The organism is Mesorhizobium sp. M1078 (assembly GCF_040318615.1).
Taxonomy (GTDB): Bacteria; Pseudomonadota; Alphaproteobacteria; order Rhizobiales; family Rhizobiaceae; genus Mesorhizobium.
Map to the genome: position 1 here is coordinate 1 of NZ_JAMYMP010000041.1, position 44942 is coordinate 44942.

36 protein-coding genes and 1 pseudogene are annotated in these 44942 nt (G+C 59.0%); 22 read left to right on the forward strand and 15 right to left on the reverse strand.

The features are described 5' to 3' along the window. Positions 1-328 (forward strand): annotated as a pseudogene (locus NKH38_RS29405) (hypothetical protein); the annotation flags it as partial. 173 nt (positions 329-501) lie between these two features. Here the strand turns inward: NKH38_RS29405 and NKH38_RS29410 are convergent. Then, positions 502-705 (reverse strand): hypothetical protein, encoded by a 204-nt coding sequence (locus tag NKH38_RS29410; RefSeq protein ID WP_155921622.1) that lies wholly within the window; start codon positions 703-705, stop codon positions 502-504. Between the two features lie 370 nt (positions 706-1075). Further along, complete coding sequence (locus tag NKH38_RS29415) at positions 1076-1447, reverse strand: response regulator (RefSeq protein ID WP_023670881.1); 372 nt, start codon at positions 1445-1447, stop codon at positions 1076-1078. 486 nt (positions 1448-1933) lie between these two features. On the opposite strand from NKH38_RS29415, the gene NKH38_RS29420 reads away from it, so the two are divergent. Beyond that, entirely contained in the window at positions 1934-2626 is a 693-nt protein-coding gene (locus tag NKH38_RS29420) for a N5-glutamine methyltransferase family protein (protein ID WP_023697126.1), read from the forward strand. A 53-nt stretch (positions 2627-2679) separates the two neighbouring features. Here NKH38_RS29420 and NKH38_RS29425 read toward each other — a convergent pair whose 3' ends face one another. Genes NKH38_RS29425 through NKH38_RS29445 form a run of 5 tightly spaced genes read right to left on the reverse strand, consistent with a single transcriptional unit; the run spans position 2680 to position 10309 of the window. Next, on the reverse strand, positions 2680-2946 hold the full coding sequence (locus NKH38_RS29425; protein ID WP_023670883.1) for an acyl carrier protein: 267 nt from the start codon (positions 2944-2946) through the stop codon (positions 2680-2682). A 55-nt stretch (positions 2947-3001) separates the two neighbouring features. Continuing rightward, positions 3002-4558 carry a class I adenylate-forming enzyme family protein gene (locus NKH38_RS29430; protein WP_023830100.1) on the reverse strand — a complete coding sequence of 519 codons (1557 nt, stop codon included), beginning with the start codon at positions 4556-4558 and terminating at the stop codon, positions 3002-3004. Continuing rightward, entirely contained in the window at positions 4548-6575 is a 2028-nt protein-coding gene (gene asnB, locus NKH38_RS29435) for an asparagine synthase (glutamine-hydrolyzing) (protein ID WP_352764960.1), read from the reverse strand. The genes NKH38_RS29430 and asnB (NKH38_RS29435) overlap by 11 nt, the downstream gene beginning before the upstream one ends. Positions 6576-6581: 6 nt before the next feature. Then, positions 6582-7568, reverse strand: coding sequence for an NAD(+) synthase (gene nadE, locus NKH38_RS29440; protein WP_502896669.1), 987 nt, complete (start codon positions 7566-7568; stop codon positions 6582-6584). Beyond that, entirely contained in the window at positions 7559-10309 is a 2751-nt protein-coding gene (locus NKH38_RS29445; protein WP_502896668.1) for an AMP-binding protein, read from the reverse strand. The genes nadE and NKH38_RS29445 overlap by 10 nt, the downstream gene beginning before the upstream one ends. A gap of 298 nt (positions 10310-10607) precedes the next feature. Between NKH38_RS29445 and NKH38_RS29450 the strand changes: the two genes are divergently transcribed. Next, positions 10608-11345, forward strand: coding sequence for an AAA family ATPase (locus NKH38_RS29450; protein WP_031238133.1), 738 nt, complete (start codon positions 10608-10610; stop codon positions 11343-11345). A gap of 58 nt (positions 11346-11403) precedes the next feature. Here the strand turns inward: NKH38_RS29450 and NKH38_RS29455 are convergent, their stop codons facing one another. The 4 genes from NKH38_RS29455 to NKH38_RS29470 form a co-directional block, all read right to left on the reverse strand. Next, on the reverse strand, positions 11404-11616 hold the full coding sequence (locus NKH38_RS29455) for a DUF768 domain-containing protein (protein ID WP_023729581.1): 213 nt from the start codon (positions 11614-11616) through the stop codon (positions 11404-11406). 92 nt (positions 11617-11708) lie between these two features. Beyond that, positions 11709-13193, reverse strand: a complete 1485-nt coding sequence (locus tag NKH38_RS29460; RefSeq protein WP_023729580.1) for a M10 family metallopeptidase C-terminal domain-containing protein — start codon at positions 13191-13193, stop codon at positions 11709-11711. Between the two features lie 221 nt (positions 13194-13414). Beyond that, positions 13415-14518, reverse strand: coding sequence for an acyltransferase family protein (locus NKH38_RS29465; RefSeq protein ID WP_023729579.1), 1104 nt, complete (start codon positions 14516-14518; stop codon positions 13415-13417). A 55-nt stretch (positions 14519-14573) separates the two neighbouring features. Next, positions 14574-15326, reverse strand: a complete 753-nt coding sequence (locus NKH38_RS29470; RefSeq protein ID WP_023729578.1) for a class I SAM-dependent methyltransferase — start codon at positions 15324-15326, stop codon at positions 14574-14576. Positions 15327-15605: 279 nt separating this feature from the next. Between NKH38_RS29470 and NKH38_RS29475 the strand changes: the two genes are divergently transcribed. The 7 genes from NKH38_RS29475 (at position 15606) to NKH38_RS29505 (ending at position 25510) form a co-directional block, all read left to right on the forward strand. Then, a complete protein-coding gene (locus NKH38_RS29475; RefSeq protein WP_198020012.1) occupies positions 15606-17135 on the forward strand; it encodes an oligosaccharide flippase family protein in 1530 nt (509 codons plus the stop codon). Positions 17136-17204: 69 nt separating this feature from the next. Beyond that, positions 17205-17960, forward strand: a complete 756-nt coding sequence (locus NKH38_RS29480; protein ID WP_023729576.1) for a nucleoside/nucleotide kinase family protein — start codon at positions 17205-17207, stop codon at positions 17958-17960. A 90-nt stretch (positions 17961-18050) separates the two neighbouring features. Beyond that, the gene (locus NKH38_RS29485) at positions 18051-19352 is read left to right on the forward strand and encodes an O-antigen ligase family protein (RefSeq protein ID WP_023729575.1); all 1302 of its coding nucleotides are present in this window, start codon (positions 18051-18053) and stop codon (positions 19350-19352) included. 26 nt (positions 19353-19378) lie between these two features. Further along, on the forward strand, positions 19379-19579 hold the full coding sequence (locus NKH38_RS29490; protein WP_352764954.1) for a Trm112 family protein: 201 nt from the start codon (positions 19379-19381) through the stop codon (positions 19577-19579). A 272-nt stretch (positions 19580-19851) separates the two neighbouring features. Beyond that, positions 19852-21141, forward strand: coding sequence for a glycosyltransferase family 4 protein (locus tag NKH38_RS29495; protein WP_502896667.1), 1290 nt, complete (start codon positions 19852-19854; stop codon positions 21139-21141). A 168-nt stretch (positions 21142-21309) separates the two neighbouring features. After that, positions 21310-23307: an asparagine synthase (glutamine-hydrolyzing) gene (asnB, locus tag NKH38_RS29500; RefSeq protein ID WP_352764952.1), complete on the forward strand. Its 1998-nt coding sequence runs from the start codon at positions 21310-21312 to the stop codon at positions 23305-23307. Position 23308: 1 nt separating this feature from the next. Next, positions 23309-25510, forward strand: a complete 2202-nt coding sequence (locus tag NKH38_RS29505) for a GumC family protein (protein WP_352764950.1) — start codon at positions 23309-23311, stop codon at positions 25508-25510. A gap of 703 nt (positions 25511-26213) precedes the next feature. Here NKH38_RS29505 and NKH38_RS29510 read toward each other — a convergent pair. Further along, positions 26214-27350 (reverse strand): NAD-dependent epimerase/dehydratase family protein, encoded by a 1137-nt coding sequence (locus NKH38_RS29510; protein WP_084569891.1) that lies wholly within the window; start codon positions 27348-27350, stop codon positions 26214-26216. 159 nt (positions 27351-27509) lie between these two features. Then, a complete protein-coding gene (locus NKH38_RS29515; RefSeq protein ID WP_023689781.1) occupies positions 27510-28187 on the reverse strand; it encodes a helix-turn-helix transcriptional regulator in 678 nt (225 codons plus the stop codon). A 254-nt stretch (positions 28188-28441) separates the two neighbouring features. Here NKH38_RS29515 and NKH38_RS29520 point away from each other — a divergent pair, with 254 nt between their 5' ends. After that, positions 28442-30148 carry a sensor histidine kinase gene (locus tag NKH38_RS29520; protein WP_352764947.1) on the forward strand — a complete coding sequence of 569 codons (1707 nt, stop codon included), beginning with the start codon at positions 28442-28444 and terminating at the stop codon, positions 30146-30148. A gap of 96 nt (positions 30149-30244) precedes the next feature. Here the strand turns inward: NKH38_RS29520 and NKH38_RS29525 are convergent, their stop codons facing one another. Next, the gene (locus NKH38_RS29525; RefSeq protein WP_023670902.1) at positions 30245-30922 is read right to left on the reverse strand and encodes a LuxR C-terminal-related transcriptional regulator; all 678 of its coding nucleotides are present in this window, start codon (positions 30920-30922) and stop codon (positions 30245-30247) included. A gap of 634 nt (positions 30923-31556) precedes the next feature. Between NKH38_RS29525 and NKH38_RS29530 the strand changes: the two genes are divergently transcribed. The 9 genes from NKH38_RS29530 to NKH38_RS29570 all read left to right on the forward strand — a co-directional run bounded on the left by NKH38_RS29530 (position 31557) and on the right by NKH38_RS29570 (position 42127). After that, entirely contained in the window at positions 31557-32285 is a 729-nt protein-coding gene (locus tag NKH38_RS29530) for a nucleotidyltransferase family protein (protein ID WP_023681041.1), read from the forward strand. Between the two features lie 49 nt (positions 32286-32334). Next, on the forward strand, positions 32335-33486 hold the full coding sequence (locus NKH38_RS29535) for a DegT/DnrJ/EryC1/StrS family aminotransferase (protein ID WP_023729566.1): 1152 nt from the start codon (positions 32335-32337) through the stop codon (positions 33484-33486). After that, on the forward strand, positions 33483-34157 hold the full coding sequence (locus tag NKH38_RS29540) for a sugar transferase (protein ID WP_023681043.1): 675 nt from the start codon (positions 33483-33485) through the stop codon (positions 34155-34157). Before NKH38_RS29535 ends, NKH38_RS29540 begins: the two co-directional genes overlap by 4 nt. Before the next feature lie 44 nt (positions 34158-34201). After that, complete coding sequence (locus NKH38_RS29545) at positions 34202-35206, forward strand: SDR family NAD(P)-dependent oxidoreductase (protein WP_023681044.1); 1005 nt, start codon at positions 34202-34204, stop codon at positions 35204-35206. Continuing rightward, positions 35203-36480: a hypothetical protein gene (locus tag NKH38_RS29550; RefSeq protein ID WP_023729565.1), complete on the forward strand. Its 1278-nt coding sequence runs from the start codon at positions 35203-35205 to the stop codon at positions 36478-36480. The genes NKH38_RS29545 and NKH38_RS29550 overlap by 4 nt, the downstream gene beginning before the upstream one ends. Beyond that, complete coding sequence (locus tag NKH38_RS29555; RefSeq protein ID WP_023729564.1) at positions 36467-37726, forward strand: polysaccharide biosynthesis/export family protein; 1260 nt, start codon at positions 36467-36469, stop codon at positions 37724-37726. The genes NKH38_RS29550 and NKH38_RS29555 overlap by 14 nt, the downstream gene beginning before the upstream one ends. A 128-nt stretch (positions 37727-37854) precedes the next feature. Next, positions 37855-38712 carry a class I SAM-dependent methyltransferase gene (locus tag NKH38_RS29560; protein WP_245264483.1) on the forward strand — a complete coding sequence of 286 codons (858 nt, stop codon included), beginning with the start codon at positions 37855-37857 and terminating at the stop codon, positions 38710-38712. Between the two features lie 335 nt (positions 38713-39047). Continuing rightward, entirely contained in the window at positions 39048-40760 is a 1713-nt protein-coding gene (locus tag NKH38_RS29565; RefSeq protein WP_352764941.1) for a type I secretion system permease/ATPase, read from the forward strand. A gap of 71 nt (positions 40761-40831) precedes the next feature. Continuing rightward, entirely contained in the window at positions 40832-42127 is a 1296-nt protein-coding gene (locus NKH38_RS29570) for an HlyD family type I secretion periplasmic adaptor subunit (protein ID WP_352764964.1), read from the forward strand. Between the two features lie 266 nt (positions 42128-42393). Here NKH38_RS29570 and NKH38_RS29575 read toward each other — a convergent pair whose 3' ends face one another. After that, positions 42394-43824: a coiled-coil domain-containing protein gene (locus NKH38_RS29575; RefSeq protein WP_352764939.1), complete on the reverse strand. Its 1431-nt coding sequence runs from the start codon at positions 43822-43824 to the stop codon at positions 42394-42396. A 772-nt stretch (positions 43825-44596) separates the two neighbouring features. Here NKH38_RS29575 and NKH38_RS29580 point away from each other — a divergent pair. Both NKH38_RS29580 and NKH38_RS29585 read left to right on the forward strand, forming a co-directional pair. Beyond that, positions 44597-44749 (forward strand): aminotransferase class I/II-fold pyridoxal phosphate-dependent enzyme, encoded by a 153-nt coding sequence (locus NKH38_RS29580; protein ID WP_352764937.1) that lies wholly within the window; start codon positions 44597-44599, stop codon positions 44747-44749. Between the two features lie 65 nt (positions 44750-44814). Next, a partial coding sequence (locus tag NKH38_RS29585; RefSeq protein ID WP_502902418.1) for a transposase occupies positions 44815-44942 on the forward strand: 128 nt, incomplete at its 3' end.

A 44942-nucleotide genomic window follows, 5' to 3' on the forward strand; every position in this document is an offset into this window, starting at 1 on the left:
TCGCCTCTGTCGTCGTGGCGCTCCCATGAAGAACCTGGCCCATAGCGCATCCTTTGATTCGGACGAAAAGTATGCGCCATCAAAGCCTGGGATCAAACACCTAGGGAGGATTGCAGGACGGAAAACATTAAGGATTTCTGCCATGACAATGTTGTTCGAACCACTCGACTCTGAAGGTTACAAGCGCAGCGTGGTCTACCATGCCGCACGCTTGTCCATGCTCCACAATCGAATGCTGAAGCGTTTCGAGAAGGTCGATAAAGCGGCTGAAAAGGTTGAAGCCGAGGTGGAGCTGTTTGATGAAGCTGTTCGCACTCTCTACGAATGAGCGGCATGTTGACCGCCGACGTTCCTGCTAGCGCGTATACGGGCGCGGGGTTCACCGTTGCTCCACCAGGCGATGTCGCGCCGCGGATTTGGGCTTGATAAGCATGATCTAATGTATACGATTCACCCAGCCGGCCTGGCTCCCCCGCCATCGGGCCGGTCAGGCCCGACGGTTCAACGCACCACCCCAAACGACTGTCGGGCCGCCAGGACGCTCACTGCGCAGCCGGGTTCATGCTTTGCCTTTTTTTCTCGAAAAGCGCGAGCTTGGTCATATAACCAATTCTGATTTTTGCATGGCATTGGGTGCAGTTGAAGTTGGATATCACCTTCAACCACGATCCCTTTTTTATGATGACATGAGAACAGTTTGGACATTCCAGTTCCAGGTACTCGTCCCCCATATCGTTTGAAATCGGCACTACGACACTCCCCAACAGTTGCCCGTGAAACTTGCGCTTCGAGATCGGCCGGCACCTCCGTGCTCAAACCCCGAACGTGGGTCCTTGGCAGATGTTCCGCAATCCGACCTCTGGCGACCGGGATCGGACCTAAGTCCAAATCGCCGCAACAGGCCGAGAAGTGGAACCCCGGCGGATGCTTTTTGAACGCTGAATTTCCGTCCTCGCCGGTCGTAGTCCGCCGTCCTCATGGCCAAAGCGCCAATGTTGCCCTTTGTGAGACTGACCTCGTCCGGCCTACCAGGTCGCCAGGGCGCAACTCCGGTAATAATGCGGCGGAGCGAATGTCAGCGCGAAGCTGTGCGCAGGGACGCCAACTCGCTGACAGCAGCAAGGATGACAGCATCGGTTGCCGGCTTCGGCAGGAATCTGCAGTCGCGGAAAGCCGCGGGAACGTCGGCGGGGCCAAATCCCGACAAGAAGGCAAAGGGGATGCCTCGCGCCTGCAATATCCTCGCCACCGGCAGACCCGTTTCACCGTTCAGCTGGATGTCTAGCAACGCCACGTCAATCTTGTCCGATTCGACAAGACGCAGAGCGGCGGATACCGACGGCACAGGTCCGACCACCTGATAACCGGCGCGACGCAGCCGCGCGGCAGTGTCCTGCGCGACTAGCCATTGATCCTCAACAATCAGAACACTCACGCTTTCGCTCACGGCCCCTCTCTGCGATTGACCGGAAATGAGATGTCGATCCGAGACCTTCGGACAGTTGTTTCGACATGTCCGCAAACCTATAGGTAACCTCTCCATGCAGCAAGGTGAGGCTGATGCTGGAGCGGAGGCGCTTCCACCGACCACTTGCTGAATTACCGGAGCCGAAGATTAGCGCGTCAATGGAGCTGCGGTCCGCGCCTCCGCTCCATCAGAGTTGGATAGGCGTTTACCCCTCTCCACGATCCACAAAATCTAAAAGCCGCCGTACCACGCCATTGGCTCTTCAAAGCATGAGCAGCACCTCTCTCTCCATCTTGGGCGACCTGAGATTGCAATCGGTCAATGAGCGTCAGAAGTGCGATGCACCGAGTTTGTGCCTGCAGTTTTTCGAAGGAAAGGCTTGAGAATTCATGATTTCGGAGCAGGTTTGGCTGGCGCATGAGCGCCGCAGATCTATACTGGGGAGATCAAGCGATGGGGTCGGCCATGAGCAAAGAGTTCAGTGTAGCTGATGCCTATGGCGCCGGCCGCGCCATGTTCATGGGACTTGAACTGCTGGTTTCGCCCGGTGCGCTCGTCCCCAGACCCGAGACCGAGTTGCTCGGCAAGACCGCGCTTGGTGTGTTGCATCAGATGAACCTGCCGGCTCCGCGCATAGTTGATATGTGCTGCGGCACTGGGAATCTGGCGTGCGCGATCGCCTACCATGTGCCCAGCGCCCTTGTCTGGGCAAGCGATCTCACCGATGAATGCGTCGAAACGGCACGCCGCAACACCTCACATCACGGCATGGCTGAGCGTCTTTCGGTGCTTCAGGGCGACTTGTTCGACTCTCTCATCGGCCTTGGGCTAGACGGAACTATCGACGTAATCGTCTGCAATCCGCCTTACATTTCTGAAAAGCGGCTCGAGGGCGACCGCGCCCATCTGATCGAGCTTGAGCCGCGCGAGGCGTTCGCAGCCGGCCCTTACGGCCTGAGCATTCATATGCGCGTACTGAAAGACGCACCGCGATACCTGCGGCGTGGCGGCATCCTGCTCTTCGAGGTCGGGCTTGGCCAAGACCGACAGGTAGCGGGTCTGCTGGAACGCAGCAAGGCATTCGAGAACATCCGTTCGGTCTCGAACGAAGCGGGCGAGGGCCGGGTGGTTCTGGGGCAAGTCAAGTCGCAGGCATGAATCCTGCGACAGTCAGACCAAATACGGGCTGCTCTGGGCGTAACGCTTACCCATCAGTTCATTTTGCGGATGATGTATTGCTCGATCCCCTGGATGGAATCGAGGTTTTCAGGCAGAAGTTCGCTATCCTCGACGGTAATGCCAAAGGTCTCCTCGATGAAGCCGATAATCTCAAGCACACCCGTCGAGTCGACAATGCCTTGATCGAGCAAGGATGCGTCATCCAGCAATGCCTTGACGTCGCTGACGTAGAAATTTGAAACCAAGAAACTACGAATCTGCTCGCTGTAGATTCCGGTGCGTTCCTTGATGGTCAACATGAATTCGTCCTCCGTGGCGTCACCATTAAATCAGCGACTTGGTTCTGGCCCCGCATCATGACAGCGCCGTTTTCTTGAGTTTTCCCGTGTCCGTCATCGGCAGGTTCGCCACAACGACGATGGATTTCGGGACCATGAAGTTTTCCAGACGCTTCTGGCACTCCTTCTGCAGTTCCCTTTCGCCAATGGCTCTTCCATGCTCCATCACCACAAAGGCTTTCACCGCTTGCCCGAGGAGCTCGTCGGGAACACCGATGACAGCCGCTTCCCGGACTCCTGGAATGTCCATGAGTACGTTTTCCACTTCCCTTGGCGCCACCTTCTCGCCTCGCGACTTTATGATCTCATCCCCACGGCCAACGAAGTAGAGGTAACCCTCCGTATCCATCCGGCAGTAGTCGCCGGTGTATAGGACCTGCTCGCCGGGCAGCGGGCCGGGTTTGAGTTTCCTGGCCGTTGCCTCGGGCTTGCCCCAATACCCGTTCATCACCGTTGCGCCGCGAATGACGAGTTGGCCGACAACGCCTGGGCCTATCCGCCTGTCATGCTCGTCAACGATCCACATCTCCGTATTCGGGATTGCGATCCCTACGCTCAATGGCTTTCGCTCGAGGTCCTCTGGCGGCAAATAGGTGCAACGTTTGCATTCGGTGAGACCGTACATCGAATAGATGCGTGCACCCGAAAACAGCTCGCGAAGCATGAAAATATGCTTGAGGGGTAGGGCTGCCGCAGTGTTTGTGACGTAGCGGATGCTCGAGAAATCCTGGTCTTTGAGGGACCTGAGTTCGGAGAGTGCGGCAAAGATTGTGGGCACGCCGGGAAAGCCCGTAACTCCCTCCTGCCTGATCAACCCGAGGATCTGTGCCGGGAAAGCGAACGAGCGTTCGAGCACCAGCCGGGCGCCGGTACGAAAAGCCATGATCATCTGGTACAGTCCATAATCGAAGGCGAGGGGTAGGACATTGAGGATCACCTCGTCCTCGGCAATCGCCAGGTAGGAAGCGACAGACGCGCACGCGGCCATCATGTTTCTGTGCGTCAGCATCACGCCCTTGGGTTCGCCCGTCGACCCGGACGTGTAGATGATGGCTGCCAGATCAACATCGATGCACTGCCGTGCCGGCGGCGTATCCGCGCCATTGGCGAGGGCGGCGTCCCAGCGCACGGCAAACGGCAGCTGGGCGAGTTCGACGTCGTCGATCGGTCCCGATACGATCACCCGCAGAAGTGACGGGCAGCCGCGCGCCGGCTCGCGGAAGATCGCTTGCAGATGGCCGTCCGTGATGAGCGCCGTCGGCCGGCAGTCGTTGAGCAGATAATCGAGCTTGTCGCTCTTGGTGAGCGGGTTGACGATGCACACCACCGCATTCGCCTTTAGCACCGCCCAGAAGCTAACCACCGTCTCGACGGTGTTGTCGGCGAAGATCATCACGCGATCACCGCGAACGACTCCGGATGCGGACAGGTCCCAGGCGATCGCGTTGGCTCGCGTTTCGAGTTCGAGGTAGGTGACACGCTGCCTGTTGCACACCAGCGCCACCTTACTTCCGTGTCGGACGGCGGAATGGGCGAGGTAGTCATGCAGCAATGGTACGGCATCATGCAACATACAGGCGCTCTTCCCGATGTTCGCAGTCGACGTCGACGCTGAGCGTGCATTCGAGCGTTGCACTGGGACAACCCGCGACGAACTGCTGATGAAGAAGTTGGGTCGACAACACGCCGACCAGCGCCATGTTGTCGGCATTGGACAGGTCGCCATCGCCAGTTCTGGCCTGGCATTTGGCAAGCAGGTGCGTGACCGCCTTTGGATCGAAGACATTCGCCTCGCGCAGGGCCGTCTGCGAAACCGCCTCGCGAGCGTAATCCGGAGCGTCTGCGCCGACGAAGCAAAGCGCGTTGGGCGCACGGAAGGGCTGCTTCTTGCGGGCTATGATCTCGGAGGGCAGGATGGGTGCCGCCATGCGCTTCAGCACGTGCTTCTCATCGAGGCCGCGGAGTTTGAAGGAGGGCGGCAGCGAATTCGCGAGCCTCACAAGTTCATCGTCCAGGAACGGGAAGCGGCCCTCGACGGAGTGAGCCATCAGCATCCTGTCGCCTTGCGAGGAGAGCAGATAGCCCGACATCAGTGTTTGGACCTCGAGATACTGGTCCTGCGCAAGAGGGCCCCAACGGGCAAACTGCGCGGGCAGACGGGCGAGCAACTCGGACACGGCGTCGCGGCCCTGCGTTTGAGCGCGCATGTCGGTCGTAAACAAGCGCTTGATGGCCCTGGTGGTTTGCCAGCGCGTTTCATGAGCAAAGCCCGGCGCGTCGTAAGCCTGAATATTTCGCCCGAAGAACTGACGCGCCATCGCCTGCTGTTGCACCGGCGAGCGGGTGAGATAGGGGTAAAGGCGTTCCAGGAGCCGAGAGCGGCGTGTCGATGTCGGGTGGCGCCCCCAGAAGCGGCGGACCTTGCCTTCGCGGAACAGGTCGTAGCCGGCGAACATTTCGTCAGCGCCTTCGCCGGTCAGCACGACCTTGATGCCACGCTCGCGCACCAGGCGCGAGAGCAGGAAGAGCGGCGCCGGGGCAGTCCTCAGTATCGGGCGTTCGGTGTGTTGGATTACCTCCGGAAAGATTCCGGCGATATCTCTGCGCGAAACGACCACTTCATGGTGCTCACTGCCGATCGTCTCGGCAACCATTCGCTGGAAGCGGGTCTCGTCATATTCGGCGTCGGCAAAACGCAAGGAGAAGGTTTGGGAGCGATCGCCCGCGAAGCGCCTCGCGAGCGCGGCCACAAGCGAACTGTCCAGCCCTCCGGAGAGGTAGCACCCGACAGGCACGTCTGCGCGCGCCATTCTGAGCGCCGTCGCGGCCTCAAGAGCGCTAGATACGCGGTCCACCGCGTCATCGCTGGACCCGGTGAACTCGCCCTGCCGCGATCCGAACTTGTCGGGATAGGAAGGCTGCCAAAAAATCCGCTCACGAACGGTGCCATCCTGATAGATGCGGACATGACCCGGCTCGAGTTCGTTGATCCCGTGGAAAACTCCTTGCGGCGGAACGACCGTCCAGAGCGTGAACGTCTGATCGATGCCGGCCGGATCAAAGGCGCGAGGTATGGTTCGATCGGCCGCGAAAATGGCTTTCACTTCGCTGGCGAAATAAAGCCGGTGCGCATGCTCGCTGAAATACAGCGGGCAAATGCCGAAGCGGTCGCGCGACAATATGAGACGATTGGCCACTGAATCCCAGATCGCAATTGCCCATTGGCCGTTCATCCGCTCGAAGGCCGTTTCTCCCCACTCACGATAGGCGTGTAGCGCGACCTCCGTGTCGCTGCGGGTTCGGAAGCGGTGGCCGAGCGCCGTGAGTTTTTCACGCAATTCGACGTAGTTGAATATCTCGCCGTTGAACACGATCCACGTCGTATCGCCTGTGTCCGCCATCGGTTGCTGGCCACTGGAAAGATCGACGATGGACAGGCGCACATGCGCCAGCCCCGCGCGTCTGTCCCGGTAGAGACCGCGCCCGTCGGGGCCGCGATGCGCCAGCGCGCCCATCATCTGCATCAGCGCCTGCCGCGAAGGAAAAGCCGCTGTGGCATTCAGCGCCACGATTCCAGCGATGCCGCACATGCTCGGTCAATCTCCGCCTTCGGCGGACAGCAAAGGCCGCGCGTGAAGATAGTGGGCCGCCCTTCGTTTCGCTTCGATGTCCTTAAACACTTTCTGAAGCTGGGGCTCGGTGAGGCCAGCAACCGCCGCGAGCTCATTGCTGGCGATCCCGTGGTTCAGGCCGTAGAGGCATAGATCCATCAGGTGATAGGGCAGCGCGAAATAAAATTCTTCCTGGCTTTGGGTCATGGAAAAGGTGTCGGTGGTCGGTTGCCGCTGCCGGATTTCATCATCCACCTCGAGATATTCCGCGAGTTGATAAACCTGGGTTTTGTAAAGGTGAACGATCGGCATCACGTCGGCGGCTCCGTCGCCCTGCTTGACGAAAAAGCCCTGGTCGTACTCGAGGCGATTTGGAGTGCCGACAACCGCGTATTTGAGGCGGTCGGCGTGATAGTATTCCGTCATCTTGCGCAGGCGCTGCTTGTAGTTTGTCGCAGCAACGATCTGCAGATAGGCAGCTGGCGGCAGACGCACGGTATATACTTTACCCTGCGGATCCTGGACCGTGAGGCGGGTTATGTTGAGCCCGCTGCTCTCCAGAACCGACGCGATCACCAGCTTGCATTTCCACCCTTCCCCATAATCGGGAACGATGGTCTGGATCGCCTCGATCTGTCGGCGGTAGGCCCCAATAGCCTCCAGGGCCGGTGCTATGTCCTCAAGGACGCTTTCAATGCCAAGCTGTGCCGCGACGCGGCGGCCAAGTCTCAGCGAGTCGCCGGAAGAATCCCGCTCCGGCATGAACAGTCCCAGGACCTTGTCTTTCCCGAACGCGCGCATGCACAAGGTCGCGACGACGGAGCTGTCGATACCGCCGGAAAGACCAACAACCACGCCGCGACGATGCAGGGTGCCGAGAACCTGAGTGCGCAAGGTGTCAACGATGCGATCGACCTCCGCGCGGGCATCGAGCGTCAGCATGTCCTTGCTGAATTCCGGAATTATGTCGATGACAAGTCCTCCCTTTTGCGAGATTCGGCGGGGGAATAGGTCTGCACGATGGCCGTCTCGATAAGCGGACGGTTGGTGGCAAGGTTTGGTTCGACGACAAGGTCGATGTGGCTGCCCTTGATCGAAATGACGTCCAGGTGTGCCAAGACGCTGTCCCAGCCCAAGGCCCGCGGCATCCCCTCCCTGCGACATCGGAACAAGGTACCGGAGAGGGGCAGAGCCGGTTTCGATGCCTCAAGCCACTGGAAGAATGACTTCGCCCTTAAAACCTCCTGCATTTCCAGTTTGGTCCTGAAGATCGTCGGGTTGAACTCTCCATTGGCAAATCTGTCCAGAATCCTGGCCAGACGCGCTTCGCCGCCCACGGCCACGGTGATCTTCGCAAGGGCTCTGCAAGCCATCCGGTGCGCGGATATGCGGTTGGTGCGAATACGATAGAACGTACGGGTAAGTGTCTCCCAGTGGTTGCTCGGCTCGTCCAGAAGGCTCGTGTCGAGGATGCCCAGGAACCGCACCGTTCGCCCGGCGTTCATGAGCCGTGCGGCAACCTCGAATGCAACCGCGCCACCCAGAGAATGGCCGAGAAGTCGCACGGGGCCCGCAGGTTGGATGCGGCTTATCTGCTCGAGTGCGGCGCCAGCCATGGCGCTGAGGGTGTTGTGTCCGTCCAGTATCGCCGCAAGGCTCGGATATCGGATCGGGTTTACACGGGCGACTTTCCCCATGGCGGCTGCGAACGCAGCCAGGCTCGGACCATAGCCAACGGACCCTGGAAACAGGAAAAGAACCGGGGGGTGGTGCTTCTTTTCGCGCCCTTCGCCCGACCGTGCAGAGACGACCGCCTCAACCATCTCGTCCAAGCTCATGCCGACGGTGAATGCCTCGAGGCCCAGCTCTTGCCCGATGGCGTTTTCGATCGCCATGACGCAGTGCAGCAGCTGCAGCGAATCTCCTCCAGCATCATCCCAGTTTCCCGCGGCAGTGCCTGTGTTGAGAACCTGCGTCCACGCGTGCTGCACTATTTGACGCGTGTCCTTTGCTCCTCCGGCGGGCGGAGCATCGAGAGTGGACGACGGGGCGGCTTGCGCCCTCCTTCCGTGCGAACGATCTATCTCGGCCAGTGTTGCCAAATCGACCTTACCTCCCGACAGGCGTGGGATTGCGTCAACGGTGTGCAATCGCAAGGGACGCAATGGTGCCGGCAAGGTCATTCTGAGGAGCTGGCGAAGGTCGTCTGCAAAAGCGCCGCCTGCGAAGCGCTGGGGAACCGCGAAGGCGATGAGTTCCTGCGCGGCCGTTACCATCACCACGGCATCCGCCACTGAAGGCGCGCAACGCAAGACCCGTTCGAGTTCGGCGGGCTCGATGCGTCGACCATTGATCTTGATCTGGCGCCCTTTGCGGCCGACGATCCTCAAGATGCCATCATCGTCCAGCCGAACGAGGTCCCCGGTCGAAAAAAGCCGAGCCTCGGGATCGTCGGGGTCCGGCTGCGCGGGAACGACCACTCCGTTCTCCCAATGACCAAGCAGGACATAGCGGCTTTTGATCAGAAGCTCTCCACTCTCGCCTGGCCCTACATTGCACTCCGCTTCGTCGACGATAGCGAATGTCATACCAGGGAGCAGCCTGCCGACGGGAACCGACGCGTCTTGCTCGGGCCAGTCAGGCGGCAAGAACCATTGCGAACCGATGGTTTCAGTCGATGAGTAGCCGATCTGGATCAGGCACTGGTCCGAAACGGCTTTGCGCAGCAAAGCGATGTCTGCCCATGACACTTTCTCCCCACCGATCCGGGCCACTCTGAGCGGCCAGGAAGCGTCGGCGGGCGCCTCGGCCAGGAGGGCTCGAAGCAGTGCCGGCACAAGATAGGTGATCGTCACACCTTCGGACTGCAATCGAGCGCGCGCAGCGCGCAGGCCGACAGCCTCCACCTCGAGAAGATGCAATGTGGCGCCCGTCAGCAGCGCCGCAAAGATCTCCCGGCAACCGGCGATCGTGGCTGGCCCGGTCAGCGGCAGGAAAACGTCATCCGCGCTGATATGGCACGCATCGACATATTGCCGGACCCGCCAGAGCAGGCTGCGTTGGCTGTTGACGATTCCCTTGGGGCGCCCGGTGCTACCTGAAGTGTAAAGCACCAATGCAGGCGCATCGACCGAAACGATAGGGGGCTTGGGCTGCTGTTCTGGGTGTTGATCGTTGGGCGCCACGGCGGCGGCAATATCGATCCAGACGATCTCTTGGGCTAGTTCGACCGGGCGAACATTTTCGGCGCCTATAATCGCGCCGAGCCGCGCGGCACTGACTATACCGAAAATGCGAGAGGCGGGATCTCTTGTGTTGAGCGGAACCGAAGGCCGTCCCGCCGTCATGCTCGCCAACATCGCCACAGGATACCAAGCGGAGTTTGCTTGCAGGATGCCGATGGCCTGCCCTTCGGGGACGACGGCACTGATATGAGTTGCCAGCGTCTCGACCTCCCGGAAAAGCTCAGAAAAAGTCAGGCGGTTGGCGCCGTCGCTGATTGCGAGCTTGTCAGGATACCGCCTGGCGACGTCTCCAAGGTGGTCGAAGATTGGAATGTCCGCAAATTGGGCACCCATCTGTCGGTAACGGCGCCAGACTGGCCCCCCTTGGTCAAGGTCATATTCGGGAACGACTGACCACCTTCGGGTGGGTCGCAGATCCACCTGCAGGTTTTGATTTGCCACTTCCGAATGCAAACACACTGAGGACATTCAGGGCCCCGCCAAGCTGACGGTCGAACATCGCTCGCCGCGGAGATCTTTTCATCAATCATTCGGATGATGCCTCGATCTTGCCTAGCCAGCGCTTCCCGAGCGTCCTTCAGAAGTTTTGCAACGGCTCACCTAGCGCAATCGCGATGAATCGGCAGGCGCCGCGAGGATCCGGGGGTGCCCAGATATTCACGACTGGAACGGTCATTCAAATGAACGTTGGTGTGATCTGAAATCTGGATAAGCTTTGATCCGCAGGTGAATGACTGCTTTTTCGAAGGCGCTTAGGCATTCCGCTATGATCATCGAGCTGTTTGGACCGCCTGGTGCCGGCAAGACCACGCTTCTTCGCGGCCTCTGCCAGGGCCTGGCGAAACACGGTATCAACGTGAAGACAGTGAACGGGTACCGTCTGATTGAACATGGATCGGCTCAGGATGATGGTCCCGAGATCCGCCACGGCATAGGGCGAATTGGCAAAAAAATTGCCACATCCGCTCCTGTCTTGCTGTCGACCTTGCCAAAGGACAGTGTCGCGGCCCGGCTTCTGACATCAATCCCTCTTCGAAGCCGCGTGTGGTCATGGCGTATGAAGGTCGACATCGCCCAACTGTGCCAGTCCTGGCGCCAAGCGCGGGAGTCGTCCGGTTGCTTCATCTTCGAAGAGGGCATGATTCAGGCTTTGTGTGCGCTGGGCGTGCTGGCTAGAACTCCAAGGCTCGACGCGGTTCGCAAGTGCCTGGCGTTCCTGCCGCGGCCGGACCTCGTCGTGCAGCTCGACGCGCCTCAGGAAACTTTGCGCCGCCGTCTCGAGGAGCGGTATGCGCAGCAACCGCTCCTCGAGGTTATCCTGTTCGAACTAGGCGTGGACAGGGGATTGCGGCAGGCCGAGATCTCAAGAGAGGTCGGCGAGTGCTTGCGCCAGGACCGATGGCCCTTGATACAAGTCAATGATGCTGAAGCTCACGACGTGGACAGGGTCATCGCGCGCGTCCTGGGAGAGCATGTTCGGAATGCAGCCCTGGCTGACCCATGACGCATTGTGCATTACGTTTGGCGCCAAGCTGGGGCAGCATCTGCCGCAAAACGCGCAATCATGTCGTATCGCGCTGATCGAGCACTTCGAGCATGGTCGTCAACATGCTTCCGACTTCCTCGGAGATTTCCTCGGGGCGGATTCCCGCCCTGAGGGCATCCGCCGTTGCCTGGTCCGCAAGTTTCGCTGCCAGAGCCGGATCGGCCTTGGTATAGGGTGGGATCTTATCTTCCACCCATTTCTGCAGGAATTCGATGCCGCGTGCGCTCATGCTGAATAAAGCCCAGCGGGGCCTATTTGGTTCCATCGAGCTATATTCAAGAGAACGTCAGGCCGTCTGGATCAGGCCTGAAGTTCCCGAGGTCACGTTACGATGAACGAGGACGCCGTCAGAGCCAGATGCGGAGATAGAGTGGCAAATTGGATCTGATGATGTGCGCCGCCCAACCCATCGCTGTCGAAAGAAAGCGCACCAGTCGTGCTGTTGTAGACGATGTGATCGCTGCTGTCATGCGCAGCCCTGCCGGCATGGAATGCCGAAGAAGGAAGGGCGCCGGTATGCAGGCCGGCAAACACAGTGTGGTCGAGCTGGATCTTGTCGTGGCCCACGTTGAAATCGGTGACCTTGTCGACATTGCCGACCTTGAGAGCGGAATTGAAGACAAAGACGTCGTTGCCGCCATGTCCCGTCAGGACGTCTCTCCCGCCACCGCCGTTGATAGTGTTGCTCCCGGCATTGCCATCAATGGTTTGGGCGAACTCGTTTCCCGTGAGGTTGATGGCGGTAGTGCCCGACTTGCTCGTGGTCGCAAGATGCTCGATCTGCGAACCGGCCGACAGCGCGTAACTCACCGATGCCAGCACGCTATCGTTGCCGCTGTGCCGCAGTTCCACCACCTTGTCGCCGGCGTTGTTGACATAATAGGTGTCGTTATAGCCCCGGCCGTTCATCGTGTCCGCGCCAGTGGTGCCGTGAAGTACATCCGCGCTACCCGTGCCGTAGAAAATGTGATGGGTCATCGAAGGCACGGTGCTGGGCGGGGGTCCGCTGCTGGTCGGCGGCACGCTGCTGGGCGGCGTGACATCGCCGGTCGGCGGCACGCTTGCAGCGCTTTGATTATGCTGCAGGAAAAAAGCCTTCAGCGCCGGCGAGTTTCCAAGCGCGGTATCGCCCTGCTGGGAGCCCCAAGCATAGGCGTAGTCGAAGGCCGGTGATGGAATCAGCTTGGCAAAATGGTCCATCATGGTCTGTTCCTGAGCCGCCGTTGGTACGACATATTGGCCACCCGTGTCAGTCTTGTAGTTGCCGCCGCCAAACGCTTGGTAGCCAGGGATCATCTGGCTCACCGGAATGCCCGCAGCCTTCGCGGCAGCGACGTACCGGTCGATCATGTTGTAGTCGGCGACGCCACCAGTGCGCACCGGATAGGCATCCACCCCGTAATAGTCGATATGCGTGTTGCCGGGATTGTACGTATTGGTAAAATCAGGATTCGCGGACGTCCCCAAGCTCATCATGGTGATATAGGTCTTGGCGCCCGGCACATGAGAATGGATCCAGTCGGATTCCGCCTTCAGATTGGCGGCGCTGGCGTAGGTACCCCATTTCCCGGTCGGGTCCGGCTCGTCAACGAGGAAGAAACCAAAAACTTTCGAATTCCCGATGAAAGGCGTGACTTTCTGGATAAAGGACGAGGATGCCCCGTTGACCTCGTCTAGCCAGACCAAGCCTTTCATGCCGGCCGGCAGTGCATTGAGCTGGTCAACGGATGAAACATCAGCCAGATTGAAGCCGGCCGTCGCGATGTCCGCGCCTGATCCACCCGACGTGTAGTGAAGAGTTGTCATGCGCGTTCCTTCAAATGATTCGACGCCTCCCCCGCGTTTACGTACTTGAGGGACACATTAGCGACAAATCACATACATGCATCCCCTGAGAGATTTTTTGATCGTCGCTGTACGCACAGCGCGCCGTTCGACGCAGCCGCGACAAAGAGTCTTCACTGAGCGCCGGGCTCTGCTTGCGTCATTGCATCAGAGCCCGAGCAGAGCCATGGAGCGCGGTCGAACTAATGTGCGGGCGAGGTCGGCCGCATGTGCTGCGAGGCCGGCGCGAGGCGATATATTGCGGACGTCAAGCCGCGGATGAGCGGCTTGCGTATCGGAGCTTCGATGAAACGCCAAATGAGAAAGGAGGCAAAGAGAACCCCAGCCAACACGAAGAAGAATGCGGGGTCTTTGCCGACATGCGGCGCCAACGCGTTTAGCGAAACGTAACCAATGTACTGATGCAAAAGGTAAAGCGGATAGGTCAATCCACCGAGCATCAAGACAGTCTTGGAAGGTGCGACAACGTAGCGAAGCAGTATGGAGCCGGCGAAGATTCCGTAGACCACCAAATTAGCCGTGAAAAGAGCAGGATACGAAATGGCTGTTCCATAGTGCTCCTGCATCCACGCATGGGGGAGCATGATCGTACGGCAAGACACCCCGAACGCGACGGCAAGAAGAAGGAACGCAAGTGGCGAGCGGCCTCTTGCCACGATGTCTTCGGAGAGGATGCCGGCAGCAAAAAAGGGTGCGTAGTCTGTAATCAAGACAAGGCGTATCACCGTGCTCCCGAAGAAGAATTCGTTGATTACCGAAACTGCGAGCCATGCGGCAGCGATGGGTAGTTTCCAGCGCTGAAAGGCACCCGCCAGCATCAGCACCGCAACCCAGCAGTAGAACAGGATCTCGAGCATGATCGACCAGTAGACGCCATCCATGGACTTCCTACCGAAGATACGGGCGAACATGGAGAGATTGGCGACGTAGGTCGTTGCATCGGTTGGAAGACGCTGGTCTTTGGCAATGACGAGAACAACAAACGTTGCTGTCATGCAGACTAAAAACCCGGGATAAAGCCGGGCGAAACGCGCGACCGCGAATTCTTGCCAGGTACGGCCTTCGGCCGACCAGGCGATGACGAAACCGCTAATCAGAAAAAACAGATTGACACCGAGGTTACCATAGATGGCGTAAGGCGCGGCGGCAGGGTAACTCACGTCGAGATTTCCGGCTATCGCGCCGCGGAAAAGGTAATGATAGAGCACGACTGCCAGAGCTGCAATCAAGCGCAGCAGGTCAAGTGATGCCATGCGTGACGAACTGCCCTTGCTGATAAGTTCCATTGTCGCCTCTAGGGCCACTCCTTGGCGCGCCAATCAGTAATGCTAAAATGCCACGCTAGGCCGTTGTCTTCTCGAGTATGAACAAGTGCTCGCAAGACAGGAGGGGGAGTACACTGAAAGAACCTACCAGGCTGAGCCCTGCCTCCGCGAAATCCTGTCGTGCGACATTGAAATTGACCGGATGAGGCGCTGACATCTTCCCGGTGATCATCTTTCGCAGCCTTAATCGTATTCTCTGGAATCGGGAAGCAAGGCCGTAGGAAACGATTACGCGGCGGCTGGCAACGCGCGCCAGTTCATTGATGATGTCACGCCTAAGATGTGGCGGGATGAGGTGCATTAGGCGTAGGCAGATCACCGTGTCAAAGCTTTCGTCGCCGAACGGCAACTGGGTCACGTCGCACCGGATGAAACCCCGAAATCCAGACTGGCTCTCATACGCTGTCTTGGCCAAGGCCATCATTTCAATCGAGATGTCCGCGGCAAGAACCTGACAGTCGTGCCGACCCAACACTTCCGCCAGCTTCCCGGTTCCGCATGGGATATCGAGCACCCGAGCCGGAAGCGGGGAGCACCTCTCCAGCGCCTTGGCGATGCAATTCTGCTCCCGTCGCGCGATGACATAGGATGCTAACGTCGACAGCTTGAGGCGACCCGCATATCCATCAAGGTATCGGCTCGCAAAGCTCGGATTTTGATACCTGTATTTTGTCGCGCTCTCATAGGCCGCGACGTCGGTGTCGTGATCGATCGGTTTAATGGTCGGTGCCCTCGATACGGCCTGAGCAATCTTCAAATCCGCGGTCATCGGCTCACTTTCGCTTTTGTCTTCACTTGCCCGGAACTCGTAACTGCTTAGCCAAAATCCAAATGACCGTTGGCGGCTCGGAAGTTCATCCGACCGAATCGGAAGTTCATCCGACCGAATGCGTCCATCGCGAAAGCGAGGCTTCCAGACGTCGCCACGTTTTGCATCCCTCGAATGGATGAAGACTTACCCGAAGGTGACGTTACCGTGCTCCCCTCACAGATGCACCGCGGCGAGCTCCCGATCGGCCTTGTCGGAAGTGGGAGGAACGGAAAGCGGATGGGGGACGAATCCAGAAAGCCGGTGACGGAAACGATGCGATCGGAACGCCAGCGCGCGACGTCAGCAATACCCATTTTCCACGATTTGGCGCCTGACGACTTCGAGCTGAACGGCTTCAAAGGGATTTTCGAGCCACCTGGCCAGCAACCGTCCGCCAAGGGAAGCACCGGCAGCCGTGGTTTGACCCGACGGCTCTCTCACGCAAGCGTTTGGGCCTTGTTTATTTACGCGGCGGGTGCCGGGTTGACCTTCGTAACCCAGATCGTCATCGCGCGCCTGGTGGGCGTGGAGAGCTTTGGAACTTTCACGTACGTGTTCGCCTGGATCACACTCTTGTCTTATGGCTCCACTCTCGGTTTTCACGTGGCAGTTTTGCGATTCGTGCCTGCGTACGAGGCAACAAACCAATTTCCGATGGCGCTTGGATTCATCCATTTTGGATCCAGGGCCTGCATCACAGTGGCATTTCTGATCGCGGCTGTTGGCGCGCTGATCGTGATCCGGTGGCCTCACCATCTGGATCCGGAACTTGCCATCAGTGTGTTGATAGGCTTGGCGACGCTTCCGCTGATCACAATCTATCTCACTGGTGCAGGTGTCGTGCGAGCCTTTGGAGGAGTAATTTCCGCGCTCCTTCCCGAACGCATTGTACGCGACGGATTTATGCTCACCCTGCTCGGCCTCGCGGTTTTGTTCACGCCGTGGCGGCTGGACGCGACGACTGTGATGTGGATGCTGCTGATCAGTTCAGCCGTCGCAGCCATGATAACGGGTTTCAGTGTCTGGCGCCTGTGGCCCTCCGGCTTGAGTGCCGCGCCGCCGACCTATGCCTTCCGGGATTGGTGGCCTTCGCTTCTTCCCATCATGATCATGACATTTGTGGACGTCCTGATGAACCGCACGGCGGTTATGCTGCTCGGAAAGATCGGGTTCATAAAGGGGGCCGGAATATTCGCGGTCGGGTCGAACATCGCGTTGCTTCTCACTTTGCCGCGGGTGGCCGTGAGCACCGCATTCGCCCCCGCTATCTCGCGCCTGTTCGCGCGCAAGGACATGACAGGGCTCCAAGCATTGTTCGCAAGAGCCACCATATTGTCCTTTGCGGGTGGCGTGGCGCTGGCGCTCCCACTCCTTGTGTTTACCGAACCGGTGTTGCGTGCGTTTGGCGGTGAATTCACCTCGGGGGCGCTCATAGCTCGGATTTTGGTAGTTGGGCAGCTATCCGCGGCCGCTGTCGGGCCGCAGCAGCAACTTTTGACAATGACAGGCCACGAGCGCGCCTCCGCTATAATGATGTCCGTCGCGGCGATCATTAATGTCCCGGGTTGCATCCTGGGTATTTCGTTGGACGACACGGTTGGAGCAGCCATTGCCACCAGCGCCACGGTGGTTTTCTTGAGCATTTGTCAGGCGGCCTATATCCGCTCCCGGTTAGGGATTCACCCCGGATTGATCTGGGCGATTAGAAATGTACGCGAAGGCGTGATGGCCGATCAACGCGACAGAAAGAGGAATTATCCGAAATAAGACTATCTAGGAACGAGATCTGTACGATGTTGTTCGTGTTGAAGGCTATCTTCTGGTTTGGATTGAACAATGATCCTTGAGTTATTTGGGCCTTCTGCTGCCGGCAAGACGACCTTCGCTGCCGAATTGGTGCACGTTCTTCAAAGCCAGGGATACACCGTCGTGTTACAGCTTGGCGACCGCCGGCATCCGATTAAAAGAGCGGCCCTCAAGCTATTTTCGAGCTTGTATTTGAGATGGATTGAACAGCGCTCCCTGATTGCAGCCATGCTTGCTATTTTTCCGCCTAGGAACAAACTGTGGGCCATTCGTCTGAAGTGGCATCTTGAGATTCTTATCCAAGCTTGGAGCATAGCTCAGGCGTCCGATGACGTAATTTCAATTTTCGACCAGGGAACGGTTCAATCCGTCTCCTCACTCGTCTTGCTAAGCGGCATAACCGATCGCGCGAGTTTGGCGCGCGCTCTTGACATGATGCCTAAACCGGACCTGCTCATCCGCTTGCAAGCGCCGAGAGAAGTTCTGGAGGCGCGCCTTCGGGAACGCCGCCGTTCCCTTGGCATCATCCAACAGCTTCTCGAGGTTGATCTACAGAGCAGCCTTGATCACATTGATCAGGTCAATCTCGTAGTCGAGCAGCTTGAATCTTGCCGACTTCCCATGATTTGCGTCGAAAGCTTGGACCGAAGTGGCCTCACAACCGCTGCCGAAGCTGTTGCACAGCAGGTGCGTGAAAGACGGCACGTGTCACAGGCAAGGTTCCTCGTCACTGGTCTTGAGAGAGACTCGGCTTTGAATCAAACGGCGCCCCACCATCATGTCTGAGATTGGAGATATGGAACTATTCACTCGCAGAAGGCGGAACGCCCCGATAGTGGTAAATGACCTTGCCTCGCCTTCGCCTGGACGGCTCAGATGGTAATCCGAAATGTGCTCCTGGCCTGCGGCGTCGTGATGTCATACGCGACACAACTCACCCTACCGCTATTGCACGCCGGTTACGGCGAAACATTCCTCGTGCTTTGGATACTGCTCTCGATTGGACGTATCCTGGGCGGCGGCCGCATGGAAGCCTCATCCGTCTTCGCCATGCTGGCGAGCTTTTGGGCGCTTATGGCATTTGCTCTGAGCATGGGCGCCGTCGTTGGATATCTGAGCACCGTCCTGTACTTGTCCCCGTTGCTGCACGACCTGGCAGCCTACCTTTTGCTGGCAAGCGTCACCTGCCTGGCCGCCGCTGAGCCCGATGCCGGTCGCCATCTTCGCGATTGTGCATGGTGGATTGTTGCGATCGCCAATGTTGGCCTTGCTATTCAAGTGGGACTTGGCTGGGGGTGGATCAGCCAGTCCGGCGTCAATCCTTGGTACTGGGATCGCTTCTGCGGCTGGTCCGACAATCCAAACCAGCTTGCGCTTTACTGCGCGGTCTTTGGACCTCTGGCTCTGCATCTTGCAACGACCTCCGACAGCCGCTGGGGAAGGCTCTTGGGGCTGTGCGCCTTGATCCTGCCTTTCTATGTCGGCAGGCTGACGAAGAGTGATACCTATCTATATACTACGATCGTGACGGGTCTGATGTTCCTGGGATTGCGGGCGCGGACCTGGCTCAAGACCGGCGATGGAAATGCAAGTCTTTCCCGCCAAATCGGCCTTTTGTTCATTATCGGCTTACTGCCGCTGGCAATAGCAATGAGTCCCTATATCCTCACCGGGTTCGACAGCGCCGAAGCGTTCGCCAAGAGCCTTACGAAGGACAAGGGCGGTCAAGCAACCGAGGATACTGTCGAGCTTCGCCTTTATCTCTGGGCTGAAGCAGTGGACAAGGGCCTAAGATCGGGATCGCTGGGGTTGGGTCCAGGTCCGCACATGGAACGCCCCCCTGTCGGCGATCAGCAATTTCTGCCCCGCCCGTTCGAAGCGCACAACACATTTCTTGATCTGTACAGTCAAGGCGGGTTTGTTGCAGTTCTGGCGCTGGTGTGGATCATCATTTCCTCCGCCGTATCCGCTTGGCGCGCGAAATTCGACGCCCTGCTAGCGCTTTTGGGTTCGATCGTCATCTTCAGCATCCCGCATTTGATCATACGCCATCCGATCGTGTGGTTTGTCCTGATGATTTGCCTCTTTGCAGAGAGTTCACGAACTACAGCAGCAACGCGAATCTCGAGCGATCGCTTCTATGTCGGGAAGCGCGCTCGCTTCGGGGTTGAGCGTTAGTACATTGGCCGGGAAAGGAATAGCAGATGGACGCCGATAGACGAGAGGAAGAAAATACCTCGTTCGATCTCAGGCTATTGGACTGGCTGGTATGTCCAATGACCAGGGGCTTGCTTGCCTGGCATTCAGACAACGATGAAGTCATATCGAAAGCCGCGGGACTTGCCTTCCCGATCCGCGACGGCGTTCCGATCATGCTGAGATCGGAGGCGCGAGCGATCACCTGAAGGGCGGTCAACCCCAGTGCCCCGAGCCGAAGAACTTAGACCGCAATCCAACGGGAGCACATGAAAGGCCGCGGGATAGATCGGTGGGCCTCTCGTGCTTGGGTAACCAAGCAGTGTGGACCATTTTATACGGTGCGTAGGTATCTGACCTTCGGCACACCGGCTCGTTGCCAGAACACGGCTTGTTTCATTCGAACAGACGAGGACAGTAGGCGGGCCTCCTCCTAGCGTTGGCTTCTCGTCCTGCGGGCAAAAAAGATGAAGCCGAGGCTGTGAAAGAAGACTCCAAAAGCCAGCAACATTGCGCGACCGAGATGCCGCGCATGTTCCCGAAGGGCGGCATGAAACCTCACCTGGTTTGCGTCGGAGGTGAGGATCACCTCCTGAGAATTCCCTTCCTGCTGTCCGTGCGCGAAAGGGGCTTCCGGGTTACGGCTGTGTCGAGCGGTGATGGTGCCGCATTCGCGCCTCACGGCATTCCACATCACCAATTGAGTTTCGACCGGTTTGCCAGCGGCAGCGCAGAGTGGGGCACTTTGCGCGCGGCACGCAAATTGCTGTTGAAAATCCGGCCAGACATTGTTCAGAGTTTCGACACGAAGCCGAATCTCCTGACACCCATTGCGTTACGAGGACAGGTTCCGGTCGTCCGCACCATCAATGGGCTTGGCTGGACATTCTCCTCGCTAGAGCCGAGAGCGTTGGCCCTGCGTCCGATTTTCTGCTGCCTTCAGGGACTGGCCTCATTCTGGACAGCCGCGACCGTCTTCCAAAACCGGGACGACCAGGCTTTCTTCGCGCGTTACCGGCTGGTCGGACGCGGCAAGGGGCGGCTGATCCGCAGTTCTGGAATCGACGCGGATGCGTTTGCGAGGGCGCGGGATCGGGGTCATTCCGCAACGGCCATGCGCGAAGAACTTGGGCTCCAGTCGGCCGAAGTCGTGATCTTTGTGGGCAGACTGACCCGCCAGAAGGGGATCCCGGCTCTCCTCGAAGCGGTACCACACGTCCTGCGCGAGAGGCCGAACGCACGTTTCGTGCTTGTCGGCCCGTGGCAATCGGAAGGCCCGTTTGCCGTCCACAAAGCGGATATCGACCGATACTCTCCTCATGTAATCGCCCTGGGCCCGAGGCCAGATGTTCCAGCGCTCCTCGGCATGGCAGACTTGTTCGCCTTTCCCACCCGGTATCGCGAGGGCGTCCCGCGCGTCCTTCTGGAGGCCGGTTTGGCTGGATTGCCTATCGTGGCCTCGAGGATGCCCGGCTGCAACGACGTGGTCGAACACGGGTGGAACGGCTATCTCGTCCCGCCGCGCGATGTGGCAGCCCTCTCATCCAGAATAATCGAAGTTCTGTCCAATCGCGCCCTCGCAAAAGTCATGGGCGAACGTTCGATCGGATTTGTTCGGGAGCAATTTGCGCTGTCGCACGTCGTCGACCGTTATTGCGATCTGTATCTGAGTGTTCTTGAGGGCCGGACGCACAGCAGTGCTTCACATTCGGCGCCCGCTGTGTTGATGGCGCAGGAAGGAAGCCGACGGTTGGATGAGGCGAGGCAATGACCCGCGAGGCAATATCGGCGCTGACCGTCGCGATGTGTCATGCGACGCAGCCCCCCGGTCCGGGATTGCGAACGGGCGAATTTTTCCTGACGCGCAGGATCGCGCCCTTGACCAGGCGAATTCCAGCCGGGGCGGTTTCGGCGCCCATTCGGGAGCGAGGGCGCTAGCATGTGTGGGATCGCTGGAATTCTCCTGGCACCCAACGCCGCAGATACGAGGTCGCTCAGGGCAATTGGACAGATGACCTCAGCCCTTCGTCATCGCGGGCCTGACGGCGAGGGCTTCTGGATGAGCCGTGAAGCGGGGGTAGCCTTCGGCCACCGGCGACTGGCCATCGTCGACCTGTCCGAAGCGGGTCGCCAGCCAATGCGCTCCGCGAGCGGTCGGTATGTCATCACCTTCAATGGCGAGATATACAATTTTCGCGATCTGCGCCGTGAACTGGAAGGGGCGGGCCATCATTTCCGCGGCGCCAGCGACACGGAGGTCATGCTGTGCGCGATCGAAAGCTGGGGCCTTGATGCAGCCCTCGCGCGCTTCGCTGGCATGTTCGCTTTCGGGCTTTGGGATCAGAAGAACCGAACGCTTCAGCTTGCCCGCGACCGAATGGGCAAGAAGCCACTCTATGTCGCGTTGACACCTGACGCGCTTGTCTTCGCCTCGGAGCTGAAGGCGATCACTTGCTTCCCAGGGTTCACCCCGGAACTCGATGTCGATGCGGCGACGACGATGGTTTCCAAAGGCTGGGTGCCGGATGACCGTTGCATTTGGCAGGGCGTGTTCAAGCTGCCGCCTGGTTCAGTCCTGTCGGTCACTGCGGCGCAATTCGCCAGCGCCCGAGGCACCGGTTCGCTTGCGCATCGCATTCACCCTTGGTGGTCGCTGGCCGATGTCGCCTGCAAGGGACAGCGCGATCCGATAGCCGCCAGCGACGAGGACCTCGCGACCGAGCTCGACAGCCTGCTCCGCCTGGCCGTCAAGGAACGAATGGTTGCAGACGTGCCGCTGGGCGCCTTTCTGTCGGGCGGAATCGACAGCTCGACTGTCGTCGCCCTGATGCAGGCACAGTCCCGAAACCCCGTTCGTACGTTCACCATAGCCTTCGGCGAAGGTGGGTTTGATGAAGCTCCCCATGCGGCCGCGGTGGCTCGGCATCTGGGCACCGATCATACGGAACTTCATCTCTCGCCGGCCGCCGCGCTTGAGGTCATTCCGGAGTTGCCCCGGATTTGGGACGAGCCGTTTGCCGATGAATCGCAGATACCGACGCTGCTGGTGTCGCGCCTCGCGCGGCAACACGTAACGGTGGCGCTTTCAGGAGATGGTGGCGACGAGTGCTTCGCAGGCTATTCTCGACACTTCCTGGCAACCCGCCTCACAAAGCAGCATGAGCTACCATTGTCCTTTCGCCGGCTGTTGGCATCGGGGGCTGGGTTGCTGGCCCAAGCCTCTCAGAAAGATATCTTCGGCAATCTGCCGCTTTCAGCGAATATGCGGCATGGCTTGCGCGGCGACCGCCTGGCTCGCCTTGCCCGCCTGCTCGCGGCGCGAGATGAGGACGAACTCCTTCTGCAACTGACCAGATCTTCAGCCAACGACCTTGTTCATCGCAAGCCGTCGACAGCAGCGACCGACACCACAAAGCTCGACGGCCTGCTCTCGCGTCTCCTATTCGCCGACATGACAGGCTATCTACCGGGCGACATTTTGGTGAAGCTCGATCGAGCCACCATGGCCAACAGCCTCGAGGGGCGATGCCCGATCCTGGACCATCGCGTCGTTGAATTCGCCTGGCGCTTGCCAGCCCGTGCCAAAGTCCGAAACGGGAAGGGCAAATGGTTGCTTCGCCGACTGCTCGATCGTTATGTACCACGCCGACTGGTCGACCGGCCCAAGCAAGGTTTCGACGTTCCGGTCGGGACTTGGTTGAAAGGGCCCTTGCGCGGCTGGGCAACCGATATCATTGCCACGATCGGCCGCTCCGGGGACGGGGTCATCGACCGTGAGAAGGTTGACGCATGCTGGCGCAATCATCTGCATGGAAGCCAAGATAATTTCCGCGACCTGTGGCCGGTGCTCATGTTTCAGGCGTGGCGCAACGAAGCCATGCGGCCATCGGCGGCCGCCATGCACCCTTCTTACCATATCGAACTGACAGGGGATTGAGATGGAAGGTTCCATAGCCAACCGCGCCCGGCGTCCGCGCGCCAAGCAAATGGAAGTTGGGACACTTGAAACCAATCTGCGCTCGATGCGGCCGCCACGCGAGCCAACGCAATCGTCACCCTTCCACCAGCTTGTAATCATCCTGACGACGCGAAAATGGTTCTTGCTTGCCATGGCCCTTTTGGGCGGCATCCTGGCCGGACTGGCAGGCTTCACCCGCCCGGTGCTGTTCGAGGCAACGACGCAGGTCATTATCGACGCCCCGAGCAGCAGTGCTTCGGGCGGCATGGCAATCGCCCAGGACTCGCTGGAATCGAGCATCGATGATCATCTGACGATGCTCTCCTCAGAAGGCCACCTGCGTCGGATTCTGGCAGCACTGCGCAAGGCCCAAACAGTCGACGGTACCGGAAAGAGCGGCGTCAGCGCCGTCCCGCCCGCGGCTGGCTCGTTCCTCAGCGATCTCCTGAGCAGGGCCTGGAGACAGGGTAAGACAGTTGCGGAAAGTCCGGACGCAGCGGACGCGCCCGAGCTGAAGGCGCTCCGCAACGGAATGAGGGTCGGACAAGAGCTGCGATCGCGCGTCATCACCATCGGCTTCACCGATCCAAGTCCCGCGCGTGCGGCACTTGTCGCGAACACGTTTGCCCAGGTCTACATTCAAGATCTCATACAAAAGAGCCGCGCATCGGATCAGGTTCATCTGGATTCGATAGTCGCCAGCCTTCCGCAAGTACAAAGGGATCTGGTCGAATCGACGGATCGGCTGGAAACATACCGGCTCACGCATGGCGCCGTCGATCAGACTGGGGCCAACAACGCAGCCAGTGAGACTGCGGAGCTCGGCCGGCAGATCTTCTTGTCGAAAGCCAGTCTTTCCGCGTCGGAATCGCGCCTTCGCCGTATCGAGGACCTGCGTAAGGCGGGCGCCCCCGTCACGGCCATCGCTGAAGAAATCGGATCGCCCGTGTTGACGGACCTGGTGACACGCCAGTCGGGTGCCGCCGCCGACGGCGATCTGCGCAACGCGATCACCCTCGAAATCGAGCAAAGCATTGCCCGCATCGCTGCCGAGGCAAATGTCTACCGCTCGCAGGCTGCGGCTCTCGAGGGCCGCAAAGCGATGCTCGACGCGGCCGTGGCCGACACGGCGAACCAACTTTCCGGGCTGCGAGCCCTTGAGCCGCGGGTTGCCATCGTGACGCAGCATTACAACGAACTCCTGAGCCGGCAGCAGGACCTGACACGGCGCATCGCCGCTCCTTCGCCAGGCGTGGCGATCCTTTCGACTGCCTGGCCGCCGTCGAATCCCATCACTTTGCCGCCAATTTTCCTCATTCCCCCCAGCATGATCGTGTTTAGTGTGATGGGGGCGGTTTTCGTTCTAGTCCGAAACGCCTTCAATCAGACCTTGCGCAGTGAAGCCGAGGCCGAAGCCGAGCTTGGGATCCCGTGCATAGGACTGCTTCCCAGGGTTTCGGGACTTCATGCGAAAAAGCTGCGGCATCTGGTTTTGAGCCAGCAGAACTTGCCGTTCAGCCGGGCCGTGACATCGCTGCTCGTCACCGCGGCGCCGACTCAGGGCAAGGGGCAGCCGCCGCACATCATTCTCGTGACGTCCAGCATCCAGGACGATGCCAAGACCGAGTTGGCATGGAGCCTGGCGCTGGCGGCAACGCGGTTGGGAGGAAGAGTGCTTTTCCTCGATCTCGATCGCAAGGATGTACGGCTCACGAACGGGTTTCGTGGTGAATTCAGCACCGACAAGGCCCGGAACTCCTTCGGCGACTATGTGAATGGACGTTGCGTGCTGAAGGATGCCATCACGAGGATGCCGGAAATCGGTATCGACCTCATGGCCGCTCCAGCACCTTCCGATGATCTCCTGACGCTTCTGTCCACCGTCGACAAATGCCAGTTCACTGAGGAACTGCGTTCGGCCTACGACGTGGTCATCATGAACGGTCCGCTGGGCCTCGGGGGGCCTGAAACCAGGCTGCTTAAGCGCTGGGCCGATTCGGTGCTTTTTGCCGTTCGCTGGGCAAGGACGAGGCGCAGCATTGCCCGTGGTGCTCTGGATGCAATAGGCGCCGGTGGATCCGCCACCGTTCCAGTAGGGAGTGTGCTCACCCGGGTGAACCTGAAGAGGCTGGCCGGCTCCAGTCTCGGAGACAACGCCGATCTTCTGTTGGAGAGGGTCTGATGGCGCGTTGCGATGTTCAAAAAAATATCCCAGGGAGCGTCGGCATTCCTGGCGGCTAGTTCGGTCGCGCTGCGACACGCCCAGCATGATGCGGCCACCCTGGAATTACAGGCTGGCCGCACCTTTCAGAGCTGGAATCCGATACCATGGAGGGCTGGAACGATGTTTTCTTCGTGATTCCCGGCCCTATTATGGTGCATACGTCCCGGCTGTTGTTCGCAAAGCCCGGGGGCGCGCGTCTCTTCATTTCCCGCCGGATCGCGCGAATTGTCCCGCTATATTGAGCGCTCACCTCGCTCTACGTTGCGGTAGCGGTGGTCGCCCCCAACTTTCTCAACCAGAGCTACGTCGACCTCAGGTTTGTAGTCGAATCGTACTTATTCATTCCGGCCAGTCGCCCTGGCGGCGTCGTTCAGCCGGTCTACGAGTTGGGTTGGACGCTCAATTATGAGATGCTCTTTTATGTGCTGTTCACGGCGACGATCGTGCTGCCCATGCGGTGGGTAGTTACGGTCCTGCTCACGATCCTGGTTGGGATGGTGCTCTCGGGCGCGCTTGCGGCTCCTTTGCCAGAAGCGCCTTTTGGGGGTCGGGCACAGTACAGGACGGCAGCTTGGGCCCCTTCCAGTGCCGGCGTATCCCAAGACAGATTGAAGGCGAGCCGCGACCCTGTCACACCAAGGAAATGGCGGCGTTGTGCTCACTATGCCGTTGCCGGAAGGCCAGCTGGTCGCACCTGCCCCACAGGGCGTGCATGGAATTCCCGATACCATTCCACGAAACGTTGCACGCCGTCCTCCAGTGTTGTCGCCGGTGCGAAGCCAACGGCGCGGCGGAGGTCCCTGACATCGGCGCGGGTTTCCAGGACGTCACCTGGCGGTAAAGGTACGTTGACGCGAACGGCGCGGCGACCAAGGGCCGTCTCGATGAGCGCGATCAGATGGTTGATTTCTTCCGGCCGATCATTGCCAATATTGTAGAGCCTATATGGCGCCGAACTGGTGGCAGGATCGGCAGCGCGACCGTCCCAACCGGGATCCTGACACGGTGGTTTGGCGAGCACGCGAACAACCCCCTCTACGATGTCGTCGATATAGGTGAAATCCCGCCATACGCGCCCGGCGTTGGCGACTTCGATCGTTCGGCCCTCGGCGATGGCATGGGTGAAAGTATAGACTGCCATGTCGGGCCTGCCCCAGGGACCATAGACGGTGAAGAAGCGCAGTCCGGTCACGGGCAAGCCGAACAGATGGCTGTAGGAATGCGCCATGCATTCGTTGGCGGCCTTGGTGGCGGCGTAGAAGCTCACCGGATGATTGGCACCATGATGCTCGGAAAAGGGTATGCGTCGATTGGCGCCATATACGGAGCTCGACGAGGCATAAACGAGATGGCTGACGCCGGCGTGTCGGCAGCCCTCCAGAACGTTGAGAAACGCGACTATGTTTGACTCCACATAGGCATGCGGGTCCACGAGCGAATGACGTACCCCGGCCTGGGCGGCCAGATGCACGAAGTGCGATGGCTGGAATTCGCAGAACAGCGCTTTCACCAGCGACCGGTCCGCCAGGTCGAAGCGCATCGGCGTGAACCTCGGCTCGGCGCAGAGCCGTGTAAATCGCGCCTCCTTCAGCTTCAGGTCGTAGTAAGGCGTGAAGTTGTCGACGCCGATGACCTCGGCGCCGAGCCGCAAAAGGCGTGACGCAACATGAAATCCGATGAACCCAGCGGCGCCCGTGACGATGATCGGCCCCGTGTGCGTAAGGTTCGACGCAGCACCATCCTGCAGCGCGTGAACGATATCCGCCAGCTTGTTGACCTTCGAATCTGCTTCGGCCATGGCAAGTCACTCCCGTTTCCAGGTTCCGGGTTCCGCGCTATCTCGGCAGCGCCTGAACGATCGGAAATGGCGCCGCCGGCCTTGTGATCTACGCGACAGCGCGCTCAATGCGGGCCGCCGCTGTCTGAATCAAAGCGGATGCAGACAGCAGTCGATTTCTCATGGCAAAACCGAAATGCGCCCCAAAAGAGCCACTAGTTCCGCCTGACGCCTCGTGTCGGTCTTGGCGAACAGCGAGGCGAGCTGAGAGCGGATAGTCGTGCGACTGAGATGCCAGCTGCGGGCGATCTCCAGGGGCGCGTCGCCATGGGCCAGGCGTAGCGCCAACTGCGTTTCCGCGCTGGTCAAACCGAACATCCTTTGCAACGTGCGAGGGTTGGCCGCCGATTTGTTATCCCGGTCCAGCAATGCGACGACGGTTGTCCCGTCCGGTGTAACGACCCCCGTCTCGTTCATGGTCACCGGCCTGTCGCCTCTGCTGTGGATCACTACCCATGAGAGTGAGCCCGGCTGGAGGTGGACCGGAACATTCGCGACCAGCCGCCTCAACCCGGCAGCAAGCTCGACGGCTGTATCAGTTGCTTCGCCCTGGCGTGCGAGGGTGTCCCGAGCGGCAGCGTTCCATTCTATTACTTTCTTGTCTCGGTCCAGGACGAGATAGCCGCAACCCATACGATCAAGCATGCCGGTGATGGATTCCAGGCTGCGTCGTCGAGATCCGCCGACCCTTGCGTCCGGTCGGTCCACAAGGCTTATCGGCCTTTCGTGGCGGGTATCGTTCAATACAATGTATTGCCTGCCTGCAAGCGCATCGTTTCGCGTTTCAATCAGTGTCATCGCTTCCACCCAACCCATTGCTACTGACGCAAATCAAATCTGATGAAGTTGCTGCTTCAACTTGAATTCCCACATACTGCGAGAAATCTGCGAATGGTTTTTCCGCAGCGTCTCCTGGATATATCTTTCTGAAGAGCGCTCCTGACACCATGATTTTATTCGCCGGCAAAGTCATGGCAATCGGGCATTGGGATTAGGTGCCACCCCTTCGGCCTAGTCTCGACGGACTAGACCGAAAGTTGTAGTCTTTGCGCATGGGTTCGGACCTGCGCTGGCTCAAATCGAATGTGTCGAGCACTACGTGGGCTCGTCTAGCTTCGCTTTTGGTGTTTGCAGCATCGATAGCATTCGAGGCGATAAGTACGGTATATGGCGGCCAGCCGTTGCCGCTTGTTGCGTTTATCCCCATAACCGTTGTCATCGTGTATCTTGAGGGCCGTTTTGTTGCCATCGCAGCAACGCTTCTGATGGCGGTCGCCGGCTTGTGGATGCGACACCTGTTGGACGGTCACCTCACTGGTCGAGACTGGACCGGGGCCGTCTTCCTTCTGGGTTCGGGTAGCCTGATCGCAGCTGTGTTCCACCGCCTGCGACAAGCGCTCAGGGTGGCAGAAGCGAGGCTCGGTGCCATCGACGCTGCCGCCTTGGGCTTTGCTAATACCAATCGCCATGGCGAACTGCTGCAGTCGAACAGACGGCTTTTGGAGATGACCGGCTACGCGCACAAGGAACTTGCCCAACTGGAGCTTGAGGAACTCATTTTCCGCGACGATCGAGGTACTGTGCGGAAACTTTTGCAAGATTTGGGCAATGGGACCGCGTCGGGGACGGATATCCGCGTTTTGCGCAAGGATGGCACGGCATTTTGGGCTCACCTGGCCCTGTCTTCGTCGCGGCCGGACGAGGCGCCAAATGAGAGCGTATTCGTGGTGGTTGACGATATTTCCGAGCGACAAGCGGCACGCGAGGCCCTTCGGGCTCAGAAGGAATGGCTCGATCTCGCCGTATCTGCCGGGCGCCTGGGCACATGGCAAATAGACATTGAGGATGGGACAGTCGCCGGCTCCGGCAAGTTCTGGGACATTCTTGGTCTGCCTCCGGCCCCAGTCCGCCGCTTGGAAGAACTCTCGGCCGTAATCCATCCCGTCGACTGGCCGAAGTTGTCCGCCTCGGCGAAGCCTTCATCGGCATTGAACTTTGACGTCGAGATTCGCGTCCGGCAAGTGGATGGTCACACACGCTGGATTGCATTGCGTGGACGGCAGGAAGAGCACGGCGACCGCAAAATGCGCGTCGGGGTGGCGGCGGATCTGACCGAACGTCGACAAACAACTTTGCTTCGCGCCGCCGTAAAGAGACGCGAGCGCATAATGCGCGAAGAGCGCCATCGGTTCAGCAATGTGTTTCCAGTGATCAGAGCTCTGGTCAACATGATCGATATCCCCGACAATGACGTTGCCAAATACAAGGAGATGTTGATCGATTGGATTCGAACGCTGGAGGCGACCCATCGCATCCTTTCTCGTCACGCCAACCTGTCAGGGATGCTCCATGAGCTCGTGGACCGGGAATTGCAGCCCTTCAAGGAGACACGCGACATAACGATCAGTGGACCTTCCCTCACTGTGCCAAGCGGCGCCGCCGAGGGCTTGGCGATGATCCTTCACGAGTTGACGACAAACTCGGTGAAACATGGTGCGCTGGGTGACCCGAATGGCAAGGTCGAAGTTAAGTGGCGATTTGCATCCGAGGACGAAGGTGACGACCTCGTGTTCGATTGGGTGGAATCGGGCCGACGGAAGAGTTCAAAAGTCGTACGCCGCGGGTTCGGGTCACTGATAATCGGTGTGGACAGCACGCCGCTTGTCGGTCATTCCCCGAATATGGAAATATCGGAAGATGGCCTTCGATATTCGCTGCGTGTATCGCGCAAAGAAATTGAGGAATTTGGATTGCAATAGAGCCCCTCCAAGTCGAAGCCGACCAATTAACCGATGGTGTGGGCCCTTTGCTGCGATTTCCTGCAAGCAAACTCGGGCCGGTTCGAGGGGCATGCGTCAACTCGCCTGTCTCGTAAGCCAGCTTTGGAGCAACACAGCTGCTTCGGTACGGTTTCTAACCCCAAGCTCACGCAGCACGGCTGCGGCATGGATTTTCGTTGTCGCCTCGGCAATGTCCAGATTGCGGGCAATCTCCTTATTCGAGTACCCCTCTGCCATCAGCTTGAGGACGTCCTTCTGTCTAGACGTCAGCCTAGCGACGTCGCCCGAGCCCTCGTGCCGGCGGCTGGGATTTTGAACCGGAGGTGGGGGGGCATGCGATCTCTGGTCGGCAGACGTTCGAGATAGGAGAGATGGCACATAGATCCGGCCAGCGAGGATTTCGTTTACAGCCAGCACGACTTCTTCGTCGCTCTGCGATTTGACGATATACCCGTGAAGTCCGATCGAAAGCGCGGTCAGTATCTCCGAGCGGGAATCATCCCCGGAAACGATCGCAAAGCGAGTGTCAGGATAGGCAGCCATAAAGTCGCTGAGCACTTCCTGATGGAACAGCCCAGGCATGTTCAGATCGAGGATCGCAAGATCGATGGACGCCTGCTCCTCTAGAAGATTGACCGCGGCATCGAAACACGAAGCTTCGAATATTTCGGCGCTTGGAATTCCAGCCATGAGTGCCAGCCGGAGACCACGCCGATATAAGCCGTGATCGTCGGCAATGACGATCCGAGCCATGCAACTACCCCAACGCGTTACTCGGTTCCCGACGAGAAAACCCGCTGGAACCTCCCATTCGCCTATGATCGACAATCCGTGGTGGTCCTAAAATGGCGGCCATCCACTGGTCAACGCATCACAGTGATGTCCGCAGCGTCCCATCCACGCACATCCAGAACGTCTAATATAATACTAAATTGCGAAGCTCATCCATAGATTTTTAACCCTGGCGTGCGGTGCCCGTCGGCAAAACGATGCCGGTTTCCCATTTCTGGGTCCAAAGCCAGCTGTTCAGGACCATCGTAATCATGTGGCATCTGTTATGTCGCCACCCGCTGTCGCCGGACCTGTAGGCCGGTCCGGCCCTGGCGGATCGCAGCTTTCTTGAAAGCAACTGCTTTCGTTTTTATCGGCGTCATGATCAGTGCCCAATCGCGCTTCTATCGGCTGTTGATCTCGTGGCATCTAATACCTTGAACGTTTTGAATCCCTACCATTCGAATGCACGACGACAGCCGCCCCGGCTGTCACATACCTTTTCGCATATGATGTTCGGATTGCCGCCGAGGTTTGGCCGGATTTGAGGGTGTGCCCTGGCCGGACAATGGAACACCGATCCCGAACAAAGCCAACTGCAGATCAGGAGGATCGAATGAAAGCGGTGATTCAATGTGGTGGGATGGGTACGCGCCTTCGACCGTTTACATCGGTCCTGCCGAAACCATTAATGCCGATAGGGGCCAGGCCTGTTCTTGAGTTGCTTTTGAAGTGGCTGCGGCGCAACGGCATTGAAGAGGTATATATTACGACAGGGTATCTAGGACATTTGATCCGGAGCGTCTGCGGCGACGGATCGCAATGGAACTTGAAGATCAAATATACCCAGGAAATGGAGCCACTCGGCACCGTCGGACCTCTCTCTCTGATTAGGGATGAACTGAACGAAACATTTGTCGTTCTGAACGGCGATGTCCTCACAGATCTAAGCCTGAGCCGGTTTGTAGCCGCGCACCGCTTGCATAGGGATCCCGTTACGATCGCCACGGCGTGCCGTCATATCAAGATGGACTTCGGGGTCATCGACGAGATCGACAATACCGTCCAGCTCTTCCGGGAAAAGCCGACGCTTTCCCATCTCGTCAGCATGGGGATTTACTGCATGAACCCAGATGTCCTGCGGTTCATTCCGTCCGGGATCCCATTTGGGTTCGATGACCTGATGCTGCAGATGATGCAGGGCGGCACGACCGTGCATGTTTACAAGCATGACGGTCTTTGGCTCGACATCGGTCGTGTCGATGACTTCCAGAATGCACAGGCAATTGCCTGGGAAGATCAGTCGTCCTCAATCGAGGTCGCGGCTGCCGCTGCAGCCGCATGAAAGTCTGATGCAGAGGTCTAGCCAGTAACAAGGCTTTCAGGAGGTCAAGATGCTCTTGGTGAGCGCCCCGATCCTAGGCGTGCCAGAGAAGGCAGCCCTGTCGCAGGTGATTGATAGCGGCTGGCTTACGATGGGGGACAGGGTACGAGAGTTCGAACTGGCCTTTGCCAGCATGCATGGCGCGCGAGATTGCGTTGCGGTTGGTTCCTGCACCGCAGCGCTCCATCTTCTCCTTCACGCTTTGGGCATCGGCCCTGGCGACGAAGTACTGGTTCCTTCGCTGACGTTCGTGGCGACGGCGAATGCGGTGCTGTATGTAGGGGCGACGCCGGTCTTCGTCGATATCGAGTCCGTCGACGTGCCGTTGATCTCGGTTGCGGAAGCCGAAGCGCGGTGCACGACGCGCACGAAAGCGGTCATTCTCGTTCACTTCGCCGGGTATCTCGCCGATCGGGAACAATGGCAGCGGTTCGCCCGGCTTCGCGGGCTGCATATCATCGAGGACGCTGCGCACGCGCCCGGGCTTAGGGAAGTCGGGACCTTCGGCGCCGCGGCCGCGTTCAGCTTCTATGGCAACAAGAACATGACAACGGCCGAAGGGGGCGCCGTGATTGCACGTGACCCCGATCTGCTCGACAGGGTTCGCCTGGCCCGCGGGCACGGAATGACCACGGGGACGCATCAGCGGCTGAACAGTCGTACGCCGCAATATGATGTCACGATGCTTGGATTCAACTACCGAATGGACGAGATGCGAGCGGCAATAGGCCTGGTTCAGCTGCAGAACCTGCAAGAGTGGAACGAAATCAGGCGTATCATAGCTGTCTTGTACCGACGCCTGATCGCGGACCGTTGCCCAGCTATTGTCATTCCATTTAGCGAACCCCGGACGTCGGCTTACCACATCATGCCGATCGTCCTGCCGCGCTACGCGAGCCGGCAGGATGTCATCGACGAGTTGCGGACACAGGGCATACAAACCACCATCCACTACCCGCCGGTGCACCAAATGACGTTTTACCGCGAGCGCCTTCCCGGCGTGAGTTTGCCCCACACAGAGGATTTCGCTCAGCGAGAGCTCACAATTCCGCTGCACCCCCAGGTCACTTCCGCCGCCGCCGAATCAGTCGTGGCTGCCCTGGCAGCCGCGCTCAAAACAGGCGCGCTCAAAGCAGGCGCCCAAAGAGGAACTGCTGCATGAATGCGTTAGACCCTGCCTTTCACCGGATGTTCGTTCCAAATCCTGATCACGGCTTTGCGAGACGCGCAATCGATCTTGCGGTGGCGGGCATCGCTACCGTCGCATTGGCGCCATTGATGCTGCTGATCGCCGGAGCGCTTCTGCTCGAGGGCGGTGGCTCGATCTTGTTCGCTCAGACCCGCATCGGGGCCGGCGGCCGAACCTTTCGCATGTACAAATTTCGCAAATTCGGTGTGAACTGCGGCTCTCAAGGCCTTGCGCTGACGGTCGTGGGCGATACACGCATGACCACCGTTGGCCGCTTTCTCGCAGCGACGAAGCTGGACGAACTACCGCAGCTGTGGAATGTCCTCAAAGGCGAAATGGCGATCGTCGGTCCACGACCCGAGAGCCTGGCTTTCGCCGATTGTTTCCGGGGCGAGCTTAGGGCCGTGCTGCAATACAAGCCAGGCCTGCTGGGTCCAGCCCAGGTCGTTTTTCGGCACGAAGCACATTACTTCCCCCAATCCGTGGATCCGATCGTGTTCTACCGGGAGGTCATGTTCCCCGCCAAGGCAACACTGGACCTCTCGTATTATCCGCGACGCACCATCGTCTCCGACCTCGCGTGGATGGTGCGGGGAGTGCTGGCAGTGGTCGGTTGGGTTCCGGTACCGCCGATCGACGTTTGAATATCCAAGGGAAGCGTTCCAAACAGCCATGGGAATGCGCAGTGATGAGCTACAATGGAAAGAAAGTCCTGGTGACCGGCGCGGACGGATTCATCGGTTCGCATGTCACGGAGGCGCTTGTTCGCAACGGGGCAGATGTCACAGCCCTTGCCCTTTACAATTCCTTTGACAGCCATGGATGGCTAGACGATCTGCCGGACACCATCCGCAGCCAGTTGAGGCTCGTCCGTGGTGACGTCCGCGACAGTGCGTTCCTTAACCGGATCATGCGCGGCCAAGCCGCGGTTTTTCATCTGGCGGCGCTTATTGCGATTCCATACTCCTACGCCGCTGCCCAGTCCTATGTGGAAACCAACATCCTGGGCACGGTGAATGTCCTCGAAGCGGCGCGCCTATGGGAGACGGAGCGGGTGATCCATACCTCGACGAGCGAGGTCTATGGAACTGCCCAAACCATGCCGATCGGCGAAACACACCCCCTGCAGGGACAGTCACCATATTCGGCATCCAAAATCGGCGCCGACATGATGGCGGAGTCCTACGCCAGGTCGTTCGATGTCCCTGTGGTCATCATGCGACCCTTCAACACGTATGGCCCGCGCCAGAGTGAGCGCGCCATCGTGCCGACCATTATCCGGCAAGTCCTCGACCCGAAATGTCCTGCGATCATGGTCGGGGATACCAGCCCGATCCGCGACCTGACCTATGTCGAAGACACCGCGACAGCGTTCCTGACCGCAGGTCTCGCCCAGCTCGAGTTCGGCCACGCCTACAACGCTGGCAGCCAACGCGCTGCGACCGTCTCGGACGTATTGGCCATTGTTCTTGAGTTGACCGATTGCAAAAAGCCGGTCCGTCGTGATGAAAGCCGCCTGAGGCCGCAAAATTCCGAAGTTCGCGCCTTGCTCGCCGATTCCTCGCGCTTTGAACGTGAGACTGGATGGCGGACACAGACCAGCCTGCGCGATGGGCTGGAGCGAACAATCACGTGGTGGCGCGAGCGCCTTAGTGAAGGCCGGGTACGGCGCGAAGTGGGTTACATGACATGACCCTGGGCGGCCGTCATGCGTTGGCGCTGTTGCTGGCTGCCGGTGCCATATCTCCCAACATCTATGTTGCCGGCGGCCGTCAAAGCAAGGCAGCGGAGGTGGCGGCCACAGCGGTCGTGAACAACCTGCCGGGCTATGTGCGCCAAACAAGGGATCCTTGGTCTGGCATGGTTTTCGCACGGATCACCAGACCGGGCGTTCTCGGCCGGGCGGGTGTATGCGGGAAGAAGTACTGCACCCACCGTTACTCAAGCGCACAGGCTTGGAATGCCGACCAGAGCCTGCTCCTGATCGCCAATGGCTGCGGTGGCCTGTGCTTTCTCGACGGACAAACCTACTTGCCTTTGTTCCACCGCAACCGCGCGACCGAATGCGAATGGCATCCCACTGATCCCGAGTTGATGATCTGCGTCGGGGGCCGGCAGATTGCGACATGGGCCCCACGTACCGATCATGAGGACGTCGTGTTCGCCTCCGGAGCGTACTCCAACCTCAAATTTGGACCCAACAAAGGCAATCCGAGCCGCGACGGCAGCCGGATTGCGGTGCGTGCAACGAACAATGACGGCCGAGCGGTGGTTTTTGGCTACGATCTCAAGCAACGGCGGAAATTCCCGGATATCGATCTTGCCGAATTCCCGGGAACGACCGGCTCCTGCTCGATCTCACCTCTCGGAATCAACATAGTGTGTTCCCAGCAATTACCGGACGGAATCGAAGCGAGTTTCGTCTTCTCCATCGACGGCATATTGGGCCAGAAGTGGATGGAGCACCATCGACCGGGCCATGGCGACATGACGGTCGATTCCGACGGAAGCGAAATCTATGTCGGGATCAGCAAATCGGATCCTGACAAATATCAGGTGATCAAGCGCCGCTTGGCTGATGGCAAGGCTACCTCGCTGATGAAATATGGCGAGGCCATGCATGCGTCACTCAGGTCGCTCGGCAGGCCCGGCTGGGTGTTTCTGAGTTATGGCGGCACGCCAGCCGAACTATCGCAGCACCCGGATTGGGCGCCTTACGCTCAGCAAGTCATTGCGCTGCGTCTAGACGGCAGTGGAGAGGTCCGCCGTGTCGCAGACACGCACAACGCGCCCTTCGACTACTGGAGCGAGACGCATGCCTCTCCGTCTCCAGACGGCACCCAGGTGGTCTGGTCCAGCAACTGGGGCGTGCCCGGTGGCCCGGTATACGATTTCGTTACTCGTGTTGAATGGCCTTTGAAGCCGGTGTTCGACCGGAAGGAGATTGTCGCAAATGACCTTCAGTAGACGATACGTTCTTGGCGCAGTCGTGATGATGTCGCTAACCTCGATGGCTTGCGCAGGCGAGGTCGAGCCCTATCAACTCTCACCTGGCGATACGGTCGAGATAGGAATAGCGCCGATCCCTGATCGGACGCAGCGCGCCGTAGTCCAGATGGACGGCAATATTGCCCTTCCGGAGGCGGGGATGATCATGGTCGCAGGCCTGACGGCGTCTCAATTGCAAAGGCGCATGCAAGAGCTCTTGCCAAGCAAGATTTTTCACGTGCGTCTGACTGACGGGCGGGAGCAGACAGTTACTGTCGAGCCCGACGATGTCACAGCAATCATAGCGGACTATCGCCCGATCTATGTAACGGGCGATGTGCTCACCCCAGGACAACAGGCCTACCGTCCGCTCATGACTGTACGGCAGGCGCTGGCCGTTTCCGGCGGCTTCAGTCTTTTGCGATCACGGGCAGGCCAGGCCGGGCCTGATCCGGTTGATCTCAAGCGCGATTACGAAATGCTCTGGGGAGATTACACGAAAGAATACCTTCACGCCGCCCGCATTCGCGCCGAGCTTCAGGGCCAGGCGGATTTCGACAAGAAGACACCACAGGGATCACCTCTTTCGCCGAGCGTTGTAGCCGCGATGGCACAGGCTGAAGCAGAGGCGCTGAAGGTTGCGCTGAGTGATTTCCGGCAGGAACAGGATTTTCTGGAGAAGGGCCGGACGGATGCTGCCGAGCAAATTGACGTTTTGCAGAAACGCGAACGAGTCGAGGGCGAGAGCGTGAAGGCGGATGAGCAAGATTTGGCGCGAGTGACGAAGGCATTCGATGCAGGCAATCTGACCAACACCCGGCTCGCGGATGTCAGGCGCGCGTTGCTTTTATCTTCAAGCGGCGCGCTTCAAACCTCGGTCGAACTGATGAGGGCGCGGCGCCAGCAGGAGGACTTTGTCAGACAGCACGAACGCAACGACAATCAAAGGAGGATTGGCCTGCTGACGGATCTGAAGGACACCAACGCCCGGCTGGCGGATGTCACCGCCAGGCTCCATGCCGCCAGCGAGAAGCTGCAGCCGACCGGAGCATCCACACAGCCATTGCCGATTGCCGGCGAAACGGTACGGGCCCAGGTGACCATCGTGCGCAAGATCGGCAATGAATGGCGCAAGCTGTTGGTTGACGAAGATGCGATTGTGCTGCCGGGGGATACTCTCGAAGCCAGATTCAGCAGTGAACTGCAAAGTGTGGCAGTCCAATAGGGCGTCAGCGCAGTCCGTGCGGAGCTTACTGTTCTATCGGGGGGGCGAACCCAACTGAACGGAGATCCAAGGTGAGGCGCATTTTCAACCAGGGAGCGACCCCGACACCCTCAACGAACGCGGATCAGATGACGCAGTCTGCAAGTTATGCTTCCCATATGCCGTCAGCGCGAATTGTGCGGTCCAGGTCGCGCGCCGGTGAGTCCGGAAATTGGCATGAATTTACGTCCAGCAAGGAGAGCAATGCGCAGGGCGGCTGGGTGTCGGACGGCTACAGGACCAGCCATTGCGCGCCCGGCTACGGCCTACATTACAACAAAACGCACAGTTCCGGCTATTATGGCGCGCTTTGGGAGAACATCGAAAAGCCCCTGATCCTCGATGTTCTTCGCCCCTTGAGCGGAGCGAGCCGAAACTGCCTCGATTTCGCATGCGGAACAGGTCGCATCGCCGAGGTAGCCGCCGGCCTCTTCAGCGAGGTGGTTGGCGCCGACGTTTCCAGAACTATGCTCGACAGCGCTCAAGTACCGCCCAATGTGAGTTTGCGTCACGTCGACGTGACAAGGGAGCAGTTGGGTATGACGTTCGATGTGGTAACTGCATTTCGTTTTTTCCTGAACGCAGAGGATGAACTGAAATGGCATGCACTGAAAGCGATCAATGAGCACCTGAAAGATGGCGGGCGGCTTGTGTGCAACGTTCACATGAATGCGACGTCGCCCGTCGGCCTGGCGTGCCGGCTGCTCAATCGAGTGTCTGGACGCACAATTCGCCACACGCTGAGCGCAGCGAGGTTCAAGGCCCTCCTGACTGCCTCGGGATTCACCGTCGAGCAGACGATACCGTACGGTTACCTGCCTCGGCCGGGAAACCTGTTGCCAGGGTTCTGTGAAATGATGATGCAGCCTGTCGAGCAGGCCTGCAGAAGGCTTTGCGTTCCTGGCCAGTTGGCGCAACACTTCCTGGTTGTTGCGAGGAAGCGCTAAAGCGCGAAAATGCCCCGAAAAAGGGCAGGGGGTGGTTTTCTTGGGCCGCTCCGCCCGGCATGAAGCCCCGCCCAAATACCATGGAACGGCAGTTTTCCCCCGATTTAACATGTGGGTTCCGGGTTTCTGAGGGCAGCGCCACGATTTTGCTACATTTTGACTAAAGTCCAAGCATGTTAGTGGGGCGTAATATTAGAAGGCTAAGGGGATACGCTCCTGAACAGCAAGAGATTGTCGGTGCCCAGTGGGGCCAGTGAGCTTGCGCAACGATCTCTCACGGGAGGTCGAAACCTATGAACCCTGGTGGAAGGAGTTCGTCGGATTTGCGAGGCGCAATGCTTGGGACCGTGCCTGGCCTGGTAGGCGTCGGCATCTTCTCGGCAGTCATAAACCTTCTCGCCCTGACCGGCTCGGTCTATATGCTGCAAATTTACGATCGCGTTTTACCTTCGCAGAGCGTTCCGACGCTTGTCGGGTTCACCATCGGAATGCTGGGTCTTTACGCTGTCTACGGGCTGCTGGATTTCGTGCGGCTGCGCCTGCTGGTTCGAGTGGGCAATCGTGTCCATAGGAATTTGAAGCAGAGGGTGTTCGGCCTCTCGCTGTCCTTGCCGCTCATTGGCGGGCAGGATGCGAACCGGATACAGCCCCTCCGTGATCTCGATCAGCTACGCGGCTTCCTTTCCGGAATGGGGCCGACTGTTATATTCGACGCTCCGTGGATTCCATTTTACCTGCTGATCATCTATTTCCTGCATCCTGCGCTCGGTCTGTTGTCCACAAGCGGTGCGATCATTGTCGTGCTGCTCACGGTCATGGCGGAAGTTCTTGGCCGCACATCGGTGACACGCGCGTCCGAGACGCTGGTGTCGCAACGCAATCTCGCCGAATCCGGACGCCGCAACGCGGAGGTCGTACGTGCGATGGGCCTTTCCGCACGGCTTGCCCACCGCTGGGGCGAGATCAATAACGCATATCTGAGGCACCAAGAGAGGCTTTCCGACGTCGTCGGCGCCACCGGGGCACTCTCTAGGGCACTGCGTTTGGCCTTGCAGTCCTGCGTTCTTGGACTGGGTGCCTACCTGGTGATAGGAGGCGAAGCCTCGCCAGGCGTGATCATCGCATCCTCCATCTTGCTGGGTCGCTCATTGGCTCCTGTTGACGCCGCTATCGCGAACTGGCGAGGCTTCGCCGCGTTCCGGCAAAGCTATTCGCAACTGGCAACGGCCCTGGCCGCTTTTCCTGACCGGGACGAACATATGGAACTTCCGCGCCCCCAAGCGGAGCTTGCGGTCGAGGACCTGACCATAGCGCCACCGGGCCAGCAAAAACCGACGGTAGCCAATGTCAGCTTCCGCCTGGCTGCAGGGACGGGAATGGCCGTTGTCGGCCCGAGCGGTTCTGGCAAAAGCACGCTTGTGCGCGCGCTGGTGGGCGTCTGGCAGCCACTTCGCGGCACGGTGAGGCTGGACGACGCCTCGCTTGACCAATGGGACCAAGAACGTCTTGGCGCACATATTGGCTACCTGCCCCAGGACGTCGAACTGTTTGATGGAACGGTTGCCGATAACATTTCGCGATTTGGCGGGAAGGGCGACGCCAAGGGCGTGCTGGCAGCTGCCAAGGCAGCGGGCGTCGACAAAATGATCCTGCGATTGCCGAACGGTTTTCAAACTCGCATGGGCGAGGGAGGAACAGCGTTGTCGGCTGGACAGCGGCAACTCGTAGGGCTTGCCAGGGCACTTTACGGCGATCCGTTTCTCGTCGTTCTGGACGAGCCGAATTCAAATCTGGACGTCGATGGCGATACCGCCTTGGCCGGCGCGATCCTGGCAGTGCGCAAACGTGGAGGCATCGTCATCGTAGTTGCGCACCGTCCTTCTGCCCTTACCAACATCGACAGGGTACTCGTAATGTCCAATGGGATGCTTCACGCCTTCGGCTCACGCGAGGAGGTCCTGGCCAACGTCATCCGCCCCTTTGCTGCGCCTGTTGAACGCCCGGCAGCGGCCGTCGCGATGCACAAAGGGGTGAGCGGTCACGCATGAGGAATATTTTTTTGTCTGAGGCGACGATGGCTCCATCGGCCCCGATCGGCAATGGGAGCCGGCGCAACGCGATGATTTCGGGCACGCGCGATGGAATCGGGGCCAACCTGATCCTGGGTGCGGCGGTCACGGTTATGTTGCTTGCCGGCGGCGGGCTCTGGCTCGGACTGACCAAGATTGCTGGCGCGGTAATTGCGCCGGCGACCGTGGTGATCGAGAGCAACATAAAGAAGGTCCAGCATCTGACGGGCGGCACGATAGGGGGCATCTTCGCGCAAGATGGGGATCATGTACGGGCCGGCGATGTGATGGCACGATTGGACGACACGCTGACACGGGCCAATCTGCAGATAATTAGCAAGGATCTTGATCGGGCAACGGTTCGGCTTGTGCGGCTGGAGGCAGAGCGGCAAGGCCTGTCGGAGATGCAGCTTCCGTTCAGCCTTCAAGCGCGAATGGGCGAGCCGGAGCTGGCTGCGCTGGTGAACGGTGAGCGCACGCTGTTCGACAGCCGCGCTACGGCCCTCAAGGGGCAGAAGGCACAGTTGCAAAGCCGCTCAAAGCAACTCGAACGCCAAGTTGAGGGCCTCAAGGCGCAACAGACCGCGGAAGAACAATCCGTGGTCCTGCTGGATGGCGATCTTGTCGATGTACAGGCGCTTTTTACAAAGAAACTGGTGTCCAAAGAGCGACTTAGCAACATCAGACTGGATGCCACCCGGGCGCACGGAGAATCAGGGCGCCTCGCGGCGGCAGTTGCCGAGGCGCAGGCCCGGATCAGCGAGACCGAATTGCAGATTCTTCAGCTCGATGAACAAAGGCGTAGTGACGTGACGAGCGAACTTCGTGAAACGGAAGCCAAGCAAACCGAACTCAGCGAGCGCAAGGTTGTGGCACAGGACGAACTGGCCAAAACCACCATCCGCGCTCCGCAATCGGGAACGGTACAGGAATCTTCCATTCACACGATCGGCGGCGTGATTGCCGCGGGCGAGGTTATCATGATGATTGTCCCTGACACCGGCAACCTTGTGGTCGACGCGCTGATTGCGCCGTCGCGCATAGATGACGTTCGTCCAGGTCAGCGGGTCTCGATCCGGTTTCCGGCTTTCGACGCCGGCACTACGCCTGCCTGCCAAGGGTCTGTCAAGCGCATCTCGGCGGACCTGATAAAAGATCAACAGCGCCAGCTTTCTTATTTCTCGGCGCGCATCAATGTCGAAGACAAGTCCACCTGTCTGACCGATGCCAAAGTGCTCAAACCCGGTATGCCAGCGGAGGTTCACATAAGTACGGACGAACACAGCGTCTGGTCTTATCTGCTGAAGCCGCTTACCGACCAGATGTCGAGGGCTTTCCGGGAATGACATGGCGGCTGTGAGCGGCGTGCTTGCTGACATATTAGGGTAGGCGACGTGATGCCACAGGGGTGACGCCTGCGGCCGACGCGCGAGGCTCGTCCGGGACATTGTCCCGGCTACAAGGATGCCCCAACAGGATTTTCCTGGCCGCCTCACCAAGTCCTGCCCGACAACAGCGTTAGTGTCCTGTCATCTTTTGCGCAACAAACAGCGCATACCGTTCCACGATCATCGACATGGGCAATTGCCTCACGAGGAGAGGTTCTTTGCTCCTACAACGCGGCGAGGGCCCTGCGGCGGCCACGGCGTGCGGCATGCACCGTTCGGTCTGCAGTCACCGCTACATTTGCCACGTCAGATGTATGCGGCAAGGCGTTCGCGCTTCCGTGCGACCTCTTGTAGGGCAGCAATTCCCTGACCCGAGCATTGACCGAGGCAATTTCGACCCGCAAGTCCTCGCATTCCTGCCGTCTCACATCGAGTTCAATCTGATCGGACGCCTGCTGCATGGACAGTTGTGCAAAATCTGCGGCGATCTTGGAAAGGTTCACCTTGTTGGTTTCGGCCTCCTCGGTGAGTGCGGCCAACCTTTCGTCGGTCACCTGTTTTTCCGCCAGGGCGTCGCTCCATTGTAGCTGGAGCCTGGCGATCTCGGCCGCGGCCTCGGTGTTTGCGATTGAGGCGAGTTCGAAGCGCGATTGGAGACTTTGAATTTCTGAGCGCAATCCTCGGTTCTCAGCCTGGCAGCGTTTAAGCTCGCCATCCATGTCCGCCTGCATAATCCTGGCTGCTTCGGTCACCTCCCATAGCTTCGCCTGCGCAACCTCGAGTGAGGTGTGCAATTTGATTGCCTCTTTTTCGCTCTTGCCGAGCGCACTCAGCATTTCGGAATTTCGCGCAGCTTCGTTGGCATGGATCGTCGAGAAGGCATCCAGCCTATGCCGTGCCTCTTCCTCCCGCTTCATGGCCTTTTCCAGGTCAATAGACAGGCTCACATTCTTTTCACGCAGCTGTTTGTTCTCTCGGGAGCGCCTGTCGGCCTCGACATTTGCGGCGGCAAGCATGTTCGTGAGGTCGCCAAATTCCGCTTCGTTCTTTGTGGTGGTGTTCGCCGCTTCGACCAGCTCCAGCCTTGCCGCGGCCAACGCGCCACGGAGCACTTCACACTCCTGAACAAGGCTTGCCTGGCGCTGCTGCAATGTCTCGATGGTGCCTTGACGCTCACAGTACCGTCTGTTCAGGTCATTGAGTGTTTCCGACAAGTTCCTTTGATCTGCGATCAGATTTTGATTCGCCAGCTCCAGTTCGTTCGCACGGAGAATGTCCGCGTGAAGGATGTGAAAAAACTCGAACGTCAGTTGACATGTGCCTGTAATTTCGGAGATTTTTGCGTTGATCTCCTCGAAATGGAGCTTGGCATCGTGGAACAAGCCGTTGAACGAGCTCACGGCAGCAATTCGGCTCTGCGTGTGTGAGGTCAGCCGATGCGCTGGTATCGGCGAGCTATCATCGTCGTCGCCGGCACTGCCCTCACTCCGTACGCTGTCATCCTGTTCGTTGTTGTCGCCTGACATGCTTGGCACGTCGGCGACATCCTCCAAATCGAGGCACTGGTCGACAGCGTTAGCCAAGTCAGCTTCGAGATCGTCGAACGACCTCTCCACATTGTCCTCGGCGCGTCTGATCAAATCCCTGAACTTCATGACTTCATCCCCTGCAGCCGCATGCCCGGAACCATTGAGGCACGAGGACTGAGATGCTTTTGTATCGAGAGCTCAACTCAGCGTCTTCGTTCAATCAAACGATGCCAGGGCGCCGGCGCCGCGAGGAGCCGAGAGCTGCGATTGGAAGGCCCTACATCGGTCTAGGTGCCTGCTGACTTATTCTTGAGGACTGCGCGGCTCCCCTTCTTGCCATCGTCTTGGCGTCAATGGTGTGTTGCCTGGGCACATTAACGCTCAGGTGCGGAAGCCCCGACGAACGGCCCGGCACAGCCTCTTGTGGGGCGCATCAGGCGGCCGGGCCTAACCGGCGGTTGAGTGTTTTGGTTTGCCGGCTGACTCACCATGCGACATTGGCGAGGCAAGCGCATCATTCGAACGAATTGGGGACCGGCCGCCTGGCCGCTCAATCACACTAAGCTTCCGTTGCCGGAGCTGGCGACGAGGTGCTTTGCCTCGAGCCTTGGTATCTACATACGAAGCGGCAATACGCGACGATGGAGCAGTGGTCCGACCCGTCAAACTATCGCTGCAAAATGCGCGGCGGAAGGCATCCGAGGATATTCTCCGTTCAGCGGTAGGAGATCGAACGCGGGCGATCTTGCTGAATTCCCCAAACAATCCCGGCGGATATGTGTTCGGCAAGGAGGATCATTGCCACATTTGCCGAGCGGCACAATCTATGGATCATCAGCGATGAGGTTTACCGCAGCACAGTGTTCGACGGCGAGTTCCTCTCAACAGCATTCCCGGAATGAGAGAGCGGACGATAATTGTGAACAGCCTGTCGAAGTCTCATGCAATGACCGGCTGGAGGCTAGGGTGGACGCTTGGGCCGGTCTCGGCATCAGTTCATCTGGAAAGTCTTGCGCAAGGTAGTGTGCTGAGAGTTCTGCAAATTCGCTGAGAGGGGGCGGTCATGGCAGGCTGGTGATTGTTCACGTCACCTGATTCCCTGGAAGGAACGCCACCATGACCAAGACAGAAGGTAAATCGACCAGCGCTGCCGTCAAAGACATTTTGCTTTCGAACCCGGATGGATTGCACGAAGTGCTCCGTGCGGTGATGCAGGAGGTGCTTGAGGCCGAGATGGACGAGGC

Bases quoted from the DNA above. Each gene is read 5' to 3' on its own strand.
- NKH38_RS29445 (WP_502896668.1), bottom strand. From the start codon at position 10,309: ATGTCCTCAGTGTGTTTGCATTCGGAAGTGGCAAATCAAAACCTGCAG.
- NKH38_RS29425 (WP_023670883.1), bottom strand. From the start codon at position 2,946: ATGTTGACCATCAAGGAACGCACCGGAATCTACAGCGAGCAGATTCGT.
- NKH38_RS29490 (WP_352764954.1), top strand. From the start codon at position 19,379: ATGGACGCCGATAGACGAGAGGAAGAAAATACCTCGTTCGATCTCAGG.
- NKH38_RS29565 (WP_352764941.1), top strand. From the start codon at position 39,048: ATGCTTGGGACCGTGCCTGGCCTGGTAGGCGTCGGCATCTTCTCGGCA.
- NKH38_RS29450 (WP_031238133.1), top strand. From the start codon at position 10,608: ATGATCATCGAGCTGTTTGGACCGCCTGGTGCCGGCAAGACCACGCTT.
- asnB (WP_352764960.1), bottom strand. From the start codon at position 6,575: ATGTGCGGCATCGCTGGAATCGTGGCGCTGAATGCCACAGCGGCTTTT.
- NKH38_RS29535 (WP_023729566.1), top strand. From the start codon at position 32,335: ATGCTCTTGGTGAGCGCCCCGATCCTAGGCGTGCCAGAGAAGGCAGCC.
- NKH38_RS29465 (WP_023729579.1), bottom strand. From the start codon at position 14,518: ATGGAACTTATCAGCAAGGGCAGTTCGTCACGCATGGCATCACTTGAC.
- NKH38_RS29570 (WP_352764964.1), top strand. From the start codon at position 40,832: ATGATTTCGGGCACGCGCGATGGAATCGGGGCCAACCTGATCCTGGGT.
- NKH38_RS29560 (WP_245264483.1), top strand. From the start codon at position 37,855: ATGACGCAGTCTGCAAGTTATGCTTCCCATATGCCGTCAGCGCGAATT.
- NKH38_RS29575 (WP_352764939.1), bottom strand. From the start codon at position 43,824: ATGAAGTTCAGGGATTTGATCAGACGCGCCGAGGACAATGTGGAGAGG.
- NKH38_RS29515 (WP_023689781.1), bottom strand. From the start codon at position 28,187: ATGACACTGATTGAAACGCGAAACGATGCGCTTGCAGGCAGGCAATAC.
- NKH38_RS29410 (WP_155921622.1), bottom strand. From the start codon at position 705: ATGTCCAAACTGTTCTCATGTCATCATAAAAAAGGGATCGTGGTTGAA.
- NKH38_RS29555 (WP_023729564.1), top strand. From the start codon at position 36,467: ATGACCTTCAGTAGACGATACGTTCTTGGCGCAGTCGTGATGATGTCG.
- NKH38_RS29505 (WP_352764950.1), top strand. From the start codon at position 23,309: ATGGAAGGTTCCATAGCCAACCGCGCCCGGCGTCCGCGCGCCAAGCAA.
- NKH38_RS29530 (WP_023681041.1), top strand. From the start codon at position 31,557: ATGAAAGCGGTGATTCAATGTGGTGGGATGGGTACGCGCCTTCGACCG.
- NKH38_RS29455 (WP_023729581.1), bottom strand. From the start codon at position 11,616: ATGAGCGCACGCGGCATCGAATTCCTGCAGAAATGGGTGGAAGATAAG.
- NKH38_RS29430 (WP_023830100.1), bottom strand. From the start codon at position 4,558: ATGTTGCATGATGCCGTACCATTGCTGCATGACTACCTCGCCCATTCC.
- NKH38_RS29480 (WP_023729576.1), top strand. From the start codon at position 17,205: ATGATCCTTGAGTTATTTGGGCCTTCTGCTGCCGGCAAGACGACCTTC.
- NKH38_RS29510 (WP_084569891.1), bottom strand. From the start codon at position 27,350: ATGGCCGAAGCAGATTCGAAGGTCAACAAGCTGGCGGATATCGTTCAC.
- NKH38_RS29485 (WP_023729575.1), top strand. From the start codon at position 18,051: ATGGTAATCCGAAATGTGCTCCTGGCCTGCGGCGTCGTGATGTCATAC.
- NKH38_RS29540 (WP_023681043.1), top strand. From the start codon at position 33,483: ATGAATGCGTTAGACCCTGCCTTTCACCGGATGTTCGTTCCAAATCCT.
- NKH38_RS29520 (WP_352764947.1), top strand. From the start codon at position 28,442: ATGGGTTCGGACCTGCGCTGGCTCAAATCGAATGTGTCGAGCACTACG.
- NKH38_RS29525 (WP_023670902.1), bottom strand. From the start codon at position 30,922: ATGGCTCGGATCGTCATTGCCGACGATCACGGCTTATATCGGCGTGGT.
- NKH38_RS29470 (WP_023729578.1), bottom strand. From the start codon at position 15,326: ATGACCGCGGATTTGAAGATTGCTCAGGCCGTATCGAGGGCACCGACC.
- asnB (WP_352764952.1), top strand. From the start codon at position 21,310: ATGTGTGGGATCGCTGGAATTCTCCTGGCACCCAACGCCGCAGATACG.
- NKH38_RS29580 (WP_352764937.1), top strand. From the start codon at position 44,597: ATGAGAGAGCGGACGATAATTGTGAACAGCCTGTCGAAGTCTCATGCA.
- NKH38_RS29475 (WP_198020012.1), top strand. From the start codon at position 15,606: ATGGGGGACGAATCCAGAAAGCCGGTGACGGAAACGATGCGATCGGAA.
- NKH38_RS29545 (WP_023681044.1), top strand. From the start codon at position 34,202: ATGAGCTACAATGGAAAGAAAGTCCTGGTGACCGGCGCGGACGGATTC.
- NKH38_RS29550 (WP_023729565.1), top strand. From the start codon at position 35,203: ATGACCCTGGGCGGCCGTCATGCGTTGGCGCTGTTGCTGGCTGCCGGT.
- NKH38_RS29460 (WP_023729580.1), bottom strand. From the start codon at position 13,193: ATGACAACTCTTCACTACACGTCGGGTGGATCAGGCGCGGACATCGCG.
- NKH38_RS29420 (WP_023697126.1), top strand. From the start codon at position 1,934: ATGAGCAAAGAGTTCAGTGTAGCTGATGCCTATGGCGCCGGCCGCGCC.